Consider the following 54,906-nt stretch of genomic DNA (forward strand, 5'->3'; position numbering starts at 1 on the left):
CTCGCCTCGGGCAAGACTTGCGCCTTTCACCTCACCCAGACCGAGCTGGCCGAAGCGCTGGGCATGACCCCGGTCTATGTCAACCGCACCCTGCAGGATCTGCGCCGCGACGGCGTGATCCAGCTCGAACAGAAAGCCCTGACCGTGAACGATCTGCCGCGCCTGGCGGCGCTGGCGCTGTTTGATCCCGGTTATCTGAAGATCTGCGATGCCGATGGCGGAACAGGTTCGCACAAGGAGAATGCTGATGCCGTCTAGCTGGTCCGGCCCGGTCCAGACCCTCAACCATTTCATCGCGACACTGCCACTGCTGGTCTGGCGGGCGGGGCGCGAGGGCAAATGGCTGTGGGCGAGTCCGCAATGGGAAGCGTTTACCGGCCAGCGCGAGGCCGATTATATCGGCGATGGCTGGCTGGACGTGGTGCATCCCGACGACCGGGACGCGGCGCAGACCGCCTGGACTCGCGCGTCCGACCGCCACAGTTTCGAGGTCGATTTCCGCATCCGGCGCGCGGAAGATCAGCTCTACTACTGGCACACCACTCGCGCCGGACCAGTGTTCGACGATGATGGGACGCTGCTGGAATGGCTGGGCACCTCGACCGATATCGACGACCTGAAACGACTGCGCGACCAGGAGCGGTCGCTGCTGGGGGAGTTGCAGCACCGCGTGCGCAACACGCTGGGCGTGGTGCGTGCGCTGTCGCGGCGGACCGCAGATCATTGCGACACGATCGAGGAATTCGTGCTGAAATTCGACGGGCGGCTCAACACCTTTGCCCGCACCCAGTCGCTCTCCACCCGCTCAGCCACGGGCCAGGTCAATCTTGCCGATCTGGTGCATGACGAACTGCTGAGCCATCACTTGCGCGATGAAACGCAGGTCAGCGCCGAAGGACCCGACATCATGCTGGGGGTCAAGGCCGCCAACATGCTGGGCCTGGCCATTTATGAACTGGCGAGCCATGCGGTGACCTTTGGCGGCAAGGACAGTCCGCCGCCGCGGCTCGCCATCCGCTGGGGCATCGATCAGAGCGCAGCGAAGCCGATGCTGACTCTCAACTGGCGGGAGGAAGGCCGCAATCTGGCGGACCCGGAAGCGGCGCTGGGTGCCCTGGCTCGCGATTTCCTGGAGCGGGCGCTGCGCTATGAAACCGATGCGGAGACCCGGATGGAGACGCTGCCCGGCGGGCTTGTCTTCGATGTGCGCATGCCGCTGTCGCGCGCGCAGGACCGTGACAGCTGACCGGCAGAATATGCGCATTCATGCACGCTTACCAACCCATGTGATGATCGCGCCAGGTGCGCGGTGCTAGCCCGGCTGCCGACACGGTGCCTTCACCTCCCCCCGACGCGCCTTGAGCGGCACCGTGTCACTTGGCCGGCACCACGGGCGAGACCATGCAGCCCATGGGCTTGCGGCCCTTTAGCCAGGTGGCAGCACATGATCCGCCAGCGCGCGCCACGCATCGGCCTTGGCGGCAAGATCGAGCGTGTGCGCCGGGCTGCTAGAGGGCAATGCGATGATCGGCAGATCGTGGCCTTGCAGCGCCCGCGCCGCGCCCCTGGCTGATAGCGCCCCGTTGCAAGCCACCGCGCGCAGATCGGGCAGGCGTGCCACCAGCGGTGCAAGCGGATTGGGCGCAGCCTCGCGGATGTCGCCATCCAGGCTCGAGCCCCGCCGCGCCGAGGCGATGACGTCCCAGAGCCCGATTCCCCGCGCGCCGAGCCGCGCCAGCCGCAGCGGATAGTCTTGCCCGACCAGCGATTCGCCGGTCACCACCTCCATCAGCCGCCAGAATTGGTTGCGCGGATGCCCGTAATATTGCGCCGCCGCCAGCGATGCGCGGCCGGGCAGGCTGCCCAGCACCAGCAGCGTGCACCGGTCCGGGATGATCGGCGGCAGGCCCGCAAGCCGCGCGGTTCCGGTCACGCCAGATCGAGCCGGCTGACCTGCTGACCGATCGCGAAGACTCGCTTGCCCCGGCCTGACGCGACGACGCGGATCTTGTTGACGGCAGGCCCCATCGCATCGACCCTTGACCAGCTCGCCCCGCCATCGCGCGTTTCGAAACCGCACGCACGCGTCCCCACCCAGCCATGCTGCGCATCGGCAAAACCGATGCCGAAGGTGCGGGTATTGGGATCGCGCGTCAGCTCGATCTCCTGCCAGCTCGCGCCGCCATCGGTCGTCTTGATCACCAGCCGCACCGGGTTGCTGTCGTCATAGGATTGCACCGTGGCATAGCCGACCAGCGGCGTGGGGAAGCTCATCTTCCAGATATTCTCGAACCTGCGGGCCCCGCGATAGGCCTGTTGCCAGCTCTTGCCGCCATCGCTGGTGCGCAGGATCAGCGCCTGGCCCTGCTCGACATCGGCCGATGTGCTCGCACAGACGAGGCCGCTTCGCGAATCGTGGAAATGCACGTCGAGGATCATGCCTGCCTGCGCGCTCAGATCGATCGTCTGCCAGCTTTCGCCGCCATCATCGGACCGCAGCACAAAGGCGGGGCCACCGACCCGACCTGCAGCATGGATGACCGGAATATTGCGGGTTTCGCCCTGGAATATGCGCCGCTGCGGCAGGATATGGATGGCGCAGATGCCGCCATTGGCCGGAAACCCGCTGACCGGCACCGGCGTCCAGCTCCTACCCCCGTCGCGCGTGCGATAGAGCGGGTTCTGGTCGGTGACGCCGGGATAATAGCCGGTACCGACATTGCCCAGAAAGCCATTGTCCGAATCGACAAAGCCCAATGCGCGAATGAAGGTGCCCGGCTGATCCCACAGCTTTTCCCAGCTCTCCCCGCCGTCGCGCGTGCCATAGAGCTTGCCGGTGCCATTGCCGTACCAGGCCATCTGGCCGCCGGGCAGCGCCGACAGATCGTCCTGCTTGCCCTTGAAGGGTTCGGTGGGAAGCATCGCCCATCCCGGCGCTGAGGGGACCGCCGCCGGGGCGGCCCAGAGCCGCGCGGGCAGCGCGAGCGATGCGGCCAGCCCCAACGCAGATCGGCGCGACCAGACGGGTCCGCAGGACAAGGCAAGGTCATCGGGAAAACGGGTCATGGTCGATCCTCCACTGCCAAGGGTGCAGGCCGACGGTGATGGCAGGAATCGCTGCGTGCCAGGGTTTTTCGACAGATGGCATGGCCGATGGCCAGGGGCTGGCGAGCGGTGCGGGCCGGGTCCGGATCAACGATGACGGGAAGTGGATGCCCCCCAAGGATTCGAACCTTGATTAACGGAGTCAGAGTCCGTGGTCTTACCATTAGACGAAGGGGCAATGGAGCGGTCGCAATTAGGCGCGTCGGCAGAGTCGGTCAAGACCCAAATCGCGGCGAATCGGTGCGATGCTTGCGCATTCACCGCATATTGGCTAGCCTTGGCCTCAAGTACCGGCGAAGCGTGGACATTTTGGCCATGCGGGCATGCCCGGATGAGAAAAAGAGCGATTTGGCATGGTGGATCGACCCACATCCATGCCGCAGGCCGACCCTTCGGCACCCGTCCCTTCCGAAGGGGCCAAGGTTGCCAAGGATCTGGCAAAACCCGCCAGGAATGGCCGGAATGCGGCAAGACAGCGAGGCAGGCAGCAGGCCGTGGCTCAACCCGGCAAGCGCAATGCGAATCCCTCCACTGGCGGACAACCGCGAATCGCAGAGAAGATCGCCGGCAAACCCCCCGGTGATCGGGGCGGCTGGAACGCCCGGCGCGCCTATGCCGCCATCGACCTCGGCACCAACAATTGCCGGCTGCTGATCGCCAAGCCCGCAGCGGACGGCTTTGTCGTCGTCGATGCCTTTTCGCGCGTCGTGCGGCTCGGCGAAGGGCTGGGCCAGAGCGGACGGCTGAGCGATGCGGCGATGGACCGCGCGGTTGCCGCGCTCTCGATCTGCGCCGACAAGCTGCGCCGCCGCCATGTCGCGCTGGCACGATCGGTCGCGACCGAGGCCTGCCGCAAAGCGAGCAACGGCCCGGCATTCATTGATCGCGTGCGCCGCGAAACCGGCATCGTGCTCGACATCATCACGGCAGAAGAAGAGGCGCGGCTGGCCGTGCTGGGCTGCCATATCCTGCTCGAGCCCGGCGATGGCCCGGCGCTGATCTTCGATATCGGCGGGGGATCGACCGAACTTGTGCTGGTCGACAGTTCCGGCCCCGTGCCCGACATTCTGGACTGGATGAGCGTGCCCTGGGGCGTGGTGACGCTGACCGAAAGCGAGCGATTCGATGCCGATGACCCACAGGAACGCGCCGCCGCCTATGCACGAATGCGCGACCGGGTGATGCAGGGTTTTGCGCCCTTTGCCAGCCGCCTGCCGCACCTGCCCGATGCCGACCGGCGGCTGCTGGGCACCAGCGGCACGGTGACGACTTTGGCCAGCCTGCATCTCGACCTGCCCTGTTACAACCGCGACGCGATCGACGGGCTGATCGTGCCGTCCGAATCGATGCGCGCGATCAGCACCCGGCTGGCGGGGATGAGCCTGCAGCAGCGGCGCGAACTGCCGTGCATCGGCAAGGAGCGCGCCGATCTGGTGGTGGCAGGCTGTGCGATCCTCGAATCGATTCTCGACATCTGGCCCGCATTGCGGCTGGGCGTTGCCGATCGCGGCATCCGCGAAGGCATTTTGCGCGCGCTGATGGGCCGCGACACCCCGCACCCCGCACCCGGCCCGGCGCGGTCTGCGCAGGAGCATCGCGCATGAGCAGCGACGGCAAGGACGGCAACTCGGGCAGCGGCTCTGGTAACGGCTCGGGCAAGGGTAGCGGCGGCGGCGGCGGTGGCAAGATCCCCGGGGACAGCCGGCGCAAGGCGACCGGCAAATATGGCGACGGCCTGAAGCAGCGGGTGAAGACCGCGCGCGGGCGCACGGCATCGTCCAACCGCTGGCTTGAACGCCAGCTCAACGACCCCTACGTCCGCCGCGCCAAGGCGGAAGGCTATCGCAGCCGCGCGGTGTACAAGCTGACCGAGCTGGACGAGAAGTTCGCGCTGGTGCGCAAGGCGCGGTACGTCATCGATCTGGGCATTGCGCCGGGCGGCTGGTCGCAGCTGGTGCGCCGGGTCAACCCCAAGGCGGCGGTGGTCGGCATCGATCTGCTGCCGGTCGACCCGATCGAAGGCGTGACGATCTTCCAGATGGATTTCATGGCCGATGACGCGCCCGACAAGCTGATCGACGCGCTGGGCGCGCGCCCCGATCTGGTGCTGTCGGACATGGCCGCCAATACGGTCGGCCACAAGCAGACCGATCATCTGCGCACCATGGGCCTGGTCGAGGCGGCGGCGCATTTCGCGGTCGATCATCTGGTCGAAGGCGGCACATTCGTCGCCAAGGTGCTTGCCGGGGGGACGGACAACGATCTGCTCACCCTGCTCAAGCAGCATTTCAAGACGGTCAAGCACGCCAAGCCGCCGGCCAGCCGCAAGGGCAGCAACGAATGGTATGTCGTGGCGCAAGGCCGCAAGCCCAGGGCTGAATCCGTGGACAGGGACGACGCGTAACGGCCTTTGCCGGGGCGCGATAGCCTCGCAATGGAGGTTGTTTGTCGAAGGCCGGGCTTGTGATCGGCCCGCAATCGTGATTGCTGCGCCACCGGGGCGCTGAATTATCCGCCCAGACGCGCGGGGGCGGCATGATCAATCGCAATCTTCTGGTGCTCGCCTCGATCGTGTTCATCGACATGGCGGGCATCGGCCTGATCGTGCCGGTGATGCCGTCGCTGATCCAGTCGCTGACCGGTCAGGGGATCGATCACGCTGCGACCTGGGGCGGCTGGCTGCTGTTCACCTATGCGTTGATGCAGTTCCTGTTCGCGCCGGTCATCGGCGGGCTGAGCGACCGGTTCGGCAGGCGGCCCGTGCTGCTGGCCACGCTGGCGCTGCTGGGCATCGATTATGCGCTAATGGCCATGGCCCCGAGCCTCGCATGGCTGTTTGCCGGGCGGCTGATATCGGGCGTGATGGGTGCCAGCTATGCCGCCGCCAACAGCTGCATTGCCGACAGCATCCCTGCCGAACGGCGTGGCGCGGCGTTCGGCATGCTGGGCGGTGCGGGCGCGGCGGGCTTTGTGCTGGGCCCGGCCATTGGCGGGCTGATCGGCCAGTACGGCGATCGCCTTCCGTTTGTCGCAGCGGCCGTGCTGTGCGCGCTGGGCGCGGTTTTCGGCTGGCTGCGTTTCGAGGAGACGCTCGATCCGGCGCGTCGGCGGCGCTTCGATCCGTTCCGCTCCAACCCGCTCGGCACCATCGTCCGCATGGCGCGCATCCCGCTGGTCATCGGCTGCCTGGGTGCGATCTTCCTGATGCAGCTGGCCAGCCAGGCGCAGCTTTCGGTCTGGGCCTATTACGGCACCGCCAGGTTCGGTTGGACCCCGGCTGTCACCGGTGCGACCATTGCCCTGTTCGGGACATTGATGGTGCTCACCCAGGGCGTGCTTTCGGGCAGGATGATCGCATGGGCAGGGCCGGTGCGGACCGCGACGATCAGCCTCGCCTTTGCCGTGCCCTCCTTCCTGACGCTGGCCTTCGCGCCCAGCACGGGCGTGGTGATCCTGGGCATGGTCATCGGCTGCGTGCCGGGCTTGTGCTTCCCCGCGATGCAGCAGCTGATGAGCCCGCGCGTCGGCGAGGATGCCCAGGGCGAATTGCAGGGGGCGATTGCCAGCACGATCAGCATGACCGCGATCATCGGTCCGCCGCTGATGACCGGCGTGTTCGCCGCCTATGCCGACCGCGAAGGGCTGTACTTCCCCGGCGCGCCGTTCGTGCTGGCAGCAGGGCTGATGGTGGGGGCGGTCACGGTGCTGGCGATCACGCTGGCGCGCCATGCCCGGGACGAGGCTGCGGCCTGAAGCCAGCAAAAAACCCCGCCCGCACCAAGCGGACGGGGCTTTCTGGAACTCAGGCGACTGCGATCAGAAGCGGCCGCGCAGCGTGATGCCATAGGTGCGCGGTTCGCCCAGGAACGCCGAGAAGATCTGGCGACCACCGGGGAACTGCGGATCGACGAACGGTGCAGCGGTCGTACCGGCCTGGAACGGGCTGTTGAACGCGACCTGGGTGAAGTCCTCGTTGAACAGATTCTGTGCCCACAGCTCGATGGCCCATGCCTGATCGGGTCCGCGCACGCCGACACGGGCGTTGACCACGACGAAGCTCGGCTGTTCCTTTTGCGGGAACAGGTCCGACCCGGTGTTGAACGCATCGGTGACGCGGGTATCGACATAGAACAGGCCGGACAGGCCGCTGTCGCCGATATCGGGCGTCCAGGCCATCGATCCGGTCAGCGTCAGTTCGGGCGCGTTCGACAGGTTGTCGCCGGGCAGCTTGCGCAGCGCCGGATCGAGCGGCGCGCCGTTGCGGTTGCCGATCAGGTTGTTGCGATAGCTGGTATCGGCATAGGTCAGGCCGCCATTGACCGTGAAGGTCCGCGACGGACGGATCGAGGCTTCAAGCTCGACACCCTGGGCAACCACGCCATAGGTGACGTCGCCGGCGGCGCAGCCACCGGTTGCAGCGCTGAGGTCACGATCGGCACCATTGAGGTTGGTCGAGCAGCCGTTGACCGTCTGCACCAGGAAGACGGTGCCGTTGAAGGTGTTGAGCTGGAAATTCTCGAACTGCTGGCGGAACAGCGCGAGGTTGATGGTCAGCGGACCACTGGAATATTTCGCGCCCAGTTCGAAGGCATCGACGATTTCCTGATCGAACTGCAGGTTGCGCACCAGCGCCTGCGCACCGCCGACAGCAGCGAAGGTGGTGACCGGAGCGCCGCCCAGCGGAGCGACGACCGGGCCCTTGAGCGCCGAACGGTCGAGGTTGAAGCCGCCTGCCTTGTAGCCGCGCGAATAGCTGCCGTAGAGCAGCAGGTCGTCGGTGGGCTTCCACGACAGCACCGCGGTTCCGGTGAACTCGTTCTCGCTACGGCGATCGCGGATCGACACGCCGTTCAGTTCGGCGGTCGAGTTGCCCTGACAGCCCAGGCCGACCAGCGCACCCGCCAGCGCGCGGGCGGTGGCGTTGGGGCTGATCAGGTCATCGGTGAGCGATGCCTGCAGACGCGTACACACGGTATTGTCGTTGCTGAAGGTCGCGTTGAAGCGCTTGCGCTCGTTGGTGTAGCGCAGGCCGACCGTCAGATCGAGATTGTCGGTGATGTGGAAGATATTGTGCGTGAAGAACGCGAAGTTGCGGCTGTTCTGGAAATAGCGGTCGCTGATCGAACCGAGATTGTTCAGCGTGTCGAGCAGCGCGAAGCCATTGGCGATATCGGTGCCGGTCTGGCCGCCACCCGATGCTGCTGCCAGCGTCGCAGGGCCCACACCCGGTGCAACGCAGCCCGGCGAGGTCGGCGAATACAGGCCGGCAAGGCCGCCGCCCGAGATGATGCGGCAGGTCGCAAAGCGGCCATATTGATTGCCGAAGCGCAGATTGTCGCGCACCGTCAGGTCTTCATCGGCGAAATAGCCGCCGACCAGCCAGTCGAGCTTGCCGTCAAACGCTTCGCCCTGCAGGCGCAGTTCCTGGGTGAAGGTCTTGAACTGGCGGAACTGGGCGTCGGTATTGTCGGCGCGATAGAGAATATCAACCGCGCTATAGTCGGTGTCCGATGCCTGGCTGTTCTTGTAATAGCGATAGCCGGTGATCGAGGTCAGCGTCGCGCCGCCCATGTCCCAGTTCACTTCGAGCGACAGGCCGCCATCCTTGGTCTTGCCATTATAGGTGCGGCCGCGGGTAACGAACGCCTGGCGGCTGAACGGATCGTTGAACGAGGTGATCGGCTGGCCGAGATCGCGCAGCACGTTGATGATGTTGTTGCCGGATGTCTGGAGCGGCGCCAGCGGCGTCGACGGATTGTTCAGGTCACCGATCAGCGGGTTGAAATCGCGGCCCAGATAGACCGCGCCGCAGCAGCGTTCATCGCGGTTGGTATAGTCGGCGATGAAGCGGAACGAGACCGTGTCCACCGGCTCCCACAGCAGCTGACCCTTGACGAAATAGCGGTCGCGATTGTTCAGATCGATATTGTTGTTCACATCGCGCAGAAAGCCGTCGCGCTTTTCGTAGACGCCATCGAAACGGGCTGCCAGCGTCTCGCTGATCGGACCGGTAAGACCGCCTGCGAAGCGGATATTGTCGAAATTGCCATAGGTCGCTTCGCCAAAGCCGCCGAATTCGAATTCGGGCTTTTTGGAATAGACCGACAGGATACCGGCCGAGGCGTTGCGGCCGAACAGCGTGCCCTGCGGACCGCGCAGCACTTCCACCCGGTCAATCTCGCCCAGTTCGTTGAGGCCGATGCCCGAGCGCGAGCGGTAGACGCCGTCGATGAACACCGCGACCGAGCTTTCGAGGCCCGGATTGTCGCCCACCGTACCGATACCGCGGATACGCGCCGATCCGTTGGCCTCGTTGCCGGTCGAGGACACGAGCAGCGAGGGGACCACCTGGTTGAGCTGGCGGATGTCATTGGCGCCCGTGTTTTCCAGCGTCTCTGCGTTCACCGCCGAGACCGCGACCGGAACGTCGGACAGCAGCTGTTCGCGGCCCTGGGCCACGACGACGATGGTGTTGCTGTCGTTGATGCCTTCCTGATCCGTGTCCTGCGCCAGGGCCGGGCTGGCCATGGCGACAAGGCCGGCTGAAAGCATGAGGGACACACGGCTGGCTTTGCCGAAACGCATGGGCATATCTCTCTCCTGATTGTGGTCTCTCTGGCGGTCATCTGCCGCCTTGACGTGAACGTTAGACCAAAATCGGCGGGATTCCAGCGGTTGCGCGGGGTCTCCGCAAAAATGCAGGCGGTTGTCGCAGAAACGCAACACCAGTTATGCAAGTGACCTTAGCCGCGCAAATCTGCGGTTTTTTGCAGGTTGAAGTGCAAGGCCTTGCTTTCCGTAGCGACAATGGCGCACGGCCCTGTCCCCATGACCGAAAGGATGGCGGGGTCGTCCGCATCCAGCCCGCCGGTAAGTGCCCCGAAGGCAGGCAGGATCAACCGGTCGCTGCACGCCACGAAACAGGGGCGAGAGACGGTGCGCCCGCGCAATCGCACGCGGATGCGCGGGTGAAAATGGCCCGAAAGCTCAGGCACGCTCATCCGCGATTCGGCCTTGTGCCTGAGCGCAAGACCGCCGAGCGCGCCTTCCTCGATCACGCGCCCGCCAAAGCCGCAGTCGAGTGCGCTGTCATGGTTGCCGGTGATCCAGTGCAGCGCGATGCGGCGCGACAGGGCTTCCAGCCGCATCGCCAGCGCCGGGTCGAGCCGCGATGCGCCTTCGCTGTCGTGGAAATTGTCGCCCAGGCACCACAGGCTGGTCGCATCACAGGCCGCCAGCGCGCGCTCGAGCCGGTCGAGCGTTGCCGCGCTGTCATAAGGCGGCAGCATCTGCCCGCCGCGCGCATACCAGCTCGCCTTCTCGAAATGCAGGTCGGCAACGAACAGCGCCCGCTCCGCCGGCCAGAACAGACCGGCGCGGTCGACGATGACGAATTCCTGCCCGGCGAACGAAAGGGGAACCATGCGCCCGCCATGCCGCAGTCTCGCCGCCTGTGCAAGCCCGGTCCTTGGCAGATCATCGCATCAGGATTATGGGGCAGCGCATGACCTTGCCGACCCGATATGCGCTGACCGTCGCCGCGCTCTATCATTTCGCGCCGATCGCAGAGCCCGAAGCCGTGCGCGAGAGCCTGCACGCGCTGTGCGAGGCACAAGGTCTGTGCGGCACGCTGCTGATCGCGCGCGAGGGGGTGAATGGCACCATCGCAGGGCCAGATGCGGGCGTGGCCGCGCTGATCACCGCGATCCGCGCCCTGCCCGGCTTCGCGGCGATCGAGGTCAAATATTCGGGCGCGCAGGACCGCCCGTTCAAGCGGCTGAAGGTCAAGGTCAAGCGCGAGATCGTCACCATGGGGGTGCCCGATATCGATCCGGTGCACGGCCAGGGCGCCTATGTCGATCCGGCCGACTGGAACGCGCTGATCAGCGATCCCGACACGGTGGTGATCGATACGCGCAACAGTTTCGAATGCGCGCAAGGGACGTTTGCCGGATCGGTTGATCCGGGCACCGAGCGCTTTACCCAGTTTCCCGCCTGGTTCGACGAACAGGCCGATACGCTGCGCCAGTCGGGCAAGAAGATCGCGATGTTCTGCACCGGCGGCATCCGCTGCGAAAAGGCCACCGCCTATGTTCGCGCCCAAGGCTTTGAAGAGGTCTACCACTTGAAGGGCGGCATCCTCAAATATCTCGAAGAGGTGCCGGCCGACCAGTCACTGTTCGATGGCGGATGCTTCGTCTTCGACGAGCGCGTGGCGCTGGGCCAGGGGCTGGAACTGCTCGATGTCGAGCGCGCGGTGGCGAAGGGCGGGGATTAAGCTCCCCACGCTCCCTACCGTCACCCCCGCGCCGGCGGGGGTCCCGCTTCTTGCTTCAAACTCAGCCCGTAAGCCGGATTCAAATTTTTCGCGGGCGTTCAGCGCCGTCCGAAGGTGCTCCTGACCAGCCGCCCCACCAGGCCGCCAAGGCTGCGATAATTGGCAAGGCTGTAGGTCGATTGCGCGCCAAGCTCGCGCGACAGGCGGCGATGCGCTTCGGGCAGCGCGTGATAGGGCACGCCCGGCAGCAGGTGGTGCAGCGCATGATAGCGCAGGCCCACCGGTGCCCATAGCTCGGGCAGCAGTCCGGGCGGCGGCACGTTGACGCTGTCGAGATACTGCGCCGTCACACTCATCGCCTCGTCCTCGTTCTCCCACAGATGCGCGACCAGCGTGCGCACCTGGTTGAGCACCATGGTGCCCGAGACAATGGCAAGGCCGATCAGGAATGAGCGCAAGGGAAGCGTGCCGGTCGCGACCAGCGCGATCAGCGTCATCGCCCAGGCGCTGGCCAGCGTCTCCAGCACCAGCCAATGGCGGCGTGCCGCACCTTCGGGCATGGCGCGGCGAAAGGCCGGGTTGATTACCAGCCCCGAATAGCGCTCGACCACGATCCTGCGCAGCGGCGGGATGAGCAGCGACAACGGTGCCAGCACGCCATAGCGCACGATCAGCCCGATCGGCCCCAGCGCCGCCACCGCGACGAACAGCGGCACCGTCCATGGCTTCATCAGCGCGAGCGGCAGATATTCCGGGTCCTTCACCGTGCCATAGCGCAACCGCTGATGGTGCAGATTGTGCACGCCTTCGTACATGAAGCTGGGGATCAGCAGCGGCACGCCGACAAAGGCGTTCCAGCCGGTGTTGAAGCCGGGAACCGCATCGGGCCGCAAATGGGTGAGTTCGTGGATGAAGCTGCCCGCGCGGTACAAGGCCAGCACCGCGACCAGCCCGCACAGCAGCGCCAGCGCCAGGCCATCGGCCAGGATCGCACCGGCCAGCGCGCCATAGCCGATGCCGACTGACACCAGCATGTCGGCCCAATAGACGCCAGGCCGCGCCGCATTGAGATCACGCGTCAGCGAGGCTGCGGCGCGGATCATCGCCATGTCGTCGGGCACCTGTCCGGTCACGCGGGCATGGGCCTTGCCCTGCACACTGGCCGGATCGGCATTCGAAAGGGGGAAACTGCTAGCCATAAAATTCCTGTACTGATCGCCCGCTTTAGCCAGAGCAACGTGGCAGCATGATGGCAATATCTGGCCCGCATTTCCTTGACACAGATCATGGCGCAGCGACAAAGGGCGCGGCCCCATCGGGCGAACTTGCAGGCAAAGGAAACGGTTTTGGCGGACCAGCACGAGATAAGGGTCAGCCCGGTCCATGACAAGGCAGGGCTGAAGGCGTTCATCGAAATTGCTTATGAGCTGAACGCATCGGACCCCGCCTGGGTGCCGCCGCTGCGCGCTGAAATTCAAGAGATGTTCAACCCCGCCAAGAACCCGTTCTATGGCCATGCCACCGTGCAGCCGATGATCGCCACGCGCGGCGGCAGGGTGGTCGGGCGCATTTCCGCGCATATCGATCATCTGGCGCTGACCCAGCCGGTGGAACAGGGCATGGGCCCCGGCACCGGCAATTTCGGCATGTTCGAGGCAGCCGACGAACAGGTCGGCCGCGCGCTGCTGGAAGCGGCCGAGCAATGGCTGCGCGACCAGGGCATGACCCGCGCGCTGGGCCCCTTGAGCCTGTCGATCTGGGACGAGCCGGGGCTGCTGACTTCGGGCCATGATCGGCCGCCGATCATCATGATGGGCCATCACAACCGCGCCTATCAGGGCTGGATCGAGCGCGCGGGCTATGCGCCGGTGAAGAAGCTGCTGTCCTACGAGCTGCCCATTGTCGAGGGCTTCTCCCCGCTGATCCAGCGCATCGTCGCTGCCGGGCGCAAGAACGACCGCATCCGGCTGCGCAAGGTGGACAAGAGCCGGTTTGACGAGGATGCGGCGATCATCCTGTCGATCCTCAACGATGCCTGGGGCCAGAACTGGGGCTTCGTCCCGATCACCGATGCGGAGATCGCCTATATCGGCAAGAAGCTGCGCCCGCTGGTGCGCGAGGATCTGATCATGATCGCCGAATATGATGACCGGCCGGTCGCGTTCCTGATGACGCTGCCCGATATCAACACCGTCATCGCACCGCTCAAGGGTTCGCTCTTCCCCTTCGGCTGGGCCAAGCTGTTGTGGTGGCTGCGGACATGCCGTTCGCCCAGCGTCCGCGTGCCGCTGATGGGCGTGGTCAGCGAGCTGCAGAATTCGCGGCTTGCAGCGCAGCTTGCCTTCATGCTGATCGAGACGATCCGCGTCGAGGCGGTCAAGCATTACGGCACGGTGCGCGGCGAGATCGGCTGGGTGCTGGAGGACAATCAGGGCATGAATGCCATTGCCGATGCCATCCAGAGCAAGATCAACCGCGAATATCTGATCTACGAAAAGCCGCTCTGATCCCCGATGCACTGGGCAGGCGCATTCAGATCATTGCAACATTCTGCCGCTATGGCCCGGCGTCCGCATGCCGTGGCGCAGGATTTGACGCCCGGTGTGACGCCATCTAGACGGGCCGAAACGCTCTGGAGCTTATCCTGACATGAAGATTGCGATGATTGGTTCGGGCTATGTAGGCCTGGTGTCTGGCGCCTGTTTTGCAGATTTCGGGCATGACGTGGTGTGCGTGGACAAGGATCCGGCGAAGATCGCGTCGCTGCTGGCGGGCGTGATGCCGATTTACGAGCCGGGGCTGGACAATCTGGTGGCGGCCAATGTGAAGGCTGGGCGGCTGTCGTTTTCGACCGATCTGCCGACGAGCGTGGCTGATGCCGATGCGGTGTTCATCGCGGTGGGCACGCCTTCGCGCCGGGGGGACGGCTTTGCGGACCTGAGCTATGTGCGCGATGCCGCGCGCGAGATCGGCTTGTCGATCGCCAAGCGCTGCGTCGTCGTCACCAAGTCGACCGTGCCGGTGGGCACCGGCGACGAGGTCGAGAAGATCATCCGCCAGGCTGCGCCGGATGCCGATTTCGAGGTCGTCTCGAACCCCGAATTCCTGCGCGAGGGTGCCGCGATCGGCGATTTCAAGCGGCCCGACCGCATCGTCGTGGGCACCGAGACCGAATGGGCGCGCGATTACATGCGCGAGATCTACCAGCCGCTGTTCCTCAACGAATCGCCGATCCTGTTCGTCTCGCGCCGCACGTCGGAAGTGATCAAATATGCCGCCAACGCGTTCCTGGCGACCAAGATCACCTTCATCAACGAGATGGCCGATCTGTGCGAGAAGGTGGGGGCAAATGTCCAGGACGTCTCGCGCGGGATCGGGCTCGATGGCCGGATCGGGTCGAAGTTCCTGCATGCAGGACCGGGCTATGGCGGCAGCTGCTTCCCCAAGGACACGCTGGCGCTGATGAAGACCGCGCAGGACCATGAGGCGCCGCTGCAGATCGTGGAAGCCGTGGTGCGGGTCAACGACCTGCGCAAGCGCGCAATGGCGCGCAAGGTGATCGCGGCGATGGGCGGCAGCGTCGAGGGCAAGCGCATCGCGCTGCTGGGCCTGACGTTCAAGCCCAATACCGATGACATGCGCGATGCGCCGGCGATCGTGATCGCGCAGGGGCTGGTCGATGCAGGGGCGCACGTGACCGCGTTCGACCCCGAGGGCATGGAGGCCGCCGCCGCGCTGATGCCCGATGTCGAGATGGCGCAAGGCAGCTATGAAGCGTTGCAGGACGCCGATTGCGCGGTGATCGTCACCGAATGGGACGTGTTCCGCGCGCTCGACCTGCCGCGCGTGCTCAAGACCATGCGCGGCAACACGCTGGTCGATCTGCGCAACATCTACAAGCCCGAGCAGATGAAGGCCGCCGGCTTCGAATATGCCAGCGTCGGACGCTGATAACGGCGCAAATACGGGAGAAATCGGCATGGCACGGCGTATCGCAGTCATCTTCGGCACCCGGCCAGAGGCGATCAAGCTGTTCCCTGTGGTGGCAGCGCTCAAGGCCGCGCCGGGGCTCGAACCCGTGGTGCTGGTTACCGGCCAGCATCGCGAGATGCTCGACCAGGTGCTGGAGATTGCCGGGCTGGTCCCCGATCATGACCTGGCCCTGATGCAGCCGGGCCAGAGCCTCGACGAGATCAGCGCCCGCCTGCTCACCGGGATCGGCAGCGTACTCGACGCCGAAAAGCCCGACATGGTGATCGTGCAGGGCGATACCGCGACCGCGATGTGCGGCGCGCTCGCCGCCTATTATCGCAAAATTCCGGTTGCGCATGTCGAGGCGGGTCTGCGCTCGGGCAATATCTATCATCCCTGGCCCGAAGAGGTGAACCGCAAGATCATCGGCAGTTTTGCCGACCTGCATTTCGCCCCGACCGAGACCGCCGCGAATGCGCTGCGCCGCGAGGCGGTGGACGAGGCGAAGATTCTGGTCACTGGCAACACCGTGATCGACGCGCTGCACTGGGTGACCGACAAGCTCGCCGCCGATCCGGGCCAGGCGAACGTGATCGCGCCCGTCGAACAGTGCTTTGCGGGCAAGCGGATCATCGGCGTCACCACGCACCGGCGCGAGAATTTCGGCACCGGGATGGACGATATCGCACATGCCATCCGTGACCTGGCCGCGCGCGACGATGTCGCGATCATCTTCCCGGTGCACCTCAACCCGCAGGTGCGCGCGGCTATGCTGCCGATCCTGGGCGGGCTGGACAATGTCGCACTGCTCGAACCGCTCGATTATCTGAACTTCACCCGGCTGCTGCAGATTGCCGAACTCATGCTGACCGATAGCGGCGGGGTGCAGGAAGAGGCGCCGGCTCTGGGCAAGCCGGTGCTGGTGATGCGCGACACGACCGAGCGGCCTGAGGGCGTCGCGGCGGGCACCGCCAGGCTTGTCGGCACCGACCGCGCGACGATCATCGCCGAAGCGACCCGGCTGCTCGATGATCCGGCAGCCTATGCCGCGATGGCACAGGCGCATAACCCCTTTGGCGACGGGCAGAGTTCGGCGCGCATCTGCGCCGCGATCAGCGCCTGGTTTGCGCCTGCCGCGCTATAGCCAGCCCTCGCGGCGCAGCACCGGCTGCATCGCTCTGGAGACCGGGGCAACCAGCCCGTCTGCAAGGTCCAGCTCCATCCGGCCCGATTGCTGGCGCACCGTGCGGATGGCGCTGCGCGCGATCCACCAGCTGCGATGCACCCGCGCGCCGTTGCTGCCCTCGAGCAGCGCGCAGGCATCGGCCATGCGCATCAGCACCAGATCGCTGCCCAGATCGGTATGCACGCGCAGATAATGGTCCTCCGCCTCGATCGCCAGCAACCGGCCTGCGCGCAACCGATGCGGCAGCTTTTCGGCGAGCAGCGCCGGGATGGCATCGCACGCGGCGGCTGATGGCGCGGCCGGTGCCGGCAAGGGCGGACCGGATTCGGGACCTGCAGGGGCAGCGGTCGCCATAGGCATGGAGTCTTGAGCTTGATCGGTCGAAGCCAGATAGTTGATCGCCGCCAGCACCAGCGCAATCATCAGCACCGCCAGCCAGAATTGCAGCACGACCATCGGCGTGATCATGCCGATGCCGAAGAACAGCGCGCTGACCACGATCACGACAAAGCTGTGCGGGATCGAGATGAGCAGCGCCACCAGCCCCGCCTCGAGCCAGCGGTGGCGGAGGAGCCCGCCCCAGCTGCGCACCAGGGTGGTGATGGCCAGGCCCAGCAGCGATCCCGGCAGGATCACCGCCCCCCAATAGGCCAGGCGCTGGACAAAGGGCGCATCCTGCGTGCCCAGCGCGCCGAGATAGGCCAGCACCACCGCCGCTGCGAGACCGATGACCAGCCCGCGAACCGCCTGCGTTTTCACGGCAAATGCATTTCGCGAAGCGTGAACGGCAGGCGGGGGCAACTCACGCATCAGGGCGGGCAACTCGCGTATACGGGCAGGACAGGCCGGGTCTAACCGGGCCAGGGTGAAGCGGTCAAGGACGGCCCTGCCGACCCTAGCCACCCCAAGGAGGAACCCCGCCATGAAAGCCCTGTATCTCGCCGCCACGTTTGCGCTCGCCACCGCCGGATGCGGCACTGCCTGGGCCGAGACTGCCGCTGCCACCCCGGCAGGCGTCGCCACGCTCACCGTCACCTTCGAGCAGATCGAGGCCCCGTCGGGCCAGATCCTGCTGAGCCTTTACGACAGCGAGGCCGCGCATGATGCTGGCGGCAAGCCGGTACGCGCCGCGATGGCCGAGGTCGACGGCCAGAACGTGACCGTCAGCTTCGAAGGCCTGGCGCCCGGTCGTTATGCCATCAAGGCGTTTCACGATGTCGATGGCGATGGCAAGATGAAGACCAACCCGTTCGGCATGCCGCTGGAGCCCTTTGCCTTTTCGAACAATGCCCGGCCCGAAGGCGGCCCTGCGCGCTGGCAGGCCTCAAGCTTTGCCGTGGCCGCCGGTGCCAACGCCACCCGCATCGCCATCCAGTAAGCGAGACACCCGATGAACCGCCGCGACCTTCTGATCGGTGGAGGCCTGGCTGCGCTGGGCACGCTGGTCCCCGCCACCGCCCGCGCCGCTGCCGCTGCTGCTGCCAGGCCCGACTGGACCCTGGGCGTGACCGATGTGCTGGAGGATATCGCCGCCAGACCGCTCCGCCGCATCCATGGCCGCACGCCCGATCTTGCAGGCACGCTCTATCGCAACGGCCCGGCGCGGTTCCGCCGGGGGGCGAGCGCATCGGGCCATTGGTTCGATGGCGATGGGCTGGTGCGCGCCTGGCGGCTGCGCGGCAACGAGGCGAGCTTGGCCGCACGCTTTGTCGATACGCCCAAAAGGCGGCTCGAGGAAAAGCTCGGCCGCATCGTGCAGCCCGGCTTCGGCACCCTGCCCCAGCCCGGCGCGGAGGTCGGCAATTCGGATGACACCAATGCCGCCAATACGCATGTGATCGCCGCCGGCGGCAAGCTGCTCGCCTTGTGGGAGGCAGGCTCTGCCACCGCGATGGACCCGAACACGCTCGACACGATCGGCCAGGTCACATTTCGCGACGATCTGAAGCACATGCCGTTCCTCGCGCATCCACGCATCGAGCCCGATGGACGCATCTGGAACATCGGTTCGGGCGGGTCTGCCGCCTATGTCTGGCGGCTGTCGCGCGACGGCGCGTTCGAGGCGGGCGAAATGGTCCAGCTGCCGATGGCGAGCTATATCCACGATTTCACCGCGACCGCGCGCCACCTTGTCATCCTGTGCCAGCCCTGGGTTGCAGGAGCGATGCGCCTGCCATTCTCGCAGAGCCTGTCATGGCAGCCCGAACGCGGATCGAAGGTACTGGTGATCGACAAGGACGACCTGTCGCGCCGCCGCGTCTATGATCTGCCGCCGCAGGCCTTTTTCCATCTGGGCGATGCCTGGGAGGAAAAGGATGGCACGATCCGCTTCGATGGCTGCTTCCACAAGGACCCGAGCTTTGCGATCCTGGGCGCGCCGGGGCTGGTCGAGGGGCGATACGAGCATAGCGAGGAGCCCGAGCTGACCCTGGTCGCGCTGCGCCCCGATGGCCGCGCCACGCTGACGCCAGCCGGGATCACGGCGGAGTTTCCGCGCAACGCGCCCGAACGGGCCGGGCTGCCGCGATCGGCAACGGTCTATGTCGGCGGCTATAGCGGTGACCGGCCCTTTGCGCGCAGTGTCGGCAGCTGGGACTGGGTCAAGGGCCGCGCCGATTCCTTCGATTTCGGCCCGCGCCAGCTGGTCGAGGAGTTCGTGCCCGCAGGCCCGCAGCATCTGATCGGCACGACGCTCAACCTCGATGCCCGCGCCACCGAACTGCATGTATTCGACGCCCGGCGCATCGCTGATGGTCCGGTGACCAGCTGGCGCAGCGATGTCGCGCTGCCGCTGAGCTTCCATGGCAGCTGGGTGGCATGAGGCAGAGGCGATAGGGCTGGTCCGATAGCCTGGCATCGGGTAAGGCCCTGGGCCTCTTGCCGCCGCATGCCGCCGCATTGCGGCCCGACCGGAAAGCGCGATCCATGGCCTCTGGCTTTGTCACCCTGCAACATCTGCTGCCCCAGCAGGCCCTGTCCCGGCTGGCCGGGCGGGTGGCGGCCAGCGAGCAACCCTGGCTGCGCGACCTGCTGATCCGGCGCTTTGCCGCGGCCTATGACGTCGACATGGCCGACGCCGCGCGCAGCATCGGCCAGTTCCGCAGCTTCAACGACTTTTTCACGCGCGAACTGAAGCCCGGCGCGCGTCCGCTTGCCGATGCCGCGCAGCATATCCTGAGCCCCGCAGACGGCCAGGTCAGCCAGGCGGGCATCATTGCCGACGGGCGCATCGTCCAGGCCAAGGGCCGCAGCTATACGGTGGCGCAGCTGCTCGGCGATGACAGCGACGGTTGGCGCAGGTTCGATGGCGGGCAGTTCGCCACCATCTATCTCAGCCCGCGCGATTACCACCGGGTCCACATGCCGGCAGCCGGGACGCTGCAATCGACGACCTATCTTCCCGGCAAGCTGTTCTCGGTCAGCCAGAGCACAGCAGAAGGCGTCGACGCGCTGTTCGCGCGCAACGAGCGGCTCGCCTGTCTGTTCTCGGGCCCCGACGGCGGGTTCGCCAGCGTGATGGTCGGCGCGATGATCGTCGCGGGGATCGACACGGTCTGGCCGCACCGCTTTTGCGACCATGAAAGCGCGCCGGTGCATGAGGATTTTGCCGATCACCGTCACGCCTTCAATGCGGGCGACGAGATGGGCCGGTTCTATCTGGGCTCCACCGTGGTGCTGCTGTTCGAACCGGGCCGTGTGGCCTGGCGCGACAACCTCGTGCCCGGCACCAAGCTCCGCATGGGCGAGGCGATCGGGCAGCGGCTGTCTGCCGGTTGAGCCGATCAGCCGCTGGCCAATGGCCTGCGCAGGACCAATGACGGCGCGATAACGCTGGCGACCAGCCCGATCCCGATCAGGCCGAGCGCTGCATCGACGATCAGCGCCACCGGATCTGCCTGACCGATCAGCACGGGATGGGCGATGGCGAGCGTGACGAGCAGCGCACCGGTTGCGCCACGCCCGATCCGCGACAGCATTGCCGGTGACAGCACGGCCGAACTGGCGAGCGCAACGAGGCTCACCGCGCCCCAGACTGCGATCAGCGCTGGCACCGCCGGGCTGAACAGTCCCGCCCATGCCGCGCAGGCAAGGCCGAGCGGCTGGCCCCAGACCGTCGCGGTCCACAGCCTTTCCCAGCCCGGTGCGGGCCTGCCCTTGTCGCGCCTGCGCGCCAGCCAGATATGCACACCCCCGGCAGCAAGATAGCTGAGCCCCAGACCCAGCAGCGCATAGGCCATCTTGATGATGGTGCCGCCATACCAGCCGAAATGCAGCCGTCCGAGCGAGCCCAGAATCTGCTCGCCCACATTGTTCGCGGCGGCCTTTTGCGCGTGATAGAGCCGCCCCTGGCGATCAAAGGCATAGCTGTCCGTATCGGCCAGCCGCGAGGACCCATCCGCGACCTCGAACAGCACCGCCGCCCCCATTTCTGTCGGATGCTCGACGAACAGATAGCTGATGCGGCCTTCGGGCGACTGCGCGGTCACCCTCGCAAACAACGGTTGCACGTCAACCGGAGGGGCAGGCCGGGCGTTTTCGGGCGGCGAGGGCGGTGTGAAAATGGCATAGACCTTGGCGGTATCGCCCTGGAATACCGCCAGCCCGATCGCGCCGATGATGATCGAACTCAGCCCGAGCAGCGCGCCGGTGAGCGAGACGGTCAGGTGAAACGGCAGCGCCCAGACGCCGATGCGGTTGTGCAGATCAGCCTCTTGCAGCCGCCGCGAGCCGCCCAGCCGCAGGTGAAAGGCGTCCCGGAAGATCCGCGGATGCGCGAGCACGCCCGAGATGAGCGAGGAGAGCAGCGCGACACCGGTCAGCCCGACGATGAATATGCCCCAGCTTTGCGGCAGGTGGAGGTTGATGTGCAGGCGGGTGATGAATTTCGTCCAGCCCTCGCGCGATTCACCGGTGATGCGCCCCGTACTGTCGGCGATCCAGTTGGTCTGGCTGCCATCTGCGCCATCCACCCGCAGCGTTGGCCAGGGCCGGTCCTCGCTGGGCATCAGGATGAACACATGCTCGACCGGGCCTTTGGCGCGGTCCAGGGCCGCGCGATAGGCAGCCTGGGTGGCTTGCGCCGAGAGCGTCTCCATGCGCTCTGCCTGCGGATTTTCCCAGCGCTGGTATTCGTTGGCGAACACCGCGATCGTTCCGGTCAGGCAGACCAGATAGAGCAATGCGGCAAAGGCCAGCCCCAGGCTGCTATGCCCCTTGAGCACCGCGCGCACGATATCGGGCGACAGGAAAGCTGTGCGTGTCTTTACCTTTGTCATGCAAACCCCCTGAACATCGCGGCCCCAAAGCCGATAATGGCCGTTCCTGCGAGCACGGCGGTCGCGCGCAGGATGCGGCTGTCGACCAAGGTCCAGGCCATCGCTCCGCCCCAGGCGAGGGGGACGAGCAAGCCGCCGATCAGCAGCCGCGTCTGCATTTCCCCCGGAGCCCAGACCGAATAGCTGACGCCGATCGCCATCGCGGCGATCATGCCGACGGGCCCCGCCAGCGACCAGCGCAGCGCGGTGCGCCATGCGCTTGGCGCTCGGGCTGCAGGTTCCGGTGCCAGCCCGGCGCGCGCGGTGCGGCCAGTCCTGGCACGCCTGTAGCTATAGCCGGACGCGATCATGCCCAGCGCGGCGATGGCAAGCAGCGTCACGGCAATGAAAGGGCCGCGCGCAGGACCCAGTATCCAGGCGGGCCATAGCATGTTGCAGGCCAGCAGCAGCAGCCCTGCCCAACGCCATGGTGCCTTGCCGGTCCGCGCGCTCCACGCGCGGCGCAGCAGCCAGGCTCCCGCCAGGGCGATGCCCAGATTGGCCGTCATGGCGGCAAGGGCGGCCCCGCCGGTCAAAAGCCTGCTTCCAGGATCAGGCCGATGCTATGCGGCGTCCCGATGATCGCGAAATCGCCAGTGAAGCCGTTGACATACTGGTTGTACTTCTCGTCGAACAGGTTGTTGGCGAAGAGCGACAGGCTCCAGTGATCGGCCTGATAGCCGAACCGGGCATTGACCAGGGTCCGCGCGCCGACGCGGTTGTCCGCCTGGGGTATCGCCACATCGGTGAACACCGCGCTGCGATAGCTGGCGTTGAGATTGGCGTTGAACCCGCCACCGAAGCGCAGATTGGCTCCGCCGGCCAGCGTCCAGCGCGGAGCATAGGGAAATTCCAGCCCCGACAGATCGGTGATCGAGCCGACATCGGTGACGAACTCGTCGAACCGGGTTCGGGTATGGCCCAGGCTGGCATACCAGTCGAACGCGCCCGATACACGATGCGCCACCTCCAGCTCCAGCCCGTAGATGTGCGATTTCCCGGCATTGACGGTATGCGTGTCATAGACGCCATTGCCGAAATTGGCCGTGGTCTGCTGCTGCGTCCAATCGATGTAAAAGGCATTTGCATTGACCGTCAGCCGCCCATCGAGCCAGGCCGAGCGCAGCGAAAGCTCATAGTTCCAGGTGAACTCGGGATCATAGGGGAAGAGCTGCGAGCGCGCGGTGTTGAAGCCGCTGCCACCCGAGCGATAGCCGCGCTGCACGACAAAGGCGGTGGCAAGATCAGGCGTCCAGGCCATCTCCACGCCCGCCTTGGGCAGAAAGGCGTTGAAGGTGCGCGTGCCGGTGGGGGCAGAACCGCTGGCATCCTCGACCAGCCCGAGCACGAAGCCGTTGAGCGCCGAGATCGCGCCATCGAGCGGTGCGGGATACAGAGCCGCATTGGGCAGGGTGCCGACAAAGGTCGCGATCGCCGATCCGCTGATGCTGTTGCGTTCATGGTCGTAGCGAAAGCCGCCGAGCAGCGACAGGCGGTCGGTCAGGCGATAGCGCGCATCGGCAAACACCGCCATCGTTTCGACCCGGGTCGGAAAGTCAGAGGCATAATCGACCGGGATATTGGGCAGGGCCGCCGTATAGAGCGTCGCGATCTGCGCCGCCGTTGCCGCCCCCAGGCTGGGCGTCAATGCGCTGATGATGGTGCTGGCCGGGGTTGGTACCAGCGTGACCTGGCGCGAACGGCGATATTGGTCGCGGTTGTAATAGAACAGGCCGGCAAGCCCGCTCAGCCGATCGCCATCATAATTGAGCCGCAGTTCCTGGGTGAAGGTTTCGGCTCCACCTGCAACATCGCTAAAGGCGCGCGACGCAGCGGAGAAATCGCCGTCATATTGCCGGATGAAACCGGTATCGGTCCAGGTTCCGAGCGCGCTGAGCGACAGCCCGCCACCCAGATCATAGCGCAGGTCGAGCGTCACCTGATCGTTCGTCACGTCGCTGCTGTTGGGATAGTCGGAAGGATTGGTGCGGTTGTCGAAATAATCGTCCACCGAACGGTCGACATAGGTGAACAGATAGCCGCCCTGTGCCTCGAAGCGATGATAGCTGAGCCGCGCTTCCAGGCCCGGCAGCGATGAAGGCGTCCACAGCAATCTGGCGCGCACCGATGTCGAATCCAGCCCGGCTTCGGGCTCATTGCGGGTGATATTGCGGATGAAGCCATCCGAATCGCGCTTTTCCGCCGAGACGCGAAATGCCAGCTCGCCGTCTATCAGCGGCCCGCCGCCGGCGATGGCAAAATGGCTTGTGTCGAATGAGGAAACCAGTGCCCGGCCGCGCACGCTCCAGTCGAATGTCGGGTCCTGGGTACGGATGTGCACGGCCCCGGCCAGCGCGTTCAGGCCCTGGATGGTCGATTGCGGGCCGCGAAAGATTTCGACCTGGGCGACGTCCCACATATCGGTCGGGCCATTGGAGAGCACATCCTGCGGCACCGGTGCGCCGTCGACGAAGACCGTGGCGGTCGCGGCATCGCCACCAGCCGATACGCCGCGCTGATCGATACCACGGATCGAGAAGCCCGACGCACCATAGGTTTCAGAGACATTGGCGGTGCGGTTGTAGATGTCCTGGATCGTCAGGATGTTCTCTTGCGACAGCTTCGTATCGGTGGTCACGCTGACAGAGGCGGTCGTCTCCTGAAGGCTGCGCGACGCCTTTTCCCCGGTGACGATGATGGCGTTCTGCTCGTCGTCAGACTCTGCCTCCTGCGCATGGCAAGGCGAGCCGGCGGCCAGCAGGCCAAGCAGCGATGTGGACAGCAGAATTTGACGCATCATGGACTTCCCCCTCGTGTCAGGGGCGTCTAATTGATACCGTTATTGCGAGTCAATAGCATATATTCATGTTGCAGGCTCAATGGGTTGTCGCGGACACCTGTCCGTAAGTCCGATCAGCGGCGCACCGATCGCCATCGGCATGCGGCCACAAGGCCCGCAGCGAGGTGCGGGGTTCAGCGGATCGGCGGGGAAATGATGGGGATTGCAGCGCTGCCGCACGCCGATCACGGCCAAAGGTCAGGCGCGCATCGTCCAGCCAGTGATGCGACACCGGGCATGTCTACCGGAATGGGCATTTCATCTGGAGAGGCTGGCGACAGCCTTTCGGCGGCACCGACAGGGGGGAGAGCCAATCATCAGGCTCTGGTGCGGTCAAGAAGACTCGAACTTCCACGGGCTTTCGCCCACAACGACCTCAACGTTGCGCGTCTACCAATTCCGCCATGACCGCACAGTCCCAGCTTCGCGGATCGAATGGGAGGCCCCCGTCCGCGTGGTAGGCAGCGCCATTAGCAAAGCGGCAAGCCCATAGCAACAAGCGAATGCTGCCTTGGGTGGACGGGCGATTGCAGGCCTAGCGGCGCTTGGCCCAGGCGATTTCGGCCGAGGTCGCAGAGCGCGGCACATCGACCATGGCCTGGCGGAAATCAGCCGATTGGCCGGGCTCGAGCCGCTCGACAGGCGGGTTGATGATCCAGTTGAACACCACCCTGTCCTGCGCATCACGCAGCACCACCAGCATCGGCGGCACATCCTGCGCGCGCTGGCTGAGATTCCGGATCGTCCCCGATGCGCTGAAATATTCGGTGCCATTGGGCAGGGTGCGCCGCTCCTGCTTCTTGGGCGGGAAATCGATCACCAGATCAGGCTCGACCTCGGCAAAGGGCAGGCTGTAATCGGCGATGAAGCTGGGCAGGCCGAATGTCTGGATGGCGACGGCAGCACCCGACGCCAGCACGGCAAAGGCGACGGCGCCGATCATCCACAGTTTCGCAGGATTGCGGCGAGGGCGGAAAGGCGGTTCATGGCTGAAGCTGCTCGGTCGATCGGCCAGCGCGTCGTCGGCATAGCTCGCCGCAATGGGGCGGCTAACCGGCGGCACGGGCCTGGGCAAAGGCGGCAAATCGGGCTCGGGCTCGGCCTCGCCAGGCGGCGGCGGCGGAACCGGCACGACGCTCGGCGCGGCAGCTTCGACCGGCGCTGCCCGCTCAGGCGGGGCGACCGATTCGGCGGGAGCGGCACTTGGCTGTGCCAACGGCGCCTCAGGCTCGGGCGCAGCCGCCGGTGCGGGGGCTGGCACAGGCGCGGACGCAGGAACCGAGTCAGGTGCAGCGATATCCGGCCCATGCTGGAACCAGCTGTGCCCGCATTTGGCACAGCGGACCGAGCGGCCATCGATACCGATGGCGCTGTCCGGGACCGCATAGCGGGTGTTGCACGCTGGGCACGCAATAATCATGGCGTTTCTAAACACGCCGCGCGAATCGCCGCAAGGGCCTTGCACCGCCTGCAAACGCATGTCGGGCCGTTTTCCACCGCTGATTGACCGTTCAGCGATTTTTCAACGGCTTGTCGGTGCACCTGCCCCCATCAGGCCGTACGATGACGGCATGATGCGCATTCCCATTGCCTGCTGAGGTCCGCCCGCGCTATCGCCGCTGCATGAGCGCGTCGCAGCTGGCCTCCCAGGTCGAAACCATCGTCCAGTTCGAGAATGTCGGGCTGCGCTATGGCACCGGGCCAGAGGCGCTGTCGGACCTGTCGTTCACGCTCTATTCCGGCCAGTTCTATTTCCTCACCGGGCCGTCGGGCGCGGGCAAATCCTCGCTGCTCAAGCTGCTCTATCTGGCGCAGCGGCCCAGCCGCGGCATGATCCGCCTGTTCGACAGCGACCTCATGACGCTGAACCGTGACCGGCTTCCCGGATTCCGCCGCCGCATCGGCGTCGTTTTCCAGGATTTCCGGCTGGTGCCGCATCTGTCGGCGTTCGACAATATCGCGCTGCCGCTGCGCATTGCCGGCATGCGCGATGCCGATATCGCCACGCCGGTGCGCGAGATTCTCGATTGGGTGGGCCTGAGCGCGCGCGGCGATGCCCTGCCCGCAACGCTGTCAGGCGGAGAGCAGCAGCGCGTCGCGATTGCCCGCGCGGTGATCACCCGGCCCGACATTCTGGTTGCCGACGAGCCGACCGGCAATGTCGATCCCGATATGGCGGTCAAGCTGCTGCGCCTGTTCGAGGCGCTCAACCGCATGGGCACGACGATCATCGTGGCCACCCACGATGTCCACCTGATGACCCGGATCAAGCGCGCGCAGATGATGCGGCTGGAAGGCGGCCGCCTGTCCGACCCCACTGGCGCGCTGCGCTATCCGCCGCGCCCGTCGGACCTGACCGGCTGGGAGGGCGAGGAACGCTGATGCTGGGATCGCTGTTCCCCACCGGCCATGACCGCCGGCTGATCCCGCAGGCACGGCTGACCGGGCCGATGCCCTGGGTGATCGCGGTGATGCTGTTCCTGACGCTGCTGGCGAGCGCGGCCGCGCTGGCTCTGGGCAGCGCCGCGCGCCAGATCAATGCCGATCTGGCGGGCCGCGCCACGGTGCAGATCGTCAATGCCGATCCGGACGCGCGGCAGAAACAGGCGCTGGCGGCAGAGGCCGTGCTGCGGTCCGACAAGGCTGTGGCCGCCGTGACCCAGGTGAGCGAGGCCGAAGTGCGCGGCCTGCTGACCCCCTGGCTGGGCAGCGGCGCGGTGAGCCGCGACATTCCCCTGCCCGCGCTGATCGATGTCGATTTTCGGAGCTCAGCCGATCCGGCCACGCTGTCGCGCCTGCGCCAAGCGCTCAAGCGCTCGGCCCCGGATGCGCGGATCGATGCGCATGGCCAATGGCTCAAACCGGTATTCGACCTGATCGGCACCCTGCGCTGGCTGGCGATCGCCCTGGTCGGGCTGCTGGCGCTCGCCACCACCGCCTCGGTGATGCTCTCGGCGCGCAGCAGCTTTGCCGCGCATGCCGAAACCATTGATATCATGCACCTTCTGGGCAGCACGCATCAGCAGATCGCCCGGCTGTTTCAGCGGCGGATCGCGCTCGATGCCGCGATGGGCGCGCTGATCGGATGTCTGCTGGCTGCACCGGTGCTGTGGATGCTGGGCCAGGCCGCGGCGCGGCTCGATTCGGGGCTGGTTTCAGCCGGGTCGTTCGGGCTGACCGACTGGCTGCTGCTTGCAACCGTGCCGATTGCGGGTATTGCGCTGGCTATATTCACCGCGCGGGTGACGGTGCTCGGCGCGCTCAGGAAAAAACTGTGATCGTTCGCCTGTTGTCATCGGTGCTGCTGGCCTGGATTCTGGGCTTCGCCTGGTTTGCCATCCTGCTGCCACAGCCGCTGGGCGACCAGCGGACCGACGCGGTGGTGGTGCCGACCGGCGGGCCGCAGCGCATCGACCGCGGGCTGGAAGCGCTGCGCAACAAATGGGCCGACCGCCTGCTGATCTCCGGCGTCGACCGCGATGTCCGCCCGGCAGAGCTCAGCGCGCAATATCCCGGATCAGTGGCGCTTTTCGACTGCTGCGTGGACCTGGGCTTTCGCGCCTATGACACGCGCTCCAACGGTCTGGAAACCGCGCGCTGGGCCAAGCAGCGCAAGGTGAAATCGGTGCGGCTGGTGACCACCGACTGGCATATGCGCCGCGCCGAATACGAGCTGCACCGCGCGCTGCCCGATGACATTGAGATCTATGCCGATGCGGTCTCCAGCAAGCCCAGCCTGATGACCCTGTGGCGCGAGTATAACAAGCTGGTGCTGCGCGTGCTCGCCGGCCTGTTCGGGGTCTGATCATCATGCTGCGCACCCTGCTCGCCGTGCTGCGATCGATCCTGTTCACCATCGCCTTTTATGGCGGATCGGTGTTCATCGTCATCATCGCCTTCATCATCCTGCCCTTCTCGCGCCACCGGCTGCAGGGCATGGCGCGCGGATGGGGCATGTTCCATTATTGGTGCGCCTGGCTGTTCCTGGGCATCCGGGTGCGGATCGAGGGGCCCAAGCCGCAGGGCCAGGTGCTCTATGCGATGAAGCATGAGAGCTTTTTCGAGACCATCGAGCTGCTGCGCATCTTCAACCGCCCCGCCGTGGTCGCCAAGATCGAGCTGTCGCGCATTCCGCTGTGGAGCCATATCGCGCGCACCTATGGCATGATCTTCATCGATCGCGCTGGCGGCGCGGTGGCGCTGCGCAACATGATGGCAGAGGTCCGCCGCTTCGTTGCCGAGGGCCGGTCGATCGTCATCTATCCCGAAGGCACCAGCATCCCGCCGGGCGAGCAGCCGCCGCTGCAGGCAGGCTTTGCCGGCCTCTACAAGCTGGCCAAGCTGCCGGTGGTGCCGATCGCGCTCGCCAGCGGCCATCTCTATCCCCGGCGCGGCTTCATCAAGCGGCCCGGCGTGGTCACCTATCGCTTTGGCGAGACGATTCCTGCAGGCCTGTCACGCGAAGAGATCGAGGCGCGGGTGCATGAGGCGATCAATGAGCTGAACGCGGTCGATCGGGGTTGAAGCCCGCCCCGCGTCCGTCACCCCCGCAAGCGCGGGTACATGACGATAAATAACTCTAAAACCTAGATAATTTCGCCAGACAGGCGCTGGCAGATCAGATCGAGCTGGTCCAGGTTGCCGTAGCGGATCGTCACGCTGCCGCTGCGCTGGTTGGCATCGGCAGTGATCTTGACCTTGAGGCCCAGCAGATCTTCCAGATGCCGCTCGACCGCCTCGATATCGGCATTGCTGCCACCCTCGCCTGTCCCGCCCGAGCGCGCCTTGCCGCCAGACTTGCCGCCAGCATCGCTGCGTGCGCGGCGGACGAGCTTCTCGACCTCGCGCACCGAAAGGCCGCGATCGACCACCTCGGCAGCAATGGCCTCGGCATCGAGCACATTGATCAGCGCGCGGGCATGGCCCATGCTCAGGCTCTTGTCCGCGACCATCTTGAGCACCGGCTGCGGCAGCGCGAGCAGGCGCATCAGATTGGCGATATGGCTGCGCGACTTGTCGACCATGCGCGCGACCTCGACCGGCGTATAGCCCTGGTCGCCGACCAGCCGCTGATAGGCCTCAGCCTCTTCGACCGGGTTCAGGTCCTCGCGCTGGATATTCTCGATCAGCGCCAGCGCCAGCGTATCGGGGTCGCTCAGTTCGCGAACGATCGCGGGAATTTCATGCAGCCGCGCCCGTTGCGCGGCGCGCCAACGGCGCTCGCCTGCCACGAGCTCGTACCCACCCTGTTGGCGCGGGCGGACGATGACCGGCTGGATCACGCCGCGCTGCGCTATCGAGCGAGCAAGATCGTCCAGCGCTTCCTCGTCGAAATAGCGACGCGGCTGCCCGGGGTGCGGGCGAATGTCGGCCAGCGCGAGCGTGCGCAGCCCGGTCGCAGGCGCGGCCTGGCCTTCGCCCTTGGCCTCAGTGCGGACCAGCGGCTCCTCGCGCCCCGCCTCGCCAAGCAGGGCGTTCAATCCCCGCCCCAGCCCGGTGGGCCGCTTGCGCCCCAGCGCCTTGGCGATATCAGGCAGACCGCTCGTATCTTCGGCCATCAGGCTGCTTCCTCTTTCATCCGGGGCATGCGGGAGATGAACTCGCGCGCAAGCGCGATATAGGCTTCCGATCCGACGCAACGGTGATCGTAGATCAAGGCGGGCATGCCATGGCTGGGTGCCTCGGATAGCCGCACGTTGCGTGGGATGACGGTATCGAACACCAGACGTCCCAGCACCGCGCGGACATCGTCGGAAACCTGATCGGTCAGCCGGTTGCGCCGGTCATACATGGTCAGCACCACGCCGATGATCGACAGGCCAGGGTTGAAGCGCTGCTGCACCCGCTCGACCGTCTGCAGCAGCTGACTCAGCCCTTCGAGCGCGAAGAACTCGCATTGCAGTGGCACAAGCACCTGATCGGTCGCGACCAGCGCGTTGAGCGTCAACAGGCCGAGCGAAGGCGGACAATCGATCAGACACACCTGCCAGCGACCTTCTGGCGCATTGTCCATCGCCGCTTTCAAGCGATGGGTCCGATGGTCAAGGTCGACTAGTTCGATTTCCGCACCCGACAGATCGACCGTCGCAGGGATCACGTCGAGCCCGGGAATCTGGCTCGGCACACTGCACTGCGCCAGTGAGCTTTCGTTGGTCAGCAGATCATAGCTCGAATATTCGCGGTCGTTGCGCGCGATGCCCAGCCCGGTCGAGGCATTGCCCTGCGGGTCGAGATCGATCAGCAGCACCGACAGGCCGGTGGCCGCCAGCGCGGTTGCCAGGTTGATCGCGGTGGTCGTCTTGCCCACCCCGCCCTTCTGATTCGCGACAGCAATGCGGATCATCACTTGCTCCTGTGTGAGCGCACGGTCTTGCGGCGCTGCGGCTGTGGCGACGGTTGGGAAGCAGCACGGCCCGTTCCAACGAGAATCGCCGCGTCGGCATCGGTCAGGCTCTGTTCCACGTGAAACACATGTTGCCACGCAGGCGTGACGCTTTCCAGTTCCGCGCGCGCATTGCGTCCCTTTGGCAGCAACCAGCGCGTCTTTTCTGTGGAAAAGCGTCCCGCGCCTTCGAGCAGTCGCGGCAAAGGCGCAAAAGCACGCGCCGAAATATAGTCCGCAGCAAAGCCAGGCACCTTGTCGAGCGCCATTCCCGCGACCTCCACCCGATCTCTCAGCCCGAACATGTCGATGGCCTTGTCGAGATAGGCGATTCGCAGGCCGCGCGATTCGACCAGAGTGACACGGCAGGGCGTGAGCAGCGCGATGACCAGCCCGGGAAAGCCCGCGCCGCTGCCGAGGTCCATCCAATGCTCGCCCGCTTGCGGATCGGCGAACTGGAGCAGCTGCGCACTATCGGCAATATGGCGCCGCCACATCAACGGCAGGGTCGCTGCCGATACGAGATTCTGATGGCGCGCTTCGTCGGCCACGTACGCAGCGAGCCGGTCGAGTGCCTCCATTGTTTCACGTGAAACGCCGGGGCGCTGACTGACCCAATGGCGTGCGCTGTCTTCGCTGTCGATCATGCTGCGCGCTTGCGAGCATGCACGAGGATCGCCGCGAGTGCCGCCGGCGTCACGCCGCGTACCCGTCCTGCTTCCGCCAGGGTCTCGGGCCGTGCCAGCGACAGCCGCTCGACCATCTCGTTCGACAGGCCGGTGATCGCGCGATAATCGATATCCGCGCCCAGCAGCACCCGCTCGTTGGCGCGAAGGTCGCGCAGCTCTGCATCCTGCCGCGCGAGATAGGGCGCATAGACTGCGTCCTCCTCGATCTCGGCACGCAGATCCTCGGGCAACCCGGCCAGGTCATCGGTCAGAAGCGGTGCCAATCCGTCGAGGTTGATCGCCGGGAATCGCAGCCAGTCGTACAGGCTCTGCCGCGTGCCATCGGCCTTGACCGGAAGACCAAGCGCCGCAAGTTCGGTGCAACTGGCCTGACGCTCAAGCTGTTCCAGCAACCGCGCCTTGTCCGCTTGGCGCTGCCCGAACCAGGCTTGCCGTTCAGCGCCCACCGCGCCATTGGCGATGGCGAGCCCGGTCAGCCGCTCCGACGCGTTGTTGGCGCGCAGCCGCAGACGGTATTCGGCGCGTGCGGTGAGCATGCGATAGGGTTCGGTGACGCCCTGTAGAACGAGATCGTCGATCATCACGGCAAGATAGCTGCTGGCCCGATCGGGCAGCGTGATGTCCCTGCCCAGCACCGCACCGGCTGCCGACATGCCAGCGACCAGACCCTGCGCCGCTGCTTCCTCGTAACCGGTGGTGCCATTGATCTGGCCGGCACAATAGAGGCCGGGCATGGCACGCACTTCCAGCCGGTGGTCGAGCGCGCGCGGATCGATATGGTCATATTCGACCGCATAGCCCGGCACGACAATCTCGGCGCGCTCCAGCCCCGCCATGCTGCGCACAAAGGCCAATTGCACATCGGTCGGCAGCGATGTGGAAATGCCGTTGGGATAGACCAGATGCGTGTCGAGCCCTTCGGGTTCCAGAAACACTTGATGCCCGTCGCGGTCGCCGAACCGGTGAATCTTGTCCTCGATCGACGGGCAGTAACGCGGCCCCTGCGCGCCGATCGCGCCGCTGAACAGCGGCGACCGGTCGAGGCTCGCGCGGATGATGTCATGCGTCTGCTGGCTGGTGCGGGTGATAGCGCAGAACACCTGCGGCACGGTGCGGCGCGCGGACAGCGGCGACATGGTCCATGGCTCGCCATCACTGGGCTGCTCGTCGAGCACCGCCCAATCGATGGTGCGCCCATCGATCCTGGGCGGGGTCCCGGTCTTCAGCCGCGCCATCGGCAGGTCCGCGGCACGCAGCTGCTGGGCCAGCAGGCTGGCACCAGGTTCGCCGATCCGCCCACCCTCCAGCCGCTCCTCACCCCGGAAAAGCCGTCCGCCGAGGAACGTCCCGGTCGCCAGAACGACGGCGCGGGCAGCGATCGCGGTGCCGTCGGCCAGATCGATCCCGGCAACCCGGCCGCCCTCCAGCCGCAAAGCCGCCACCTCGCCCTCGATGATCGCAAGACCGGACTGCTCGCCCAGCATCTTCTGAATCGCGGCCTTGTACAGAGTGCGGTCAGCCTGGACGCGTGGGCCCTGCACCGCGCTGCCCTTGGAGCTGTTGAGCATGCGATAGTGGATTGCGGCAGCATCAGCGGCGCGCGCGATCAGCCCGTCAAACGCATCGACCTCGCGCACCAGATGGCCCTTGCCGAGTCCGCCGATCGCCGGATTGCACGACATCGCGCCAATCGCCTCGCGGGTAAAGCTGACCAGCGCGACGCGCGCGCCCATGCGCGCGGCCACTGCCGCAGCCTCGCACCCGGCATGACCGCCGCCGACAACCAGAACATCAAATTGCTGCATGAGCGCGCCCATAGCGCAATTGCAGGATTCGGTCGAGAGGCAGGCGATTTGATACGGGCTTCGACAGATGTCGAGCGGCAGGAAGCGATCCGGCGCTATTTGCCGATGCAGAAGGCACCGAACAACGCATCGAGCATATCCTCGACATGCGTCCGCCCGAGCAGCTGATCGAGCGCCAGCCGGGCAAGGCGCAGCGCCTCTGCGCGAAGCAGCAGATCACTCTGTGCCGCCGCCTGCTCAAGCGCGGCTCCGCATTCGCTCAGCAGGCGATGCTGGCGGGCATTGAGGGCTACTTCGCCGCTTGCTGGCAGCATAGTCCGAGCCGCAGCGATCAGATCGGCGACCAGCGCATCCAGACCTTCACCGGTGCGCGCCGATAGGCGGTGGCGTGCGCCCTGCTTTGTTTCACGTGAAACAGCGGCACGGTCGGTCTGCGCTTCCACCTCCCACAAAACGGGATGATCGGGGCCCTCTCCCTCCGGTCCCAGCCACAGCACGATGTCTGCCGCCGTCATGGCCTGATGCGCTCGCTCGATACCTATGGCTTCGATCGCTTCGGCACCATGGTCGCGCAATCCCGCAGTATCGGTGAGCACGAACGGTACTCCGCCCAGCGCCACCGGCGCCTCGATCACGTCGCGCGTGGTCCCGGCAATGTCGGACACGATCGCCGCGTCGCGTTGCAGCAGCGCATTGAGCAAGGTCGATTTACCCGCATTGGGTGGCCCTGCCAGAACGACGCGGATGCCATCGCGCAACCGCTCTGCGCGAGGACGCGCCAGTGCATCTTCGATCTGCCCGGAAAGCGCAGCGATCCCCTCACCCACCGCATCATCGGCATGTTCGGGCACATCGTCTTCATCCGAAAAATCGAGCGCCGCCTCGACCAGTGCGGAGAGCCGCAACAGGTCGGTCCGCCACGCCTCGACCTGGCGCGACAGATGGCCGCTCGCCACCCGCACCGCGGCCACGCGCTGCGCCTCGGTTTCGGCAAACAGAAGGTCGGACAGGCCCTCGGCCTCAGCCAGATCGATGCGGCCGTTGAGGAACGCCCGCCGCGTGAACTCGCCCGGCTCGGCGAGCCTCAACCCTGCCATGCCGGACAAAGCATCTTCCACCGCCCGCACCACAGCCCTGCCTCCATGCAGGTGCAGTTCGGCCAGGTCCTCGCCCGTGGCATTGGCAGGGCCGGGAAACCACAGCACGACGGCGCGATCGAGCAGCTCATGCGATTCAGGGTGGGATAGCGTCCGCAAAGAGGCGCGGCGTGGCTGCGGAACGGTGCCGCACAACGCCTTCAGCGCCAGGCCAGCCTCAGGCCCGCTGATGCGGATGATCGCCAATGCAGCGGGTGGTGCGCCGCTTGACAGCGCATAGATCGTCTCACCCGCATGCATGGCTCAAGTTACGGGAGTGTCAGTCCGAAGACTTCTTGCCGCTGGCTCCGGCGGCAGCGGCATCCATGATCTGCTGGAAAAAGCGCAGGCCCATCTCGCCCATCGGCGCGATGTTCTTGGCTATGTTCTGCAGCTGATCGACATTGCTGGTGCCCTTCATCGCATTGACGACACCGTCGACATAGGTGCGGTTGACATCAGACACATCGGGCAGCCCCATGAAACGACGCATTTCTTCCGGGGAACAATCGACTTCGATATTCACTTTCATGGCAATACCCTTATTCAGCGCAAAGGCCCCCAAGCCCCGGATTCACGCTTATCAGCATGGTCAAAGTGGGTATAAACGGGTCACAAATCAATCGAATTGATGATGGAGAGCATAATGGGTTCGACGCACAGCATCCCGACTTTCGACCATGACGCCAGCTTCAACGCCTATGTCGCCCAGCCTGTGGGCACACCGAAAGCCGCGATCATCGTCATCCAGGAGATTTTCGGCGTCAACGAAGGCATTCGCCGCAAATGCGATGGCTGGGCTGCGCTGGGCTATCTCGCGGTGGCGCCAGATCTGTTCTGGCGGATCAAGCCGGGAATCGAGCTCGACCCCGATGTCGAGGCGGAGCTGCAGGAAGCGTTCGGCTATTTCGGCCAGTACGATCCCAATGACGGGGTCAAGGATATCGAGGCGACCATCCGCGCCATCCGTTCCGGCGTTGGCGGGCTCGAGGGCGTCGCCAAGGTCGGTGCGGTCGGATACTGTCTCGGCGGAAAGCTTGCCTATATGGTCGCCGCGCGCACCGATGTGGACGCCAGCGTCGGCTATTACGGCGTGATGATCGACCAGATGCTGAACGAATCGCATGCCATTGCCCAGCCGCTGATGCTGCACATTCCCACGGCCGATCACCTGGTTGGCCCCGAAGCGCAGGCGACGATCCATGCCGGGCTGGACGATCACCCCAAGGTGACGCTGCACGATTACGAGGGGCTGGACCATGGCTTTGCCGCCGAAATGGGCAACCGCCGCAATGATGCCGGTGCCGAGCTCGCCGATGGCCGTACCGCCGCCTTCTTTGCCGAGCATTTGGCATGAGCGCCGCGCAAGCCGGAATCGCCGCCTGGCATGACTATATGCACGGCGGATCGGAGCCCGAAAAGCTGAGCGCGATGCTGGCGGACGATGCGGTGTTTCACTCGCCTGTCGTCCACACCCCGCAGGAAGGCAAGGCCAAGGTCTTCGCCTATCTGCACGCAGCATCGTACGTGCTGGGCAATGACAGCTTCCATTATGTCCGCGAGATCGTCGACGGCGATACCGCCGTGCTCGAGTTCGCGCTGGTGCTCGATGGCATCGCGGTCAACGGCGTCGACATGATCCGCTGGAATGCCGACGGCCAGATCGAGGACTTCAAGGTGATGGTCCGTCCGTTGAAGGCGATCAACAAGGTATGGGAGAAGATGGGCGAAATGCTTGCCAAGGCGGGTTGAGCGTTTTTCGCCGGTTTTCGTCATTCAACGCGAACGCGGGAATCCCGCTTTCGCGCGGGTGACGAGAAAGCGTAACCCAATAGGTTAATTATCCGCCATCAGATAGACGATGATTGCTTCGCGTTCCTCGGCCTTGCGCAAACCGAAAAAACCCATCTGGTTGCCGGGCACCACCGCCTGGGGATCGGTGAGGAAGCGGTCGAGCAGTTCGGCGGTCCAGCGCCGATTATGGGCCGCAAAGTCCTTGAAAGCCCTGGAATAGGCAAAGGTCTTGTCGCCTGCCAGCGGTCGCTGGCCCAGGCGGTCGAGATTCGGCCCGCTGAGCCCCTTTTCCTCCTTTTTGATCGAATGGCAGCTGTAACAGCGCTGGAACGCACGTTCACCAGATGGGTTCCCGGCTTGCGCCACGGCAGCACCCGGAATCAGCGCCAGCAGCAGCGGCATCACCGATCGCAATCTCATTTGTCGGTTCGCACCACCATCAAGCGTTCGGTGCCCGATTCCGGCAGGAACACCTCGCCCTTGCGGCCCAGGATCTGGCGGACATTGGCGCCTTCGCCGCTGCCCGGATAGCGAGCGGTGAACTTCTCGGTGCGCGGGTTGAACACCCGGGTCGAATTGTCCCCGAAATCGCTGACCCAGACCATGTCACGCTCATCGACATAGACGGCATAGGCCTTGGGCGCGTCGCCGGGCAGCTTCCAGGTCTTCCAGCTCCTGTTCGACGGACGATAGCGATACAGCTCGCCGCTGTTCCAGCCGGTGATCCACAAGTCGCCCTTGCTGTCCGCCCAGACCCGGCGCAGCCCTGCCCCCTTGGTCGGTGGCTCGATGACCGTGATCTGCCCGCTGGCGCTGTCGATCCGGGCGAGATGGCTGCCCGCCAGCGACACATACCAGACATTGCCATCGGGCGCGGTGGCGATGCCATAAGGCCCCCTGCCCTTGGGATCCTTCCACAGCTCGACATTGCCGCCTGCAGCAGCAACCCGGCCATAGACGCCGTTCTGCCCGGTGAACCAGTGCGTCCCCTTGCCGTCAAAGGCCCCGGTGTTGAGGTTGGCATAGCCGCTGTCCGCCGGAAGCTTCCAGATGTCGAGCTTGGCGGTAGCGGGATTGTAGCGGACGATCGCGTTCTGCCCGCCATCGGTGATCCAGGCCATGCCGTCGGGGCCCTGGATAACGCCATGTGGCGCGGAGTCAGCGCCAAGGGGCACCTGCACCACCTGGCCGGTTGCCGGATCGAGAATGCCAAGCGCGCCCTGGCCCTGCGCGGTGTACCAGATCTTGCCATCGGGTGCGGGCGCCACATCGTGCGGGCGCGATCCCTTGGGCAGCTCGAACAGGGTGATGTTGCGGCCGATCTCGGCCGATGCGGCGATCTGCGCCTTTTCCTTCGCGATCAGCGGACCACTCGCGAGACAGGCCAGCGCCATTCCGGAAAGCAACACCTGCTTCATGCAAAAATCCTCCCCGACCGATGTCCGATCCTATCAGGGATCCAGCACCGGTGGAGAGGAAATATTGCGCGTTACAGTGCGATCAGCCGAACAGCGTCACGACGCCGACACTGGGGTCGACAAAACCGTCATAGATCATCTTGCCGGCGACATAGAGGATCACGGCGAGGCCGATATAGGCGATCCAGCGATAGCGCTCGATGTATTTGGCGATGAAGTTCGCCGCAATGCCCATCAGCGCCACCGATAGGATCAGGCCGACGATAAGGATGCCGGGATGCTCGCGCGCCGCACCAGCAACGGCCAGCACATTGTCGAGACTCATGCTGACATCGGCCACCGCAACCGCCCAGGCGGCAGCGGCAAAGCTCTTGGCAGGCCGGATTCCGCTATGCTCGTCGCCCTCGATCTCGGGGGATCCGCCTGACGGGCCTGCCGGTTGCAGCTCGCGGTACATTTTCCACGAGACCCATAGCAGCAACAGGCCGCCGGCGAAGATCAGGCCGACAATCTGCATCAGCTGGGTCACGACCAGCGCAAAGGCGATGCGCAGCACGAGCGCAGCCATGATCCCGATCAGGATCACCTTGCGCCGCTGTTCGGCGGGCAGGCCCGCTGCCAGCGCGCCGACAACGATCGCGTTGTCGCCGGCCAGCAGCACGTCGATCATCAGCACCTGACCGAAGGCGGCCAGAGCGGAAGGGGAGCCGATATTCGAAAAATCGGCAACAATATGGTTCCACAATTCCATCATGATGGGTGTCGCAGCCCTGCAGGATTACTGGTTCATGGAGTCGAAGAAGTCTTCGTTGGTCTTCGAATCCTTCATCTTGTCGAGCAGGAACTCCATCGCGTCGACGGTACCCATCTGCATGAGGATGCGGCGAAGCACCCACATTTTCGAGAGGATATCCTTCTCCACAAGCAGCTCCTCCTTGCGCGTGCCGGACTTTCCGACATCGAGCGCGGGGAAGATACGCTTGTCGGCGACCTTGCGATCCAGCACTATTTCGCTGTTGCCGGTGCCCTTGAACTCTTCGAAGATCACCTCGTCCATGCGGCTGCCGGTATCGATCAGCGCGGTGGCGATGATCGACAAGGAACCGCCTTCCTCGATGTTGCGCGCAGCACCGAAGAAGCGCTTGGGACGCTGCAGCGCGTTGGCATCGACGCCGCCGGTCAGCACCTTGCCCGACGAGGGGACAACGGTGTTGTAGGCACGGCCCAGACGCGTGATCGAATCGAGCAGGATGACGACATCCTTCTTGTGCTCGACCAGACGCTTGGCCTTCTCGATCACCATTTCGGCGACCTGGACATGGCGCTGCGCAGGCTCGTCAAAGGTCGAGGAAATCACCTCGCCCTTCACGCTGCGCTGCATGTCGGTGACTTCTTCCGGGCGCTCATCGATCAGCAGCACGATCAGAAAGACTTCAGGATGGTTGTCGGTGATCGCCTTGGCGATGTTCTGCAGCAGCACGGTCTTGCCGACGCGCGGCGGCGCGACGATCAGCGCGCGCTGGCCCTTGCCCTGCGGCGAGACGATATCGATCACGCGCGCCGACTTGTCCTTGACCGTGGGGTCGAGCGTGTCGAGGCGCAGCTTCTCGTTGGGATAAAGCGGCGTCAGGTTGTCGAAATTGACGCGGTGACGCACGACGTCGGGATCGTCGAAATTGACCGCAGTCAGCTTGGTCAGGGCAAAATAGCGCTCGCCATCGCGCGGCGCGCGGATTTCGCCTTCCACCGTGTCACCCGTGCGCAGGCCAAAGCGGCGCACCTGGTTCGGCGAAACATAGATATCGTCGGGCCCGGCGAGATAGTTCGCCTCGGGGCTGCGCAGAAAGCCGAAACCGTCGGACAGCACCTCGATGGTGCCCAGACCCATGATCTGCTCGCCATCTTCGGCAAGTTCCTTGAGGATCGCGAACATCAGGTCCTGGCGGCGGAGCGTCGATGCGCCCTCGACGCCCAGCTCTTCAGCCATGGTGACGAGTTCGGCGGGGGTTTTCTGCTTGAGTTCTTTAAGATGCATGGGGTGCAATAGTCCGTGGGAAGGGTGCCGCCAAAAATGGGAACGCGGCAGTCAGGAAAGAGATGCTGGACGCCCGGCCGGTAATCCGGTCACTGGTGGAGTGGGTCGTCAAAGGTCCCGGACGGGACGCATCGCAAATAGGCCGCAGGCACGCGAAAGTCAATCCGGACTGCGATGGGGCGAGGGACGCATCTCTCCCCTCCCGCATGCAGGAGGGGTGGCCGAAGGCCGGGGTGGGCCTGACCACCCTTAGTGCTCCTATCCCACCCCGGCGCGGAAGACCGGGCCTGCCCCTCCCCAAACGGAGGGGAGAAGGGGAAATCAGAACGGTTTGACGATCACCAGGATCACGATGACCGCCGCGGCGATGCCAGGCACTTCGTTGATCAGCCGCAACTGCTTGCCGGTGAGCTTGCGCTCGCCCCGGGCCAGCTTTTTCGAATAGCCGATCATCCAGCCATGATAGCCGCTCAGCAGCAGCACGAAGAACAGCTTGGCGTGGAGCCATCCGGCCACCCACCAATTGCCCTGGCTCGCCAGGATCAGTCCCAGCACCCAGACGATGATCATCGAGGGGTTGAGGATGATGTTCTTGAGCTTGGATTCGCGGTCGGTCCAGCGGGTCGCCTCTTCCGATCCATGCTCCGCCTCCTGGTGATAGACCAGGAAGCGCGGCATCATGAACAGGCCAGCCATCCAGAAGATGACGAAAATGAGGTGCGCCGCTTTCAGCCAGAGATAGAGCATGGAGAGAACATAATCCGTTGTCAGAAGAAGCTCGTTCATGGGTTCTGCCGCCAGTCACACCGGTTTAGGCGGCAGGGCGGTCATACGCCCTGCTTCACCAGTGTAAGCAGTGCGTGCACGTGTTCAATGGGCGTCTGCTGCAATATGCCATGCCCCAGATTGAAAATATGCGGCCGCCCCTCGAACGTGCGGATGATGTGCCTGACCGCGCTTTCCATCTGCTCGCCGCCCGCCAGCAGCGCCAGCGGATCGAGATTGCCCTGTACCGGCAGATGCGCCGGGATGTTGGCTGCAGCCCAGACCGGATCGATCGTCTCGTCCAGACCCAGTGCATCGACGCCGGTCTCGCGCGCGTAGGCGGCAAGCTTTTCGCCCGCGCCCTTGGGGAAACCGATCACCGGAACGCCGGGCCGCGCGGCGTGAATGGCCGCCGCGATGCGCGCATTGGGCGCGATCACCCAGCGTTCGAACTGCGCCGGGGCAAGCGATCCCGACCAGCTGTCGAAAATCTGCACCGCATCGACGCCGGCATCGATCTGGCCGATCAGATACTGGATGGTGAGGTCGACGATGGCATCGATCAGCGCCTGAAAGCCAGCGGGATCGCGATAGGCATATTCGCGCGTGGCATGCTGGTCCTTGCTGCCCTCGCCATTGACCATATAGGTCGCGACGGTCCAGGCAGACCCTGCAAAGCCCAGAAACGCCTTTTCAGGCGCGAGCTCGGCCTTCACCAGGCGCACGGTCTCATAAATGGCCTCAAGCCGCTGGTGGACCGGCACAAGGCTCTCCAGCGCATGATCGAGCAGCCGGGGCGACAGATGCGGCCCCTCGCCCACCAGGAACTTCAGATCCTGGCCCATGGCATAAGGCACGATCAGGATATCGGAAAACAGGATGGCGGCATCGAGATCGAACCGGCGCAGCGGCTGCAGCGTGATCTCGGCAGCGGCGGGGCTGTCATAGACCAGCTCCAGAAAGCCGCCTTTCTCTGCCCGCAAAGCCCGGTACTCGGGCAGGTAGCGTCCGGCCTGACGCATCATCCACATCGGCGGCACCTTGGCCACCTGACCCGCCAGGCAATCGAGCAATGGCGCCTTGCGCGCCGTCATCTGAGTTGTGTCCCCACCCATCTTAATTCTTATATCCTTTATATAGGGATTGTTGTTGAAGAAGGCCGCTGGAAAACCGGCATGACGCTTTCTTGCCTTATGTATCGACAGATTGACAGTCGGCAAATCGCCCGAGGCTGACGAGTCGGCAAATTTATCCCAGCTTTCAACAGGCTGTGGGAAAACCTGTCCCGTGTGGATAAGCCCCGTGATGAATCTCCGGTCAGGGGGGAGCGATTCCATCCCCGGTTTTGCCCACAATATCATGCCTTGATTTATCCCCGCGCTGCCCACAGACCAGAGGCATGAGCCGCTTCCACCTCCATCTCTTGTCAGATTCCACCGGTGAGACGCTGGAGAACATCGCCAAGGCGGCGCTGGCCCAGTTCGACGCGGTCGAGATCATCAAGCATTTCTGGCCGATGGTCCGATCGGAGACGCATCTCGACCGGATATTGGACGAGGTCGCCGCCAATCCCGGGCTGGTGCTGTTCACGCTGGTCAATCCCGATATCCGCGCCAAGCTCGAACGGCGGTGCCGGGTGCTGGGCCTGCCGATGGTGCCCGCGCTCGATGCGGTGACCGACGCCTTGTCCAACCTGCTCGGCCAGGCGGCCAAGGCGCGTCCGGGCCGGCAGCATGTGCTCGATGCCGCCTATTTTGCGCGTGTCGAGGCGATCCAGTTCACCATCGCGCATGACGATGGGCAGAATTGGGAGAATTGGGAGGCGGCGGACATCGTGCTTGCCGGCGTGTCGCGATCGTCGAAGACGCCGACCTCGATCTATCTTGCCAATCGCGGCTACAAGACCGCGAATATCCCGATCGTCGTCGAATCCCCGCCGCCTTCTGCGCTGTTCACGCTCAGGCACCCGCTTGTCGTCGGGCTGACGACCAATCCGGAACGGCTGATCGCGGTGCGCCGCAACCGGCTGTTGTCCTTGAACCAGGCCCCCGAAACCGACTATGTCAATGACGAGAAGGTCAAGGCCGAGCTGGCCTTTGCCCGGCGGATGTTTGCGGATAATGGTTGGCCGGTGATCGACGTGACGCGCCGGTCGATCGAGGAATCGGCAGCGGCGATCATCAACCTGTTCAACGAGCGTGAAGCCGCGCGCGAGAACAGGCGCCAGGCAACAGACCCAGTGGACAAGGCCTGATTTGGATAAGGCATAAGGACGATACACATGCTGATACTCGCATCGCAAAGCACCGCGCGCCGGGCCATGCTCGATGCCGCCGACGTGCCCTTTTCGGTGGTGGCGGCGCATATCGATGAATCGTCCATCCGCGCCTCGCTGCACGCCGACGGCACGTCCCCCCGCGACATTGCCGATGCCCTGGCCGAGGCGAAGGCGATGCGTGTCGGCACGCGCCGCCCCGAAGCGATGGTGCTCGGCTCCGACCAGATCCTGGAAACCGCGAGCGGCGAGATGCTGACCAAGCCGCAGACGCCCGAGGATGCGATCCGCCAGCTCGAAACGCTGTCGGGCAAGGCGCACAAATTGTGGAGCGCAGCCGTGATCGTCGAAGGCGGCCGCCCGATCTGGCGGCATGTCGACAAGGCGGTGATGCACGTGCGTCCGCTGGGCAGCGCCTTTGTGCGCGACTATGTGGAAAAGCACTGGGAAACCATTGGATATACGGTGGGCTGCTATGAGATCGAGGGCGCTGGAGCCCAGCTTTTCAGCCATATCGAAGGCAATCTGTTCACCGTGCAAGGCATGCCGCTGCTGCCGCTGCTCGGTTTCCTGCGCGAACGCGAACTGATGCCGAGCTGATCCGGCTGCATTGACCATGACAGGCACCCCTTATGCCGAGGTGATCGGCGACCCGATCGCGCACAGCAAATCGCCGCTGATCCATGGATTCTGGCTCAAGGCTCTGGGCATGGAGGCGGAGTATCGCGCCTGCCATGTCACGCCCGAGGGGCTTGGTGATTATATCGCCGCACGACGCGACGATCCGCTGTGGCGCGGCTGCAACGTCACCATCCCGCACAAGATCGCGGTGATGGAACTTGTCGCCGATCCGGGCGGTGTGCGCAGTTCGATCGGCGCGATGAACACCATCGCGCGCGATGAGAAGGGCGCGCTGATCGGCACCAATACCGATGCGGGCGGGTTCTACGCGCCGCTCGGCCAGAGCGATTTTTCCGGGGCCGATGTCGCGGTGATCGGCGCAGGCGGGGCCGCGCGGGCGGTGCTGTTCGCGCTCTCGCGGATGGAGGTCGGCAGCGTCACCATCCATGCGCGCAATGCGCTGAAAGCGATGGGGCTGCTTGCCGGTTTCGGGCTCAAGGGTCAGGTGCGCGGCATGGCCGATGCGCTGGGCGAGGTCGATCTGCTGGTCAATACCAGCCCGCTCGGCATGAAGGGCTTCGATCCGCTGGTGGTCGATCTGGATCCGCTGCCCGACGGCGCGCTGGTCTATGACATTGTCTACAATCCGCTGGAAACCGGGCTGCTCAAGGCGGCGCGCGCACGCGGGCTGGAGACGGTCGACGGGCTGGACATGCTGATCGGCCAGGCCGCGCTCGCCTTCGAGATATTCTTTGACGCTGCACCGCCGCGTGATCGCGATGCAGAGCTGCGGGCGCTGCTCATCGCATGATGGCCCCGATCAAGCGTCTGCCGCCGCACCACCGGCATCGCCCGATGGTGCTGGGGCTGACGGGATCGATCGGCATGGGCAAATCCGCGGTGGCCAAGATGCTGCGTGCGCAAGGCATACCGGTGTTCGATGCCGATGCCGAGGTGCATGTGCTCCAGGGGCCGGGCGGCGCCCTGCTGCCCGCGATCGAGGCGGCATTCCCCGGCACTACCGGTCCCAAAGGGGTTGATCGGGCCAGACTGGGCGCGGCGGTGTTCGGCAATCCGGCAGCGCTCAAGCGGCTCGAGCATATCGTCCATCCCGCGGTCGGCCGCTCGCGCGCCGCCTTCGTGCGCGCCAACCGGTCGCGCCGCATCATCGTGTTCGATATTCCGCTGCTGTTCGAGAAAGGCGGCACGCAGAATGTCGACGGCATCATCGTGGTGTCCGCCGCGCTTTGGCAGCAGCGCAAGCGCGTGCTCGCCCGACCGGGCATGACCGCGGCACGGCTGCGCCATATCCGCCACCTGCAGATGGCCGATCATCACAAGCGCGCGCATGCCGACTGGGTGATCCCCACCGGCGGGACCAAATTGGCGACGCGACAAGCGGTGCGAAAGCTGCTGGGGAATTTGCGCTCGTCTCTTGCGCGATGACCAAATCGGTCCAATAGTAGATGGAATGAGAGAGATAATCTTCGATACCGAAACCACCGGCCTGTCACCTGATGAAGGACACAGGATGGTGGAAATCGGATGTATCGAGATGGTCGGTCGCAGCCTGACAGGACGCACCTTCCACGCCTATTTCAACCCGCAGATCCCGATGCCGCCCGAAGCCGAAAGGGTGCATGGCCTTGGCGATGCGTTTCTGGCCGACAAGCCGCTGTTTGCTGCCGGGGTCGATGATCTGATCGAATTTCTGGGCGATGCGACCCTGGTCGCGCACAATGCCGGGTTCGACATGCGCTTCCTCAATGCAGAGCTTGCGATGGTCGGACGGCCGGCGATCGCGATGAGCCGCGTGATTGATACCGTTGCCATGGCGCGCGCGAAATTCCCCGGATCGCCTGCCAGCCTCGACGCCCTGTGCAAGCGCTTCGGCGTCGATCGCAGCCACCGCGTGCTGCACGGCGCGCTGCTCGATGCCGAGCTGCTCGCGCAGGTCTATATCGAGCTGACCGGCGGCCGACAGATCGGTCTTGGCCTGGCCGATGACAGCGCCGACGATTCGACCGGCACCGCTGCCCGGCCGCGTCTCATCCCAGGCGTCCAGCGCCCGCACCGCCTGCCCCGGCCCTTTGCCGCGAGCGAGGCGGAACTGGCCGCGCATGCCGAATTCCTGGGCAAGATCAAGCAGCCGCTCTGGCTGTCGACACGCTAGGCTCAGTGCTCAAATCCATCACGGAAAGGAGGTCTTTACCCCAATTGTCACCCCATCCTTAGCGTAGTCCGCTCAAGGATAATCTGGTCCGGCCGGTCGCGGCAGTGATCCGCTGACAGGCCCTAGTCATGGAGAACATCATGGACATTCGTATTTCTGGTCATCAGGTCGACACCGGCGAAGCGCTGAAGGTGCATGTCGAGGACCGACTCAATGCGATTGTCGAAAAGTATTTCTCCAAGGCGATATCCAGCCATGTGACATTCGGGCGAGGGCCGCACGACCAGTTTCAGTGCGATATCGTCACCCATGTCATGCAGGGCCTGATCCTCAAGGGGCATGGCCTGGCGCATAATGCGCATGTCGGTTTCGACGGCGCGGCGGACAAGATCGAAAAGCAGCTGCGCCGCTATATGGGCCGGCTCAAGGGCCGTCACGAACAGTTCCAGCACGCCGCGCGCGAGGAAGAGGCCGCTTATGTGGTGTTCGAAAGCGCCAATGAGGAAGAAGAGGTCCTCGGCGATGCGCCGGTGGTGATCGCCGAAACCCGGGTCGACGTGCCCGAGGCGACGGTGTCCGATGCGGTGATGATGCTCGATCTGCGCAACACCAATGCGCTGTTCTTCAAGAACACCGGCACCGGGCGGCACAATATGGTCTATCGCCGCCCCGATGGTTCGATCGGCTGGGTCGAGCCGCGCGTCTGATAAATCGCGCTGGCTGTGCGCCAGTGCATCGCACGGCTTGGTTTTTCAGCCGATATGGTGCATGGGCGCGGCAGCAACGCGTCGGCGGGATGAGGCAACCCCCTCCCGGCAGGGCCGACGATGATCTGATGAACATTCGTGCGCGCCGTCCCCGCAACGATCGGGGGCGGCGCGACAGAATCGAGAATTTTGACTGTCATGGCATGGTTCGAACTCCATAAGCAGGCGGTGCTGATCTCTGCCCGCGTCGCGGACAAGCACCAGGCGCTGGAACTGGCGTCCGAACAGTTCGGGCATTGTTACGGTCTCGATCCCGACAAGGTGCTCGCCTGCCTGCTCGAGCGTGAGCAGCTGGGCTCGACCGGCTTTGGTCGCCGTGTCGCCATCCCTCATGGCAAGCTGGACGGGCTCGACCATTCGGTGGCGGTCGTGCTGCGCCTCGGCAAGCCGATCGAATTCGGCTCGATCGACAATCTGCCGGTCGATCTGGTGATCGCGCTGCTGTCGCCGGTCGCCACGGGTGCAATGCATCTGCAGGCGCTGGCGCATATCTCTCGCCTTACCCGCGACGAAAAGACGCTCGCCAAGATCAAGGGTACCGATGATCCCGATGCCATCTATGCGCTGGTGACCGCCGAGCTGGACCGTGACGCTGCCTGACCAGGCAGCAGGGTCGGGCGAAGAGGCGCATTTTCGCGCGCTGGAACGCCTGTATGCAGCCGCCGCAATCAACCGCCTTTTCCCTTCGCGGCTGACGATTACCGGGGCCGGCAAGGCGCGGATCGATTTCGATGTGACGCCCGAGCATTTCCACGCCGCCGGAGCCGCGCACGGCACCTTGTATTTCAAGATGCTCGACGATGCGGCCTTTTATGCCTGCAACGCGCTGGTCACCGACCGCTTCCTGCTCACCACCGCCTTCAACCTGCATTTCACCGCGCCGGTGCGCGCCGGGCCGGTCTATGCCGAGGGTCATTGGGTGAGCGGACGCCGCCGCGTCTGGGTCGGCGAATCGCGGCTGGTCGACAGCCATGGCGAAGAGATTGCCCGCGGCACCGGCACCTTCATGCGCTCGCATATCGCGCTTTCGGGGCTTGAAGGGTACAAGCGGCCGCCATCAGAGGATGGTCGGTGATCGAGCCCCGGCTGGCGGCGCATGTCCGGATCGAGGCGCTCAAACGCCTGACCTCTGCCGCTGGCGGATTTGCCACCATCATCGCCAGGGGTGACCCGGTATCGGGTGCGATCCTGATCGCGCGGACCGTGCGCGGGCAGGACAATGCGCTGCTCGAATCCTTTCTAGGATTCGATGGAAAACCCGATTGGCAGGAGGTCTGGGCAGAGGATTCGGCGCAGGACACGGCCAAGGGCAGCATGGCCGAATATGTCGAAAGACGCCGGGCGCGCGACACCGATTTGTGGATTATCGAACTGGATGTCGCCAGCCGCGCACAGTTCAACGCGATAATCGCGCAGGCGAGTTGACTCGCTTCACCCGCTGCTAGAGGGGCCGCTGCACCGATTAACGCGCAGGCGGCTCATATGGTTCCCCGGCTTTTTTAAGCCAGAGAAGAACAGGGCTAGCACGCAGACGGGGGGTTTCCCTTCCGGAACTGACCGGGCCCTGGTGCCTGATTGCTGTTCCGGCTGTGGTGATCCACCGCACAGTCAAAGTTTGTAATGAGTAAGATCCTCAAGGTCGCCAGCATGGCCGCCATGGCAGTATATTCGATTGCCACACTCTCTCTCACCGACGCCTCAGCCGCCTTTGCATCGCCGCTGATCGCCGACATGATCCAGCCGGTTCCCGCCCAGAGCAGCGATGATACCGCATCCAGCGCCACCGAAGCTGCTGTCGATGCCTCTGCCCAGGCCGAAACCGCTCCCCAGCAGATCGACACGCAGACCGCCCAGCCGCCGCTCAAGGCCGAAAGCCTGGCGCAGCTCGTGGCGATGTCCGACCTTCCCGCCGACATGGACGAAGAGACCCGCTGCCTGGCGGGTGCCGTCTATTTCGAATCCAAGGGCGAAACTCTGAATGGCCAGCTTGCCGTCGCCAAGGTGGTGATCGCGCGCCGCGATTCGGGCCGCTTTGCCAGCAGCCTGTGCGGCGTGGTCTATCAGCCCAGCCAGTTCTCGTTCGTTCGCGGCGGCCGGATGCCCGCCATCCCCACCGCCAGCCAGGACTGGAAGGAAGCCGTCGCCATCGCCCAGATCGCGATCAAGGATGCCTGGGAAAGCCCGGTGGAAGGCGCGCTGTTCTTCCATGCGCGCCGCGTCTCGCCCGGCTGGCGCATGCAGCGCCTGGCGGCGGTCGACAATCACGTTTTCTATCGCTGATCCCGGCTGCCTGCCGGCGGCCGATCCAGCATCGAGCTAGTCCTTTGGGTCGCAAAGGACTGAGGCGGGCGCACCAGTTGCGTCCGCCTCGACTTTTTGGGGCATAGGCCGGGTACACAGAAAAAGACCGGCAGCTTGGGGGCTGCCGGTCCAGTCGGGTTTTACCAAGGGTGTGGTAATCTGGAAGGGCTTAGCTGCCGACAGCGATGCGCTCGCCGGCCTTGAAGCGCTCACCGGCCTCGGCGCGGGCGACCAGGGTCACCATGGCGCGCTGGCCGCTGGCCATGGTCTCGCTGACACAGGTGCGATAGTCGATCTGCTCGCTCAGCGGGCCGCGCGGCAGGCTGCCGCAAACCTGGTTGGTGGCGGAGCGCAGCCGGGTCTTGAGCGTTTCGGCTCCCTCCGGCGTGGTGAGGTCGAGATCGACAAAACGCACTTCGACGCTGCGCACGACGCGGTTGGCGGAGACCTGCTCGGTCACGGCCGGCTTGGCCTGGGCGGTGGCGGAAAAGATGATGGCCGAGGCGGCAGCAGCGGCCAGGGCACGAGAGGCGAACGGGGCAAGAGCACGGGCGAACATGGGGGTGGGGTCCTTTCTTCGGGGGCAAGCTGAACGTCGGGCCGGTCCTTCCGGCAAGGGTCCCATCAGGACCGGCCCTGTTTTCGTTTGCCGCCGATGTCCGGCCTGGGGAGCTATGGAGCATCGGCGACATCTTTGGGATAGGCCGGTGCGTGGCCAGGGTCGCGCCATGCTCGACAAGGGCGCAGCAGGCGTCGCTCAACGACTACAGGTGTCGACGAACGACAGTGCCGTATCGACGAATGTTACTTATGCAAAGAAACTGTCACCGAATCGGCAAGATTCGGTCATGTTGCCGCTACGGAAAGCTGCCCGCCCGTCTCATCGGGCAATTGAGCAAGCGATGGCCGTCCGCCGGGGCCACTCCGGTTCCACGTGGAACCGGTTTCAGATCAGCCCGGCGAGCGGACTGGAAGGATCGGCATATTTGCGCGTGCCCATGCGCCCGGCCAGATAGGCATCACGGCCTGCCTCGACCGCCAGCTTCATCGCGCGCGCCATGCGGATCGGATCCTTCGCCTCGGCAATGGCGGTGTTCATCAGCACGCCGTCGCAGCCCAGCTCCATCGCGATTGCCGCATCGGACGCGGTACCGACGCCTGCATCGACCAGCACCGGCACCTTGGCGTTCTCGACGATCAGCCGGATGGTGACGCGGTTCTGGATGCCCAGCCCCGATCCGATCGGCGCGCCCAGCGGCATGATCGCCACCGCGCCTGCGTCTTCCAGCCGCTTGGCGCCGATCGGATCATCGACGCAATAGACCATCGGCTTGAAGCCTTCCTTGGCCAGGATCTCGGTGGCGCGCAGCGTCTCGTGCATATCGGGGTAGAGCGTCTTGGCCTCGCCCAGCACCTCCAGCTTGACCAGATCCCATCCGCCTGCCTCGCGCGCCAGGCGCAGCGTGCGGATTGCTTCCTCGCCGGTGAAGCAGCCTGCGGTATTGGGCAGATAGGTGATCTTCTTCGGATCGATAAAGTCGGTCAGCATCGGCGCACTGGGGTCCGACACGTTGACCCGGCGCACCGCGACGGTGACGATCTCCGCGCCCGAGGCTTCGAGGGCTGCTGCGTTCTGCGCAAAGTCCTTGTACTTGCCGGTGCCGACAATCAGGCGCGAACGGAAATGGTGGCCCGCCACGCTCCAGCCATCATCGGCGGGCGCATGGTCGCCGCCGCCGACGAAATGGACGATCTCCAGCCGGTCGCCGTCCTGCACCATCACCTCGGCAAGCGTCGACCGCGGCACGATCTCCAGGTTGCGCTCGACCGCGACCTTGGCGGTATCAAGCCCCAGGGTACCGACCAGGGCGGCAATGCTGTGCCCGGCGGGCACGCGGCGCGGCTCGCCATTGATATGGATGCTGATCTGAGCGGTGTCGGTGGAGGTGCTGGTCATAGGCCGCGACTCTTGGCGCGGATAAAGGGGCAAGGGCAAGCCCCAATATTGGCAATCGCGGTGATCAGTGCTGACGCGCGGCGCGATAGTTGAGCAGATGCGCGATGCTCAGCAGGGCGACGCCGACAAAGGTCAGCGCATATTCCCAGGGTCCGCCATGCGGAACCGTCATCGCGGCGAGCATCGCGGCGATACCGAACGTACCGATTGCCAGCGGCAGCCGCGCACCATGCAGCCTCAACCCGTGGCCGAGCGCCAGCGCAGCCATCACCGCAGCCAGGACAAAGCCGATCTCATGCACCCAGGGGGAGAGGAAAATGCCGCCCATCGAGGCGAATCCCGCAACCAGCCAGATGCCTGCCGCGCAGTGCACCATGCACAGCGCAGACAGCGCAATCGCGGCCGAATCGAGCTGGCCGGACCGGGTGATACGAGACAACATGGCCCGCACATAGGTGATATGATATCATTGCGCAATGCATTGCTTCGCATTTGATGCTGCAACCGCGACCAGCCGAGCCAAAAAACCCCTTGCAAGCCGAAGCCTTGCATCCGAAATGCAGCAGATCATGACCAGCCTTTCGCAGCCCCGGATCGCCACGCCCCTGTCGCATGACCGCACCGCGCCGCAAGCGATCGCGGTGTGGCTCTATGGCGTTGCGCTGCTGGTCTTCTGCATGGTGGTTGTCGGCGGCATCACCCGGCTGACCGAATCGGGCCTGTCTATCACCGAATGGAATGTCGTCACCGGCACGCTGCCGCCGCTCTCCGAATCCGCCTGGGTATCGGAGTTCGAGAAGTACAAGCGCATCCCCGAATATATCGAGGTCAATGCCGGGATGACGCTGGCCGAGTTCAAGACCATCTATTTCTGGGAATATGTCCATCGGCTGCTCGGGCGGCTGGTCGGGCTTGCCTTTGCGCTGCCCTTTGCCTGGTTCGCGATCCGCCGCGCTATTCCGCAGGGCTATGGCTGGCGGCTGTTCGCGCTGTTTGCGCTGGGCGGGCTGCAGGGGGCGATCGGCTGGTGGATGGTGGCATCGGGCCTGACCGAGCGCACCGATGTCAGCCATTTCCGGCTCGCGGTGCATCTGCTCAACGCGCTGTTCATCATGTCCGGGCTGATCTGGACCGCGCGCGACCTTCAGGTGCTGGCACGCGATCCCGCCGCGCGCCCTGCCCGGATGACCGGTCTGGCGCTGGCGGCGATCCTCATCCTGTTCGTCCAGCTGCTACTTGGCGCCTGGGTCGCGGGGCTCAACGCCGGCTATGCCGCCAAGAGCTGGCCGCTGATGAATGGCAGCTTCGTGCCGGTGGATATCGACTGGTCCAAGGGCGTGCTGCACGCGCTGACCTATGATCCGTTCCTGCTGCACTTCCTGCACCGCTGGTGGGCCTTTGCTGCGGTTGCCGCGCTGGTGGTGCTGGCGCGCGCGGTGCGCAAGGCGGACCGCGCAGCGTCGATTGCCATCCACAGCGCCTTCGGCGTGCAGGTGCTGCTGGGCATCGCCACGGTGATGAGCAGCGTCGACCTGCATCTGGCGGTGCTCCACCAGGCCGTCGGCGCGATCCTGGTCGGCACTGTCGCCTGGGGTGCGCACAGCCTGGGCCGAGCGTCCCTGCCGGCAGCATCATGATCGATCCGGTCAGCGAGGCCAGCGATATCCGGCTGGTCTATTGCCCCTTTGCCGATGAGGAAGAAGCCCGGACCATCGCCCGCACGGTGGTGCGCGAACAGCTGGCCGCCTGCGCCAATGTGCTCGCGCCGGTCCAGTCGATCTTCCACTGGGAAGGCGCGCTGACCGAGCAGGCCGAAGTGCCGGTGCTGTTCAAGACCGCGCTGCCCCAGTCCAAGGCGCTGGTCGCGCGTATCGTCCATCTGCACAGCTATGACGAGCCTGCGGTGCTGGTGCTGCCGGTCGAATATTGCCCGCCCAGCTTCCGCGCCTGGGTGCTCGGCCAGACGCTGGCGACCGACTGACGAGACGCTTGCGCCGCAGCGCGAATCGCGGCTTTTGTCGGGCTTGATGCGGGGCCGAATATCCGGTGGTATTATAATACCCCTCACCAATAGCCCCAAAATGCTTGACGAATCGGGGGTTGATCGTCATTAGCCGCGCTTCGTTCAGGCCTGCCTAGCTGCGGCCTGTCGTGTCACGGAAATCTGTCAGCCGGTCGCAGGCGGGACCTTTCAAGGTCCGGCATCGCAGCGGAGGACGTTTTGGAAGGTTGAAGGCCATGAAGGCTTTGCTCAAGACCACCAAGTCGATCAAGCCGGCTGAGGTGGAAAAGAAATGGCATATTATCGATGCCGATGGACTGGTGGTCGGCCGCGTCGCGGTGATCATCGCCAACATCCTGCGCGGCAAGCACAAGCCGAGCTACACCCCGCATGTCGATTGCGGTGACCATGTCATCGTCATCAACGCCGGCAAGGTGCAGCTGACCGGCAACAAGCGCAGCGACAAGGTCTATTACAAGCACACCGGTTATATCGGTGGCATCAAGGAAGTGACCGCCGCCAAGGTGCTGGACGGCCGCTTCCCCGAGCGCGTGCTTGAAAAGGCGGTGGAGCGCATGGTTCCCCGTGGTCCGCTGGGTCGCCAGCAGATGCGCAACCTGCACCTCTTCACCGGAACCGAACATCCGCATGCCGGCCAGCAGCCCGAAGTGCTCGACGTGGCCTCGCTCAACCGCAAGAACAAGGTGGGTGCATAATGTCTGATACCGTGCAATCCCTGTCCGACATCAAGGACATCGCTGCCGACATCGAAACCCCCGGCACCCCCGCCGTCAAGGTTTCGAACGCCCCGCTGCGCGAGCAGGAACTGGACAAGCAGGGCCGCGCCTATGCCACCGGTCGCCGCAAGGACGCCGTGGCCCGCGTGTGGCTGAAGCCCGGCACCGGCAAGATCATCATCAACAAGCGCGACCAGGAAGTGTATTTCGCACGTCCGACGCTGCGTCTCGTCATCAACCAGGTGTTCGACATTACCGAGCGCCAGGGCCAGTATGACGTGATCTGCACCGTCAAGGGCGGCGGACTTTCGGGCCAGGCCGGCGCGGTCAAGCATGGCATCAGCCAGGCGCTGACCAAGTACGAGCCTGCGCTGCGCAGCACGGTCAAGGCGGCAGGCTTCCTGACCCGCGACAGCCGTACCGTCGAGCGTAAGAAGTACGGCAAGGCCAAGGCGCGCAAGAGCTTCCAGTTCTCGAAGCGCTGATGCGTCTGGTCGCCAGCGTCCTGCTTGGGCGCTACGCGATGCCGGAATGAAAAACGGGGTGATCGCCCCCGCTGGACGCCCCTTCGGGCGCTTCCATCGGGCCAGCGATCGCCCCGATTTTCGTTTTGGTGCAAAAGGCACGCACGCCAGCGCTTGCGCCGCGTGCCTGCACCCGCTAAGGGCGTCGCCTGCCCGCGAAGGAGTGTAGCTCAGCTGGTAGAGCGTCGGTCTCCAAAACCGAATGCCGGGGGTTCGAGTCCCTCCACTCCTGCCAGCGGCGATCAATCCCTCCCCCGATGGGGAGTCCCCCATCCATTGAATCCCCTTGCCCTTCCGGATTTGCGCGGCTATGGGGCTGTCTTTCTCCGACAGGGTGCATATATCGTGTTTCAGCCGGGCAGGGCTGGCGGCGATGTGCCTGCAACAGCGGATATGCCCGCCTTTCGGAACAAGGAAAGTGACAAGGCCATGGCCAGCGAAGGAAAGAAGACCAGCCCCGGCGAATTCGTGCGACAGGTGCGTACGGAAGCGTCCAAGGTCGTCTGGCCGAGCCGCCAGGAAACGGTCACCACGTCGATCATGGTGTTTATCCTGATGACGATCCTGGCGATCTTCTTCCTGACCGTCGATTCGGTCTTCGGCGCCATCGTCAAATGGCTGCTCACGCTCGCGTGAGAGTACCAAACCGTTTTGTGAGAGAGAACTGAATGTCGCGCTGGTACATCATTCACGCTTATTCCGGCTTTGAGAACAAGGTCCGCGACGCGATTCTCGCCGATGCAGAGCGCATGGGCCTGTCGGCGCTGGTCGAGCAGGTCGAGGTGCCCACCGAAACCGTGACCGAGGTGCGTCGCGGCAAGAAGGTGCAG

The 54,906-nt window shown here is 64.9% G+C and carries 60 protein-coding genes, 3 tRNA genes and 2 pseudogenes (2 of these 65 only partly in view); 36 read left to right on the top strand and 29 right to left on the bottom strand.

Annotated features, from left to right (window positions below):
- Both OU999_13900 and OU999_13905 read left to right on the top strand, forming a co-directional pair.
- On the top strand, positions 1–258 hold the end of the coding sequence (locus OU999_13900) for a Crp/Fnr family transcriptional regulator (protein ID WAC22831.1). It extends 501 nt beyond the left edge of the window; the window shows 258 of its 759 coding nt (coding positions 502–759); its start codon lies off the left edge, out of view; its stop codon occupies positions 256–258.
- The gene (locus OU999_13905) at positions 248–1,246 is read left to right on the top strand and encodes a PAS domain-containing protein (GenBank protein WAC22832.1); all 999 of its coding nucleotides are present in this window, start codon (positions 248–250) and stop codon (positions 1,244–1,246) included. The genes OU999_13900 and OU999_13905 overlap by 11 nt, the downstream gene beginning before the upstream one ends.
- A 180-nt stretch (positions 1,247–1,426) precedes the next feature.
- On the opposite strand, the gene OU999_13910 is transcribed toward OU999_13905, so the two are convergent.
- A complete protein-coding gene (locus OU999_13910; protein WAC22833.1) occupies positions 1,427–1,933 on the bottom strand; it encodes a DNA-deoxyinosine glycosylase in 507 nt (168 codons plus the stop codon).
- Positions 1,930–3,066, bottom strand: a complete 1,137-nt coding sequence (locus OU999_13915; GenBank protein ID WAC22834.1) for a hypothetical protein — start codon at positions 3,064–3,066, stop codon at positions 1,930–1,932. Before OU999_13915 ends, OU999_13910 begins: the two co-directional genes overlap by 4 nt.
- Positions 3,067–3,104: 38 nt before the next feature.
- Here OU999_13915 and OU999_13920 point away from each other — a divergent pair, with 38 nt between their 5' ends.
- Positions 3,105–3,242, top strand: a complete 138-nt coding sequence (locus OU999_13920; protein ID WAC22835.1) for a hypothetical protein — start codon at positions 3,105–3,107, stop codon at positions 3,240–3,242.
- Here OU999_13920 and OU999_13925 read toward each other — a convergent pair.
- Positions 3,210–3,283: transfer RNA gene (locus OU999_13925), tRNA-Gln, on the bottom strand. The two genes, OU999_13920 and OU999_13925, sit on opposite strands and share 33 nt — an antisense overlap.
- Before the next feature lie 370 nt (positions 3,284–3,653).
- Here OU999_13925 and OU999_13930 point away from each other — a divergent pair.
- The 3 genes from OU999_13930 (at position 3,654) to OU999_13940 (ending at position 6,858) form a co-directional block, all read left to right on the top strand.
- The gene (locus tag OU999_13930; protein ID WAC25432.1) at positions 3,654–4,709 is read left to right on the top strand and encodes a Ppx/GppA phosphatase family protein; all 1,056 of its coding nucleotides are present in this window, start codon (positions 3,654–3,656) and stop codon (positions 4,707–4,709) included.
- Positions 4,706–5,509, top strand: a complete 804-nt coding sequence (locus OU999_13935; GenBank protein ID WAC22836.1) for an RlmE family RNA methyltransferase — start codon at positions 4,706–4,708, stop codon at positions 5,507–5,509. The genes OU999_13930 and OU999_13935 overlap by 4 nt, the downstream gene beginning before the upstream one ends.
- Before the next feature lie 131 nt (positions 5,510–5,640).
- Positions 5,641–6,858, top strand: coding sequence for an MFS transporter (locus tag OU999_13940; GenBank protein WAC22837.1), 1,218 nt, complete (start codon positions 5,641–5,643; stop codon positions 6,856–6,858).
- A 63-nt stretch (positions 6,859–6,921) separates the two neighbouring features.
- Here the strand turns inward: OU999_13940 and OU999_13945 are convergent, their stop codons facing one another.
- Together OU999_13945 and pdeM are read right to left on the bottom strand one after the other, a co-directional pair.
- Complete coding sequence (locus OU999_13945) at positions 6,922–9,696, bottom strand: TonB-dependent receptor (GenBank protein WAC22838.1); 2,775 nt, start codon at positions 9,694–9,696, stop codon at positions 6,922–6,924.
- A gap of 152 nt (positions 9,697–9,848) precedes the next feature.
- The gene (gene pdeM / locus OU999_13950) at positions 9,849–10,529 is read right to left on the bottom strand and encodes a ligase-associated DNA damage response endonuclease PdeM (GenBank protein WAC22839.1); all 681 of its coding nucleotides are present in this window, start codon (positions 10,527–10,529) and stop codon (positions 9,849–9,851) included.
- An 80-nt stretch (positions 10,530–10,609) separates the two neighbouring features.
- Between pdeM and OU999_13955 the strand changes: the two genes are divergently transcribed.
- The gene (locus OU999_13955) at positions 10,610–11,383 is read left to right on the top strand and encodes a rhodanese-related sulfurtransferase (protein WAC22840.1); all 774 of its coding nucleotides are present in this window, start codon (positions 10,610–10,612) and stop codon (positions 11,381–11,383) included.
- A 98-nt stretch (positions 11,384–11,481) separates the two neighbouring features.
- Here the strand turns inward: OU999_13955 and OU999_13960 are convergent, their stop codons facing one another.
- Positions 11,482–12,582, bottom strand: a complete 1,101-nt coding sequence (locus OU999_13960; protein ID WAC22841.1) for a fatty acid desaturase — start codon at positions 12,580–12,582, stop codon at positions 11,482–11,484.
- 147 nt (positions 12,583–12,729) lie between these two features.
- Here OU999_13960 and OU999_13965 point away from each other — a divergent pair, with 147 nt between their 5' ends.
- The 3 genes from OU999_13965 to wecB all read left to right on the top strand — a co-directional run bounded on the left by OU999_13965 (position 12,730) and on the right by wecB (position 16,499).
- Positions 12,730–13,890 (top strand): N-acetyltransferase, encoded by a 1,161-nt coding sequence (locus OU999_13965; GenBank protein WAC22842.1) that lies wholly within the window; start codon positions 12,730–12,732, stop codon positions 13,888–13,890.
- Between the two features lie 142 nt (positions 13,891–14,032).
- Complete coding sequence (locus tag OU999_13970) at positions 14,033–15,334, top strand: UDP-glucose/GDP-mannose dehydrogenase family protein (GenBank protein WAC22843.1); 1,302 nt, start codon at positions 14,033–14,035, stop codon at positions 15,332–15,334.
- Between the two features lie 28 nt (positions 15,335–15,362).
- Positions 15,363–16,499, top strand: a complete 1,137-nt coding sequence (gene wecB / locus OU999_13975; protein ID WAC22844.1) for a UDP-N-acetylglucosamine 2-epimerase (non-hydrolyzing) — start codon at positions 15,363–15,365, stop codon at positions 16,497–16,499.
- Here wecB and OU999_13980 read toward each other — a convergent pair.
- Complete coding sequence (locus tag OU999_13980) at positions 16,494–17,300, bottom strand: LytTR family DNA-binding domain-containing protein (protein WAC22845.1); 807 nt, start codon at positions 17,298–17,300, stop codon at positions 16,494–16,496. The two genes, wecB and OU999_13980, sit on opposite strands and share 6 nt — an antisense overlap.
- 163 nt (positions 17,301–17,463) lie before the next feature.
- Here OU999_13980 and OU999_13985 point away from each other — a divergent pair, with 163 nt between their 5' ends.
- The 3 genes from OU999_13985 (at position 17,464) to asd (ending at position 20,318) form a co-directional block, all read left to right on the top strand.
- Positions 17,464–17,919 (top strand): DUF2141 domain-containing protein, encoded by a 456-nt coding sequence (locus tag OU999_13985; protein ID WAC22846.1) that lies wholly within the window; start codon positions 17,464–17,466, stop codon positions 17,917–17,919.
- Between the two features lie 12 nt (positions 17,920–17,931).
- Positions 17,932–19,362, top strand: a complete 1,431-nt coding sequence (locus OU999_13990) for a carotenoid oxygenase family protein (protein WAC22847.1) — start codon at positions 17,932–17,934, stop codon at positions 19,360–19,362.
- 104 nt (positions 19,363–19,466) lie between these two features.
- Complete coding sequence (gene asd, locus OU999_13995) at positions 19,467–20,318, top strand: archaetidylserine decarboxylase (GenBank protein WAC22848.1); 852 nt, start codon at positions 19,467–19,469, stop codon at positions 20,316–20,318.
- 5 nt (positions 20,319–20,323) lie between these two features.
- On the opposite strand, the gene OU999_14000 is transcribed toward asd, so the two are convergent.
- The 6 genes and pseudogenes from OU999_14000 to OU999_14025 form a co-directional block, all read right to left on the bottom strand.
- A complete protein-coding gene (locus OU999_14000; GenBank protein ID WAC22849.1) occupies positions 20,324–21,817 on the bottom strand; it encodes a PepSY-associated TM helix domain-containing protein in 1,494 nt (497 codons plus the stop codon).
- On the bottom strand, positions 21,814–22,392 hold the full coding sequence (locus OU999_14005; protein WAC22850.1) for a hypothetical protein: 579 nt from the start codon (positions 22,390–22,392) through the stop codon (positions 21,814–21,816). Before OU999_14005 ends, OU999_14000 begins: the two co-directional genes overlap by 4 nt.
- On the bottom strand, positions 22,389–24,656 hold the full coding sequence (locus OU999_14010; GenBank protein WAC22851.1) for a TonB-dependent receptor: 2,268 nt from the start codon (positions 24,654–24,656) through the stop codon (positions 22,389–22,391). The genes OU999_14005 and OU999_14010 overlap by 4 nt, the downstream gene beginning before the upstream one ends.
- Positions 24,657–25,020: 364 nt before the next feature.
- A tRNA-Leu gene (locus tag OU999_14015) sits at positions 25,021–25,107 on the bottom strand.
- 123 nt (positions 25,108–25,230) lie between these two features.
- Complete coding sequence (locus OU999_14020) at positions 25,231–25,911, bottom strand: FxLYD domain-containing protein (protein ID WAC25433.1); 681 nt, start codon at positions 25,909–25,911, stop codon at positions 25,231–25,233.
- A gap of 108 nt (positions 25,912–26,019) precedes the next feature.
- Positions 26,020–26,115: pseudogene (locus OU999_14025) on the bottom strand (zinc-ribbon domain-containing protein).
- A 203-nt stretch (positions 26,116–26,318) separates the two neighbouring features.
- Here OU999_14025 and ftsE point away from each other — a divergent pair.
- The 4 genes from ftsE to OU999_14045 are packed head-to-tail and all read left to right on the top strand — an operon-like array spanning position 26,319 to position 29,219.
- Positions 26,319–27,077, top strand: coding sequence for a cell division ATP-binding protein FtsE (gene ftsE / locus OU999_14030; GenBank protein ID WAC22852.1), 759 nt, complete (start codon positions 26,319–26,321; stop codon positions 27,075–27,077).
- Positions 27,077–27,973 carry a cell division protein gene (locus OU999_14035; protein WAC22853.1) on the top strand — a complete coding sequence of 299 codons (897 nt, stop codon included), beginning with the start codon at positions 27,077–27,079 and terminating at the stop codon, positions 27,971–27,973. The genes ftsE and OU999_14035 overlap by 1 nt, the downstream gene beginning before the upstream one ends.
- On the top strand, positions 27,970–28,500 hold the full coding sequence (locus OU999_14040) for a YdcF family protein (GenBank protein WAC22854.1): 531 nt from the start codon (positions 27,970–27,972) through the stop codon (positions 28,498–28,500). The genes OU999_14035 and OU999_14040 overlap by 4 nt, the downstream gene beginning before the upstream one ends.
- Positions 28,501–28,505: 5 nt before the next feature.
- Positions 28,506–29,219: a lysophospholipid acyltransferase family protein gene (locus OU999_14045; protein WAC22855.1), complete on the top strand. Its 714-nt coding sequence runs from the start codon at positions 28,506–28,508 to the stop codon at positions 29,217–29,219.
- Positions 29,220–29,281: 62 nt separating this feature from the next.
- On the opposite strand, the gene OU999_14050 is transcribed toward OU999_14045, so the two are convergent.
- The 6 genes from OU999_14050 to OU999_14075 form a co-directional block, all read right to left on the bottom strand.
- Entirely contained in the window at positions 29,282–30,253 is a 972-nt protein-coding gene (locus OU999_14050; protein ID WAC22856.1) for a ParB/RepB/Spo0J family partition protein, read from the bottom strand.
- Entirely contained in the window at positions 30,253–31,038 is a 786-nt protein-coding gene (locus tag OU999_14055; protein ID WAC22857.1) for a ParA family protein, read from the bottom strand. Before OU999_14055 ends, OU999_14050 begins: the two co-directional genes overlap by 1 nt.
- Positions 31,038–31,724: a class I SAM-dependent methyltransferase gene (locus OU999_14060; protein WAC22858.1), complete on the bottom strand. Its 687-nt coding sequence runs from the start codon at positions 31,722–31,724 to the stop codon at positions 31,038–31,040. Before OU999_14060 ends, OU999_14055 begins: the two co-directional genes overlap by 1 nt.
- Complete coding sequence (gene mnmG, locus OU999_14065; protein ID WAC22859.1) at positions 31,721–33,571, bottom strand: tRNA uridine-5-carboxymethylaminomethyl(34) synthesis enzyme MnmG; 1,851 nt, start codon at positions 33,569–33,571, stop codon at positions 31,721–31,723. The genes OU999_14060 and mnmG overlap by 4 nt, the downstream gene beginning before the upstream one ends.
- A 95-nt stretch (positions 33,572–33,666) precedes the next feature.
- Positions 33,667–34,968: a tRNA uridine-5-carboxymethylaminomethyl(34) synthesis GTPase MnmE gene (gene mnmE / locus OU999_14070; protein WAC22860.1), complete on the bottom strand. Its 1,302-nt coding sequence runs from the start codon at positions 34,966–34,968 to the stop codon at positions 33,667–33,669.
- A gap of 19 nt (positions 34,969–34,987) precedes the next feature.
- Positions 34,988–35,239 carry a DUF6489 family protein gene (locus OU999_14075; GenBank protein ID WAC22861.1) on the bottom strand — a complete coding sequence of 84 codons (252 nt, stop codon included), beginning with the start codon at positions 35,237–35,239 and terminating at the stop codon, positions 34,988–34,990.
- Positions 35,240–35,353: 114 nt separating this feature from the next.
- Here OU999_14075 and OU999_14080 point away from each other — a divergent pair, with 114 nt between their 5' ends.
- The gene (locus tag OU999_14080; protein WAC22862.1) at positions 35,354–36,064 is read left to right on the top strand and encodes a dienelactone hydrolase family protein; all 711 of its coding nucleotides are present in this window, start codon (positions 35,354–35,356) and stop codon (positions 36,062–36,064) included.
- Positions 36,061–36,459, top strand: coding sequence for a nuclear transport factor 2 family protein (locus OU999_14085; protein ID WAC22863.1), 399 nt, complete (start codon positions 36,061–36,063; stop codon positions 36,457–36,459). The genes OU999_14080 and OU999_14085 overlap by 4 nt, the downstream gene beginning before the upstream one ends.
- Positions 36,460–36,543: 84 nt before the next feature.
- Here the strand turns inward: OU999_14085 and OU999_14090 are convergent, their stop codons facing one another.
- The 6 genes from OU999_14090 to hemE form a co-directional block, all read right to left on the bottom strand.
- Positions 36,544–36,921 carry a c-type cytochrome gene (locus OU999_14090; GenBank protein WAC22864.1) on the bottom strand — a complete coding sequence of 126 codons (378 nt, stop codon included), beginning with the start codon at positions 36,919–36,921 and terminating at the stop codon, positions 36,544–36,546.
- Positions 36,918–37,919, bottom strand: coding sequence for a lyase (locus OU999_14095; GenBank protein WAC22865.1), 1,002 nt, complete (start codon positions 37,917–37,919; stop codon positions 36,918–36,920). The genes OU999_14090 and OU999_14095 overlap by 4 nt, the downstream gene beginning before the upstream one ends.
- A gap of 82 nt (positions 37,920–38,001) precedes the next feature.
- Positions 38,002–38,673 carry a TerC family protein gene (locus tag OU999_14100; GenBank protein ID WAC22866.1) on the bottom strand — a complete coding sequence of 224 codons (672 nt, stop codon included), beginning with the start codon at positions 38,671–38,673 and terminating at the stop codon, positions 38,002–38,004.
- Positions 38,674–38,697: 24 nt separating this feature from the next.
- A complete protein-coding gene (rho, locus tag OU999_14105) occupies positions 38,698–39,954 on the bottom strand; it encodes a transcription termination factor Rho (GenBank protein ID WAC22867.1) in 1,257 nt (418 codons plus the stop codon).
- A 321-nt stretch (positions 39,955–40,275) separates the two neighbouring features.
- Positions 40,276–40,740 (bottom strand): protoporphyrinogen oxidase HemJ, encoded by a 465-nt coding sequence (gene hemJ, locus OU999_14110; GenBank protein WAC22868.1) that lies wholly within the window; start codon positions 40,738–40,740, stop codon positions 40,276–40,278.
- Between the two features lie 41 nt (positions 40,741–40,781).
- Positions 40,782–41,813, bottom strand: coding sequence for a uroporphyrinogen decarboxylase (gene hemE / locus OU999_14115; GenBank protein WAC22869.1), 1,032 nt, complete (start codon positions 41,811–41,813; stop codon positions 40,782–40,784).
- A 305-nt stretch (positions 41,814–42,118) separates the two neighbouring features.
- Between hemE and OU999_14120 the strand changes: the two genes are divergently transcribed.
- The 10 genes from OU999_14120 (at position 42,119) to OU999_14165 (ending at position 48,835) form a co-directional block, all read left to right on the top strand.
- The gene (locus OU999_14120) at positions 42,119–42,973 is read left to right on the top strand and encodes a kinase/pyrophosphorylase (GenBank protein ID WAC22870.1); all 855 of its coding nucleotides are present in this window, start codon (positions 42,119–42,121) and stop codon (positions 42,971–42,973) included.
- A 27-nt stretch (positions 42,974–43,000) separates the two neighbouring features.
- Positions 43,001–43,594: a Maf family protein gene (locus tag OU999_14125; protein ID WAC22871.1), complete on the top strand. Its 594-nt coding sequence runs from the start codon at positions 43,001–43,003 to the stop codon at positions 43,592–43,594.
- 16 nt (positions 43,595–43,610) lie between these two features.
- The gene (gene aroE, locus OU999_14130) at positions 43,611–44,426 is read left to right on the top strand and encodes a shikimate dehydrogenase (GenBank protein WAC22872.1); all 816 of its coding nucleotides are present in this window, start codon (positions 43,611–43,613) and stop codon (positions 44,424–44,426) included.
- On the top strand, positions 44,423–45,061 hold the full coding sequence (gene coaE / locus OU999_14135) for a dephospho-CoA kinase (protein WAC22873.1): 639 nt from the start codon (positions 44,423–44,425) through the stop codon (positions 45,059–45,061). The genes aroE and coaE overlap by 4 nt, the downstream gene beginning before the upstream one ends.
- 25 nt (positions 45,062–45,086) lie before the next feature.
- Entirely contained in the window at positions 45,087–45,788 is a 702-nt protein-coding gene (dnaQ, locus tag OU999_14140) for a DNA polymerase III subunit epsilon (protein ID WAC22874.1), read from the top strand.
- Positions 45,789–45,928: 140 nt separating this feature from the next.
- Positions 45,929–46,495 (top strand): ribosome-associated translation inhibitor RaiA, encoded by a 567-nt coding sequence (gene raiA / locus OU999_14145; GenBank protein ID WAC22875.1) that lies wholly within the window; start codon positions 45,929–45,931, stop codon positions 46,493–46,495.
- 198 nt (positions 46,496–46,693) lie between these two features.
- Entirely contained in the window at positions 46,694–47,155 is a 462-nt protein-coding gene (locus tag OU999_14150; protein ID WAC22876.1) for a PTS sugar transporter subunit IIA, read from the top strand.
- Positions 47,142–47,630: a PaaI family thioesterase gene (locus tag OU999_14155; GenBank protein WAC22877.1), complete on the top strand. Its 489-nt coding sequence runs from the start codon at positions 47,142–47,144 to the stop codon at positions 47,628–47,630. The genes OU999_14150 and OU999_14155 overlap by 14 nt, the downstream gene beginning before the upstream one ends.
- The gene (locus OU999_14160; protein ID WAC22878.1) at positions 47,627–47,980 is read left to right on the top strand and encodes a DUF1491 family protein; all 354 of its coding nucleotides are present in this window, start codon (positions 47,627–47,629) and stop codon (positions 47,978–47,980) included. The genes OU999_14155 and OU999_14160 overlap by 4 nt, the downstream gene beginning before the upstream one ends.
- Before the next feature lie 195 nt (positions 47,981–48,175).
- Complete coding sequence (locus tag OU999_14165) at positions 48,176–48,835, top strand: cell wall hydrolase (GenBank protein ID WAC22879.1); 660 nt, start codon at positions 48,176–48,178, stop codon at positions 48,833–48,835.
- Positions 48,836–49,025: 190 nt separating this feature from the next.
- Here the strand turns inward: OU999_14165 and OU999_14170 are convergent, their stop codons facing one another.
- From OU999_14170 to OU999_14185, 4 genes and pseudogenes are all read right to left on the bottom strand, one after another.
- A complete protein-coding gene (locus OU999_14170) occupies positions 49,026–49,415 on the bottom strand; it encodes a UrcA family protein (protein ID WAC22880.1) in 390 nt (129 codons plus the stop codon).
- 387 nt (positions 49,416–49,802) lie between these two features.
- Positions 49,803–50,555 (bottom strand): bifunctional sulfur carrier protein/thiazole synthase protein, encoded by a 753-nt coding sequence (locus OU999_14175; GenBank protein WAC25434.1) that lies wholly within the window; start codon positions 50,553–50,555, stop codon positions 49,803–49,805.
- A 42-nt stretch (positions 50,556–50,597) separates the two neighbouring features.
- A pseudogene (gene thiS, locus OU999_14180) lies at positions 50,598–50,813 on the bottom strand (sulfur carrier protein ThiS).
- Between the two features lie 64 nt (positions 50,814–50,877).
- Positions 50,878–51,255, bottom strand: coding sequence for a MerC domain-containing protein (locus tag OU999_14185; protein ID WAC22881.1), 378 nt, complete (start codon positions 51,253–51,255; stop codon positions 50,878–50,880).
- A gap of 127 nt (positions 51,256–51,382) precedes the next feature.
- Between OU999_14185 and OU999_14190 the strand changes: the two genes are divergently transcribed.
- The 7 genes from OU999_14190 to nusG form a co-directional block, all read left to right on the top strand.
- Positions 51,383–52,450 carry a COX15/CtaA family protein gene (locus OU999_14190; GenBank protein WAC22882.1) on the top strand — a complete coding sequence of 356 codons (1,068 nt, stop codon included), beginning with the start codon at positions 51,383–51,385 and terminating at the stop codon, positions 52,448–52,450.
- Positions 52,447–52,794 carry a divalent-cation tolerance protein CutA gene (locus OU999_14195; GenBank protein ID WAC22883.1) on the top strand — a complete coding sequence of 116 codons (348 nt, stop codon included), beginning with the start codon at positions 52,447–52,449 and terminating at the stop codon, positions 52,792–52,794. Before OU999_14190 ends, OU999_14195 begins: the two co-directional genes overlap by 4 nt.
- Before the next feature lie 257 nt (positions 52,795–53,051).
- Positions 53,052–53,531, top strand: a complete 480-nt coding sequence (gene rplM, locus OU999_14200; GenBank protein ID WAC22884.1) for a 50S ribosomal protein L13 — start codon at positions 53,052–53,054, stop codon at positions 53,529–53,531.
- Complete coding sequence (rpsI, locus tag OU999_14205) at positions 53,531–54,037, top strand: 30S ribosomal protein S9 (protein WAC22885.1); 507 nt, start codon at positions 53,531–53,533, stop codon at positions 54,035–54,037. The genes rplM and rpsI overlap by 1 nt, the downstream gene beginning before the upstream one ends.
- A gap of 198 nt (positions 54,038–54,235) precedes the next feature.
- Positions 54,236–54,311, top strand: a tRNA-Trp gene (locus OU999_14210).
- Between the two features lie 194 nt (positions 54,312–54,505).
- A complete protein-coding gene (gene secE / locus OU999_14215; protein WAC22886.1) occupies positions 54,506–54,712 on the top strand; it encodes a preprotein translocase subunit SecE in 207 nt (68 codons plus the stop codon).
- Positions 54,713–54,744: 32 nt separating this feature from the next.
- A protein-coding gene (nusG, locus tag OU999_14220; protein ID WAC22887.1) for a transcription termination/antitermination protein NusG crosses the window boundary here: on the top strand, positions 54,745–54,906 show its beginning. It continues 375 nt past the right edge of the window; the window shows 162 of its 537 coding nt (coding positions 1–162); its start codon is at positions 54,745–54,747; the stop codon falls past the right edge of the window.

It is taken from the genome of Blastomonas sp. SL216 (genome assembly GCA_026625625.1).
GTDB lineage: Bacteria > Pseudomonadota > Alphaproteobacteria > Sphingomonadales > Sphingomonadaceae > Blastomonas.

Excerpts from the sequence above, each read along its gene's own strand:
- secE (WAC22886.1), top strand. The coding sequence starts at position 54,506 with ATGGCCAGCGAAGGAAAGAAGACCAGCCCCGGCGAATTCGTGCGACAG.
- raiA (WAC22875.1), top strand. The coding sequence starts at position 45,929 with ATGGACATTCGTATTTCTGGTCATCAGGTCGACACCGGCGAAGCGCTG.
- hemJ (WAC22868.1), bottom strand. The coding sequence starts at position 40,740 with ATGAACGAGCTTCTTCTGACAACGGATTATGTTCTCTCCATGCTCTAT.
- OU999_14085 (WAC22863.1), top strand. The coding sequence starts at position 36,061 with ATGAGCGCCGCGCAAGCCGGAATCGCCGCCTGGCATGACTATATGCAC.
- OU999_14080 (WAC22862.1), top strand. The coding sequence starts at position 35,354 with ATGGGTTCGACGCACAGCATCCCGACTTTCGACCATGACGCCAGCTTC.
- OU999_13985 (WAC22846.1), top strand. The coding sequence starts at position 17,464 with ATGAAAGCCCTGTATCTCGCCGCCACGTTTGCGCTCGCCACCGCCGGA.
- aroE (WAC22872.1), top strand. The coding sequence starts at position 43,611 with ATGACAGGCACCCCTTATGCCGAGGTGATCGGCGACCCGATCGCGCAC.
- OU999_13990 (WAC22847.1), top strand. The coding sequence starts at position 17,932 with ATGAACCGCCGCGACCTTCTGATCGGTGGAGGCCTGGCTGCGCTGGGC.
- OU999_14190 (WAC22882.1), top strand. The coding sequence starts at position 51,383 with ATGACCAGCCTTTCGCAGCCCCGGATCGCCACGCCCCTGTCGCATGAC.
- OU999_13940 (WAC22837.1), top strand. The coding sequence starts at position 5,641 with ATGATCAATCGCAATCTTCTGGTGCTCGCCTCGATCGTGTTCATCGAC.
- OU999_13970 (WAC22843.1), top strand. The coding sequence starts at position 14,033 with ATGAAGATTGCGATGATTGGTTCGGGCTATGTAGGCCTGGTGTCTGGC.
- rplM (WAC22884.1), top strand. The coding sequence starts at position 53,052 with ATGAAGGCTTTGCTCAAGACCACCAAGTCGATCAAGCCGGCTGAGGTG.
- OU999_13905 (WAC22832.1), top strand. The coding sequence starts at position 248 with ATGCCGTCTAGCTGGTCCGGCCCGGTCCAGACCCTCAACCATTTCATC.
- OU999_13945 (WAC22838.1), bottom strand. The coding sequence starts at position 9,696 with ATGCCCATGCGTTTCGGCAAAGCCAGCCGTGTGTCCCTCATGCTTTCA.
- pdeM (WAC22839.1), bottom strand. The coding sequence starts at position 10,529 with ATGGTTCCCCTTTCGTTCGCCGGGCAGGAATTCGTCATCGTCGACCGC.
- OU999_13915 (WAC22834.1), bottom strand. The coding sequence starts at position 3,066 with ATGACCCGTTTTCCCGATGACCTTGCCTTGTCCTGCGGACCCGTCTGG.
- OU999_14075 (WAC22861.1), bottom strand. The coding sequence starts at position 35,239 with ATGAAAGTGAATATCGAAGTCGATTGTTCCCCGGAAGAAATGCGTCGT.
- OU999_14045 (WAC22855.1), top strand. The coding sequence starts at position 28,506 with ATGCTGCGCACCCTGCTCGCCGTGCTGCGATCGATCCTGTTCACCATC.
- OU999_14010 (WAC22851.1), bottom strand. The coding sequence starts at position 24,656 with ATGATGCGTCAAATTCTGCTGTCCACATCGCTGCTTGGCCTGCTGGCC.
- OU999_13935 (WAC22836.1), top strand. The coding sequence starts at position 4,706 with ATGAGCAGCGACGGCAAGGACGGCAACTCGGGCAGCGGCTCTGGTAAC.
- OU999_14120 (WAC22870.1), top strand. The coding sequence starts at position 42,119 with ATGAGCCGCTTCCACCTCCATCTCTTGTCAGATTCCACCGGTGAGACG.
- OU999_14035 (WAC22853.1), top strand. The coding sequence starts at position 27,077 with ATGCTGGGATCGCTGTTCCCCACCGGCCATGACCGCCGGCTGATCCCG.
- OU999_14055 (WAC22857.1), bottom strand. The coding sequence starts at position 31,038 with ATGATCCGCATTGCTGTCGCGAATCAGAAGGGCGGGGTGGGCAAGACG.
- rpsI (WAC22885.1), top strand. The coding sequence starts at position 53,531 with ATGTCTGATACCGTGCAATCCCTGTCCGACATCAAGGACATCGCTGCC.
- OU999_14195 (WAC22883.1), top strand. The coding sequence starts at position 52,447 with ATGATCGATCCGGTCAGCGAGGCCAGCGATATCCGGCTGGTCTATTGC.
- OU999_14050 (WAC22856.1), bottom strand. The coding sequence starts at position 30,253 with ATGGCCGAAGATACGAGCGGTCTGCCTGATATCGCCAAGGCGCTGGGG.
- OU999_14100 (WAC22866.1), bottom strand. The coding sequence starts at position 38,673 with ATGATGGAATTGTGGAACCATATTGTTGCCGATTTTTCGAATATCGGC.
- OU999_14060 (WAC22858.1), bottom strand. The coding sequence starts at position 31,724 with ATGATCGACAGCGAAGACAGCGCACGCCATTGGGTCAGTCAGCGCCCC.
- OU999_14150 (WAC22876.1), top strand. The coding sequence starts at position 46,694 with ATGGCATGGTTCGAACTCCATAAGCAGGCGGTGCTGATCTCTGCCCGC.
- OU999_13955 (WAC22840.1), top strand. The coding sequence starts at position 10,610 with ATGACCTTGCCGACCCGATATGCGCTGACCGTCGCCGCGCTCTATCAT.
- OU999_14165 (WAC22879.1), top strand. The coding sequence starts at position 48,176 with ATGAGTAAGATCCTCAAGGTCGCCAGCATGGCCGCCATGGCAGTATAT.
- mnmG (WAC22859.1), bottom strand. The coding sequence starts at position 33,571 with ATGCAGCAATTTGATGTTCTGGTTGTCGGCGGCGGTCATGCCGGGTGC.
- OU999_14095 (WAC22865.1), bottom strand. The coding sequence starts at position 37,919 with ATGAAGCAGGTGTTGCTTTCCGGAATGGCGCTGGCCTGTCTCGCGAGT.
- OU999_13960 (WAC22841.1), bottom strand. The coding sequence starts at position 12,582 with ATGGCTAGCAGTTTCCCCCTTTCGAATGCCGATCCGGCCAGTGTGCAG.
- dnaQ (WAC22874.1), top strand. The coding sequence starts at position 45,087 with ATGAGAGAGATAATCTTCGATACCGAAACCACCGGCCTGTCACCTGAT.
- wecB (WAC22844.1), top strand. The coding sequence starts at position 15,363 with ATGGCACGGCGTATCGCAGTCATCTTCGGCACCCGGCCAGAGGCGATC.
- OU999_14170 (WAC22880.1), bottom strand. The coding sequence starts at position 49,415 with ATGTTCGCCCGTGCTCTTGCCCCGTTCGCCTCTCGTGCCCTGGCCGCT.
- coaE (WAC22873.1), top strand. The coding sequence starts at position 44,423 with ATGATGGCCCCGATCAAGCGTCTGCCGCCGCACCACCGGCATCGCCCG.
- asd (WAC22848.1), top strand. The coding sequence starts at position 19,467 with ATGGCCTCTGGCTTTGTCACCCTGCAACATCTGCTGCCCCAGCAGGCC.
- rho (WAC22867.1), bottom strand. The coding sequence starts at position 39,954 with ATGCATCTTAAAGAACTCAAGCAGAAAACCCCCGCCGAACTCGTCACC.
- hemE (WAC22869.1), bottom strand. The coding sequence starts at position 41,813 with ATGACGGCGCGCAAGGCGCCATTGCTCGATTGCCTGGCGGGTCAGGTG.
- OU999_14000 (WAC22849.1), bottom strand. The coding sequence starts at position 21,817 with ATGACAAAGGTAAAGACACGCACAGCTTTCCTGTCGCCCGATATCGTG.
- OU999_14090 (WAC22864.1), bottom strand. The coding sequence starts at position 36,921 with ATGAGATTGCGATCGGTGATGCCGCTGCTGCTGGCGCTGATTCCGGGT.
- ftsE (WAC22852.1), top strand. The coding sequence starts at position 26,319 with ATGAGCGCGTCGCAGCTGGCCTCCCAGGTCGAAACCATCGTCCAGTTC.
- mnmE (WAC22860.1), bottom strand. The coding sequence starts at position 34,968 with ATGCATGCGGGTGAGACGATCTATGCGCTGTCAAGCGGCGCACCACCC.
- OU999_13920 (WAC22835.1), top strand. The coding sequence starts at position 3,105 with ATGGCAGGAATCGCTGCGTGCCAGGGTTTTTCGACAGATGGCATGGCC.
- OU999_14125 (WAC22871.1), top strand. The coding sequence starts at position 43,001 with ATGCTGATACTCGCATCGCAAAGCACCGCGCGCCGGGCCATGCTCGAT.
- OU999_14185 (WAC22881.1), bottom strand. The coding sequence starts at position 51,255 with ATGTTGTCTCGTATCACCCGGTCCGGCCAGCTCGATTCGGCCGCGATT.